Source organism: Nonomuraea sp. ZG12 (assembly GCF_052068115.1).
Lineage (GTDB): Bacteria > Actinomycetota > Actinomycetes > Streptosporangiales > Streptosporangiaceae > Nonomuraea.
Genome location: NZ_JBQHCW010000031.1, coordinates 1 through 56,620 on the forward strand (window position 1 = coordinate 1; position 56,620 = coordinate 56,620).

At 71.4% G+C, this 56,620-nt stretch carries 49 protein-coding genes and 2 tRNA genes (1 of these 51 cut by a window edge); 39 read left to right on the forward strand and 12 right to left on the reverse strand.

Annotated features, from left to right (window positions below; translation table 11 throughout):
- Window positions 1-406: 406 nt before the first annotated feature.
- From ACTMTF_RS43205 to ACTMTF_RS43290, 18 genes are all read left to right on the forward strand, one after another.
- Entirely contained in the window at window positions 407-1,696 is a 1,290-nt protein-coding gene (locus tag ACTMTF_RS43205; RefSeq protein ID WP_441115977.1) for a bifunctional folylpolyglutamate synthase/dihydrofolate synthase, read from the forward strand.
- Window positions 1,696-2,049 carry a DUF4233 domain-containing protein gene (locus ACTMTF_RS43210; RefSeq protein WP_441115910.1) on the forward strand — a complete coding sequence of 118 codons (354 nt, stop codon included), beginning with the start codon at window positions 1,696-1,698 and terminating at the stop codon, window positions 2,047-2,049. Before ACTMTF_RS43205 ends, ACTMTF_RS43210 begins: the two co-directional genes overlap by 1 nt.
- A gap of 50 nt (window positions 2,050-2,099) precedes the next feature.
- Entirely contained in the window at window positions 2,100-3,557 is a 1,458-nt protein-coding gene (locus ACTMTF_RS43215; RefSeq protein ID WP_441115911.1) for a hypothetical protein, read from the forward strand.
- 109 nt (window positions 3,558-3,666) lie between these two features.
- Complete coding sequence (gene ndk, locus ACTMTF_RS43220; protein ID WP_157246518.1) at window positions 3,667-4,077, forward strand: nucleoside-diphosphate kinase; 411 nt, start codon at window positions 3,667-3,669, stop codon at window positions 4,075-4,077.
- Between the two features lie 249 nt (window positions 4,078-4,326).
- Window positions 4,327-5,358 carry a rod shape-determining protein gene (locus ACTMTF_RS43225; protein WP_397003809.1) on the forward strand — a complete coding sequence of 344 codons (1,032 nt, stop codon included), beginning with the start codon at window positions 4,327-4,329 and terminating at the stop codon, window positions 5,356-5,358.
- A complete protein-coding gene (mreC, locus tag ACTMTF_RS43230; protein WP_397003807.1) occupies window positions 5,358-6,236 on the forward strand; it encodes a rod shape-determining protein MreC in 879 nt (292 codons plus the stop codon). The genes ACTMTF_RS43225 and mreC overlap by 1 nt, the downstream gene beginning before the upstream one ends.
- Window positions 6,233-6,703, forward strand: coding sequence for a rod shape-determining protein MreD (gene mreD, locus ACTMTF_RS43235; RefSeq protein ID WP_441115912.1), 471 nt, complete (start codon window positions 6,233-6,235; stop codon window positions 6,701-6,703). The genes mreC and mreD overlap by 4 nt, the downstream gene beginning before the upstream one ends.
- Complete coding sequence (mrdA, locus tag ACTMTF_RS43240; RefSeq protein WP_441115913.1) at window positions 6,700-8,745, forward strand: penicillin-binding protein 2; 2,046 nt, start codon at window positions 6,700-6,702, stop codon at window positions 8,743-8,745. Before mreD ends, mrdA begins: the two co-directional genes overlap by 4 nt.
- The gene (gene rodA, locus ACTMTF_RS43245) at window positions 8,742-9,911 is read left to right on the forward strand and encodes a rod shape-determining protein RodA (RefSeq protein ID WP_397003801.1); all 1,170 of its coding nucleotides are present in this window, start codon (window positions 8,742-8,744) and stop codon (window positions 9,909-9,911) included. The genes mrdA and rodA overlap by 4 nt, the downstream gene beginning before the upstream one ends.
- Before the next feature lie 40 nt (window positions 9,912-9,951).
- Window positions 9,952-11,862, forward strand: a complete 1,911-nt coding sequence (locus tag ACTMTF_RS43250) for a TIGR03960 family B12-binding radical SAM protein (protein ID WP_441115914.1) — start codon at window positions 9,952-9,954, stop codon at window positions 11,860-11,862.
- Between the two features lie 176 nt (window positions 11,863-12,038).
- Window positions 12,039-12,791, forward strand: a complete 753-nt coding sequence (locus tag ACTMTF_RS43255; RefSeq protein ID WP_441115915.1) for a TIGR03936 family radical SAM-associated protein — start codon at window positions 12,039-12,041, stop codon at window positions 12,789-12,791.
- Between the two features lie 136 nt (window positions 12,792-12,927).
- A complete protein-coding gene (locus tag ACTMTF_RS43260) occupies window positions 12,928-15,909 on the forward strand; it encodes an Rne/Rng family ribonuclease (protein ID WP_441115916.1) in 2,982 nt (993 codons plus the stop codon).
- 225 nt (window positions 15,910-16,134) lie between these two features.
- Complete coding sequence (rplU, locus tag ACTMTF_RS43265) at window positions 16,135-16,437, forward strand: 50S ribosomal protein L21 (protein ID WP_103963887.1); 303 nt, start codon at window positions 16,135-16,137, stop codon at window positions 16,435-16,437.
- Window positions 16,438-16,450: 13 nt separating this feature from the next.
- The gene (gene rpmA, locus ACTMTF_RS43270; protein WP_189144684.1) at window positions 16,451-16,708 is read left to right on the forward strand and encodes a 50S ribosomal protein L27; all 258 of its coding nucleotides are present in this window, start codon (window positions 16,451-16,453) and stop codon (window positions 16,706-16,708) included.
- A 167-nt stretch (window positions 16,709-16,875) separates the two neighbouring features.
- On the forward strand, window positions 16,876-18,228 hold the full coding sequence (gene obgE / locus ACTMTF_RS43275) for a GTPase ObgE (protein ID WP_441115917.1): 1,353 nt from the start codon (window positions 16,876-16,878) through the stop codon (window positions 18,226-18,228).
- Between the two features lie 44 nt (window positions 18,229-18,272).
- Window positions 18,273-19,391, forward strand: a complete 1,119-nt coding sequence (gene proB, locus ACTMTF_RS43280) for a glutamate 5-kinase (RefSeq protein ID WP_441115918.1) — start codon at window positions 18,273-18,275, stop codon at window positions 19,389-19,391.
- Window positions 19,392-19,421: 30 nt separating this feature from the next.
- Window positions 19,422-20,702, forward strand: coding sequence for a glutamate-5-semialdehyde dehydrogenase (locus ACTMTF_RS43285; protein WP_441115919.1), 1,281 nt, complete (start codon window positions 19,422-19,424; stop codon window positions 20,700-20,702).
- Window positions 20,703-20,896: 194 nt separating this feature from the next.
- Window positions 20,897-22,876 (forward strand): protein kinase domain-containing protein, encoded by a 1,980-nt coding sequence (locus ACTMTF_RS43290; RefSeq protein WP_441115920.1) that lies wholly within the window; start codon window positions 20,897-20,899, stop codon window positions 22,874-22,876.
- A 31-nt stretch (window positions 22,877-22,907) separates the two neighbouring features.
- Here ACTMTF_RS43290 and ACTMTF_RS43295 read toward each other — a convergent pair whose 3' ends face one another.
- Complete coding sequence (locus ACTMTF_RS43295; protein ID WP_397003784.1) at window positions 22,908-23,936, reverse strand: M48 family metallopeptidase; 1,029 nt, start codon at window positions 23,934-23,936, stop codon at window positions 22,908-22,910.
- A gap of 87 nt (window positions 23,937-24,023) precedes the next feature.
- Here ACTMTF_RS43295 and nadD point away from each other — a divergent pair, with 87 nt between their 5' ends.
- The 4 genes from nadD (at window position 24,024) to ACTMTF_RS43315 (ending at window position 25,953) form a co-directional block, all read left to right on the forward strand.
- The gene (gene nadD, locus ACTMTF_RS43300; protein ID WP_441115921.1) at window positions 24,024-24,641 is read left to right on the forward strand and encodes a nicotinate-nucleotide adenylyltransferase; all 618 of its coding nucleotides are present in this window, start codon (window positions 24,024-24,026) and stop codon (window positions 24,639-24,641) included.
- A 90-nt stretch (window positions 24,642-24,731) separates the two neighbouring features.
- Entirely contained in the window at window positions 24,732-25,127 is a 396-nt protein-coding gene (rsfS, locus tag ACTMTF_RS43305; protein WP_441115922.1) for a ribosome silencing factor, read from the forward strand.
- On the forward strand, window positions 25,124-25,759 hold the full coding sequence (locus tag ACTMTF_RS43310; RefSeq protein ID WP_441115923.1) for a histidine phosphatase family protein: 636 nt from the start codon (window positions 25,124-25,126) through the stop codon (window positions 25,757-25,759). Before rsfS ends, ACTMTF_RS43310 begins: the two co-directional genes overlap by 4 nt.
- 121 nt (window positions 25,760-25,880) lie before the next feature.
- A tRNA-Ala gene (locus ACTMTF_RS43315) sits at window positions 25,881-25,953 on the forward strand.
- A 47-nt stretch (window positions 25,954-26,000) separates the two neighbouring features.
- Here ACTMTF_RS43315 and ACTMTF_RS43320 read toward each other — a convergent pair.
- Window positions 26,001-26,525 (reverse strand): AAA family ATPase, encoded by a 525-nt coding sequence (locus ACTMTF_RS43320; RefSeq protein ID WP_441115924.1) that lies wholly within the window; start codon window positions 26,523-26,525, stop codon window positions 26,001-26,003.
- Between the two features lie 204 nt (window positions 26,526-26,729).
- Between ACTMTF_RS43320 and ACTMTF_RS43325 the strand changes: the two genes are divergently transcribed.
- From ACTMTF_RS43325 to ACTMTF_RS43335, 3 genes are all read left to right on the forward strand, one after another.
- Window positions 26,730-27,659 carry an MBL fold metallo-hydrolase gene (locus tag ACTMTF_RS43325; RefSeq protein ID WP_441115925.1) on the forward strand — a complete coding sequence of 310 codons (930 nt, stop codon included), beginning with the start codon at window positions 26,730-26,732 and terminating at the stop codon, window positions 27,657-27,659.
- A 33-nt stretch (window positions 27,660-27,692) separates the two neighbouring features.
- Complete coding sequence (locus ACTMTF_RS43330) at window positions 27,693-28,481, forward strand: GNAT family N-acetyltransferase (RefSeq protein WP_441115926.1); 789 nt, start codon at window positions 27,693-27,695, stop codon at window positions 28,479-28,481.
- A 110-nt stretch (window positions 28,482-28,591) separates the two neighbouring features.
- Window positions 28,592-29,530, forward strand: coding sequence for a GNAT family N-acetyltransferase (locus tag ACTMTF_RS43335; protein WP_441115927.1), 939 nt, complete (start codon window positions 28,592-28,594; stop codon window positions 29,528-29,530).
- Here ACTMTF_RS43335 and ACTMTF_RS43340 read toward each other — a convergent pair.
- Window positions 29,490-30,482 (reverse strand): helix-turn-helix transcriptional regulator, encoded by a 993-nt coding sequence (locus tag ACTMTF_RS43340; RefSeq protein ID WP_441115928.1) that lies wholly within the window; start codon window positions 30,480-30,482, stop codon window positions 29,490-29,492. The two genes, ACTMTF_RS43335 and ACTMTF_RS43340, sit on opposite strands and share 41 nt — an antisense overlap.
- Before the next feature lie 44 nt (window positions 30,483-30,526).
- On the opposite strand from ACTMTF_RS43340, the gene ACTMTF_RS43345 reads away from it, so the two are divergent.
- A complete protein-coding gene (locus ACTMTF_RS43345; protein WP_441115929.1) occupies window positions 30,527-30,979 on the forward strand; it encodes a hypothetical protein in 453 nt (150 codons plus the stop codon).
- Between the two features lie 21 nt (window positions 30,980-31,000).
- Here ACTMTF_RS43345 and ACTMTF_RS43350 read toward each other — a convergent pair whose 3' ends face one another.
- The 3 genes from ACTMTF_RS43350 to nhaA form a co-directional block, all read right to left on the reverse strand.
- Window positions 31,001-31,288 carry a hypothetical protein gene (locus ACTMTF_RS43350; protein ID WP_441115930.1) on the reverse strand — a complete coding sequence of 96 codons (288 nt, stop codon included), beginning with the start codon at window positions 31,286-31,288 and terminating at the stop codon, window positions 31,001-31,003.
- Between the two features lie 87 nt (window positions 31,289-31,375).
- Window positions 31,376-31,960 (reverse strand): hypothetical protein, encoded by a 585-nt coding sequence (locus ACTMTF_RS43355; RefSeq protein WP_441115931.1) that lies wholly within the window; start codon window positions 31,958-31,960, stop codon window positions 31,376-31,378.
- A 30-nt stretch (window positions 31,961-31,990) separates the two neighbouring features.
- Window positions 31,991-33,787 (reverse strand): Na+/H+ antiporter NhaA, encoded by a 1,797-nt coding sequence (gene nhaA, locus ACTMTF_RS43360; RefSeq protein ID WP_441115932.1) that lies wholly within the window; start codon window positions 33,785-33,787, stop codon window positions 31,991-31,993.
- Window positions 33,788-33,955: 168 nt separating this feature from the next.
- Here nhaA and ACTMTF_RS43365 point away from each other — a divergent pair, with 168 nt between their 5' ends.
- Window positions 33,956-35,500, forward strand: a complete 1,545-nt coding sequence (locus tag ACTMTF_RS43365; RefSeq protein ID WP_441115933.1) for a M28 family metallopeptidase — start codon at window positions 33,956-33,958, stop codon at window positions 35,498-35,500.
- Between the two features lie 40 nt (window positions 35,501-35,540).
- Here ACTMTF_RS43365 and ACTMTF_RS43370 read toward each other — a convergent pair whose 3' ends face one another.
- Window positions 35,541-36,911, reverse strand: coding sequence for a Dyp-type peroxidase (locus tag ACTMTF_RS43370; RefSeq protein ID WP_441115934.1), 1,371 nt, complete (start codon window positions 36,909-36,911; stop codon window positions 35,541-35,543).
- 180 nt (window positions 36,912-37,091) lie between these two features.
- Here ACTMTF_RS43370 and ACTMTF_RS43375 point away from each other — a divergent pair, with 180 nt between their 5' ends.
- A complete protein-coding gene (locus ACTMTF_RS43375; protein ID WP_441115935.1) occupies window positions 37,092-37,472 on the forward strand; it encodes a hypothetical protein in 381 nt (126 codons plus the stop codon).
- Here ACTMTF_RS43375 and ACTMTF_RS43380 read toward each other — a convergent pair.
- Entirely contained in the window at window positions 37,448-37,942 is a 495-nt protein-coding gene (locus ACTMTF_RS43380) for a DUF523 domain-containing protein (RefSeq protein ID WP_441115936.1), read from the reverse strand. The two genes, ACTMTF_RS43375 and ACTMTF_RS43380, sit on opposite strands and share 25 nt — an antisense overlap.
- On the reverse strand, window positions 37,912-39,291 hold the full coding sequence (locus tag ACTMTF_RS43385; protein WP_441115937.1) for a DHA2 family efflux MFS transporter permease subunit: 1,380 nt from the start codon (window positions 39,289-39,291) through the stop codon (window positions 37,912-37,914). Before ACTMTF_RS43385 ends, ACTMTF_RS43380 begins: the two co-directional genes overlap by 31 nt.
- Before the next feature lie 54 nt (window positions 39,292-39,345).
- Between ACTMTF_RS43385 and ACTMTF_RS43390 the strand changes: the two genes are divergently transcribed.
- From ACTMTF_RS43390 to ACTMTF_RS43425, 8 genes are all read left to right on the forward strand, one after another.
- Window positions 39,346-40,125 carry a TetR/AcrR family transcriptional regulator gene (locus tag ACTMTF_RS43390; RefSeq protein WP_441115938.1) on the forward strand — a complete coding sequence of 260 codons (780 nt, stop codon included), beginning with the start codon at window positions 39,346-39,348 and terminating at the stop codon, window positions 40,123-40,125.
- An 11-nt stretch (window positions 40,126-40,136) separates the two neighbouring features.
- Window positions 40,137-40,502 (forward strand): hypothetical protein, encoded by a 366-nt coding sequence (locus ACTMTF_RS43395; protein ID WP_397003757.1) that lies wholly within the window; start codon window positions 40,137-40,139, stop codon window positions 40,500-40,502.
- A complete protein-coding gene (locus ACTMTF_RS43400; RefSeq protein WP_441115939.1) occupies window positions 40,499-40,876 on the forward strand; it encodes a hypothetical protein in 378 nt (125 codons plus the stop codon). Before ACTMTF_RS43395 ends, ACTMTF_RS43400 begins: the two co-directional genes overlap by 4 nt.
- Before the next feature lie 29 nt (window positions 40,877-40,905).
- On the forward strand, window positions 40,906-41,511 hold the full coding sequence (locus ACTMTF_RS43405) for an SRPBCC family protein (protein ID WP_441115940.1): 606 nt from the start codon (window positions 40,906-40,908) through the stop codon (window positions 41,509-41,511).
- 123 nt (window positions 41,512-41,634) lie between these two features.
- Window positions 41,635-42,855 carry a CynX/NimT family MFS transporter gene (locus tag ACTMTF_RS43410; RefSeq protein WP_441115941.1) on the forward strand — a complete coding sequence of 407 codons (1,221 nt, stop codon included), beginning with the start codon at window positions 41,635-41,637 and terminating at the stop codon, window positions 42,853-42,855.
- Between the two features lie 4 nt (window positions 42,856-42,859).
- The gene (locus ACTMTF_RS43415) at window positions 42,860-43,690 is read left to right on the forward strand and encodes a metal-dependent hydrolase (RefSeq protein WP_441115942.1); all 831 of its coding nucleotides are present in this window, start codon (window positions 42,860-42,862) and stop codon (window positions 43,688-43,690) included.
- Window positions 43,691-43,745: 55 nt separating this feature from the next.
- Window positions 43,746-43,818, forward strand: a tRNA-Ala gene (locus ACTMTF_RS43420).
- A 69-nt stretch (window positions 43,819-43,887) separates the two neighbouring features.
- The gene (locus ACTMTF_RS43425) at window positions 43,888-44,796 is read left to right on the forward strand and encodes an SMP-30/gluconolactonase/LRE family protein (RefSeq protein ID WP_441115943.1); all 909 of its coding nucleotides are present in this window, start codon (window positions 43,888-43,890) and stop codon (window positions 44,794-44,796) included.
- Between the two features lie 3 nt (window positions 44,797-44,799).
- Here the strand turns inward: ACTMTF_RS43425 and ACTMTF_RS43430 are convergent, their stop codons facing one another.
- Complete coding sequence (locus ACTMTF_RS43430) at window positions 44,800-48,006, reverse strand: GH92 family glycosyl hydrolase (protein WP_441115944.1); 3,207 nt, start codon at window positions 48,004-48,006, stop codon at window positions 44,800-44,802.
- A 182-nt stretch (window positions 48,007-48,188) separates the two neighbouring features.
- Here ACTMTF_RS43430 and ACTMTF_RS43435 point away from each other — a divergent pair, with 182 nt between their 5' ends.
- The gene (locus tag ACTMTF_RS43435; RefSeq protein WP_441115945.1) at window positions 48,189-49,634 is read left to right on the forward strand and encodes an acyl-CoA carboxylase subunit beta; all 1,446 of its coding nucleotides are present in this window, start codon (window positions 48,189-48,191) and stop codon (window positions 49,632-49,634) included.
- Between the two features lie 22 nt (window positions 49,635-49,656).
- On the opposite strand, the gene ACTMTF_RS43440 is transcribed toward ACTMTF_RS43435, so the two are convergent.
- Window positions 49,657-52,461 (reverse strand): AAA family ATPase, encoded by a 2,805-nt coding sequence (locus ACTMTF_RS43440; RefSeq protein WP_441115946.1) that lies wholly within the window; start codon window positions 52,459-52,461, stop codon window positions 49,657-49,659.
- A gap of 40 nt (window positions 52,462-52,501) precedes the next feature.
- The gene (locus tag ACTMTF_RS43445) at window positions 52,502-54,304 is read right to left on the reverse strand and encodes a 2-isopropylmalate synthase (RefSeq protein ID WP_441115947.1); all 1,803 of its coding nucleotides are present in this window, start codon (window positions 54,302-54,304) and stop codon (window positions 52,502-52,504) included.
- Between the two features lie 360 nt (window positions 54,305-54,664).
- Here ACTMTF_RS43445 and ACTMTF_RS43450 point away from each other — a divergent pair, with 360 nt between their 5' ends.
- Window positions 54,665-55,615 carry a UbiA family prenyltransferase gene (locus ACTMTF_RS43450; protein WP_397003737.1) on the forward strand — a complete coding sequence of 317 codons (951 nt, stop codon included), beginning with the start codon at window positions 54,665-54,667 and terminating at the stop codon, window positions 55,613-55,615.
- A gap of 417 nt (window positions 55,616-56,032) precedes the next feature.
- Window positions 56,033-56,620 carry the 5' portion of a sensor histidine kinase gene (locus ACTMTF_RS43455; RefSeq protein WP_397003735.1) on the forward strand. It continues 177 nt past the right edge of the window, so the window shows 588 of its 765 coding nt (coding positions 1-588); its start codon is at window positions 56,033-56,035; the stop codon falls past the right edge of the window.

Below are 56,620 nucleotides of genomic sequence, written 5' to 3' on the forward strand. Positions count from 1 at the left end.
CGGGAGGGTGTGGGAGAGTAGGTCACCGCCGGACAATCTTTCAGGTAGGGCTCCGACACTTTGGCTGTCGGGGCCCTACCTGCATTTCCGCAGAATTCTCACGTCTACGGACGTGAGACGCACGTATGACAGGAAGGCCACGCCTTGCGGCGGTGCCACCTGGAAATTAGGGGGTTCCCAGCCTACGAGGCATGGGGACCCCCTATTTTGCGTTCCCCAGCCCTCGAAGCCCTCCGCAAATCCCCAAGACACGCCCGCATCCCCATGCCATCCGACCTCGCACCGCCACCTGACGCCGACCCGCCACCCTGCCTCGCCCCGCCACCCTGCGTCGCCCCGCGTGGGAAGCGGTCGCGGTGGTCAGTAGGGTTGAGGGGTGGACTTTCGTGCGGTTGAACGCGCGATCATGGAGCGTGGCGTCGAGTGGGATTTCGAGCCGACGCTGGACCGGATCGCGGCCCTGGTGGATCTGCTCGGCTCCCCGCAGCGGGCCTATCCCGTCATTCACATAGCGGGCACCAACGGCAAGACGAGCACGGCGCGACTGACCGAGGCCCTGCTCAAGGAGCGCAATCTGCGGGTGGGCCGCTTCACGAGCCCGCACCTGGAGTCGATGCGCGAGCGGATCACGGTCGACGGTGAGCCGCTGAGCGAGGAGCGTTTCGCCGAGGTTTATGAGGAGATCGCACCCTACGTCGAGCTGGCCGACACGCAGGGGCGGCGGATCCAGTTCTTCGAGCTCCTCACGGCCATGGCCTTCGCCGCCTTCGCCGACACGCCGATCGATGTGGCGGTCGTCGAGGCCGGCATGGGCGGCTCCTGGGACGCCACGAACGTCGCCGACGGGACCGTGGCCGTCATCACCCCGATCTCGCTGGACCACACCGACCGGCTGGGGCCCGACATCCCGAGCATCGCGGGCGAGAAGGCGGGCATCATCAAGGCCGGCAGCACCGCCGTGCTGGCGCAGCAGCAGCTGCCCGCCGCCGAGGTGCTGATGCGGCGGGCCGCCGAAGAGGGCGCGGTGGTGGCCCGTGAGGGGCTGGAGTTCGGCGTACTGAGCCGTGAGGTGGCGCTGGGCGGCCAGCTGCTGACCCTGCGGGGCTTGAAGGGCGTGTACGACGACGTGTTCCTGCCGCTCTACGGCACCCATCAGGCGAGCAACGCGGTGTGCGCGCTGGCCGCGGTGGAGGCGCTGACCGGCGGTGACGATCCGCTGGACGTGGAGCTGGTGCGGCAGGCTTTCGCTCAGGTGACCTCGCCCGGCCGGATGGAGGTCGTACGCCGTAATCCGACCGTCGTGGTGGACGCAGCGCACAATCCGGGTGGCATGGAGGCGACTCTGGAGTCGCTGCAGGAGGCGTTCGGCTTCGCCAAGGTCATCGCCGTCATGGGAGTCATGTCGGACAAGGATGTCGACGGGCTGCTGGAGTTGCTGGAGCCGATGGTCGACGAGATCGTCGTCACGCGTAACTCGTCGCCCAGGTCCCTGTCTCCCGGCGAGCTGGCGGCGCTGGCCGTGCCGCTCTTCGGTGAGGACCGGGTGCATGTCGTGGAGCGGCTGGACGAGGCCATCGACCAGGCGATCGGCATGGCCGACGCCGAAGGGGAGTTCAGCGGGACCGGGGTGCTGATCACCGGGTCCGTGGTCACGGCGGGGGATGCCCGCCATCTGCTGAAGGCGGAAGGCTCCTGATGGGCTCGCTGCTGTCGTTCCAGGTCACGCCGGGCATGCGCAGGCTGGGGTCGAGCGTGCTCGGGATGGAGGCGATCGTCGCCGCGCTGGTGACTCCGGTGGCGATCTCCGTCGGCGGGGTCGCGCCGGCGCTGGCGGTGACGGTCGGCATCGGGCTGGCCGTGCTGTGCGTGGTGGCGGCGGGGCTGCTCAAGCGCCCGGCCGGGTACATCATGGGCAGTGTCGTGCAGGTCCTGGCGATCTGCACAGGGTTCATGGTGTCGGCGATGTTCTTCCTGGGTGCGCTCTTCACGGCGTTGTGGATCACCGCGATATTCGTCGCTCGCCGTGTCGAGGGCGTGACTTCCCGCTAAAGTCGAGCCTCATGGCCGTCCCCTCAAATCATCGGTCCGCGGATGCCGCTGTGTCCGGCGCGAGGCTCGGGTGGTTCTCCGATGCCGTGCTCGCGTTGCTCATCGTGGCTGCGCTGCCGCTGGCGATCGTCGCCATCCCCAACACCGTGTCCGTCGTCGCGGCTCTGCTGCCCGACGGGATCGACCGCGTGGAGCTGATGCGGGCCCACGGGCTCGCCCTTCCGGCGATGATGCTGACCGTCCCGCTCGCCGCCATGGCGCTGCGCCGGGTCAAGGCCGCTCATCTCCTGCTCGGCGGGCTGGCGCTGCTGGCCGTCGCTGACGCGGCGGGTGGTTACGCCGGGTCGGTCTTCGTGGTCGGCGTGCTGCGCGTGGCGCACGGCATCGGTGCGGGGCTGCTGCTGCCCGCCACGCTGTTCGCCGTCTGGGATCGGGCGCCCGTGCTGCGCGGCCTGTGGGCCGGCATGCTGGCGCTGAGCCTGCTGGGCGCCCAGGCCCTGGCGTTGTGGCCGCTCGACGGGGTGACGCGCTGGCAGGTCACGCTGCAGCCGTTCCCGCTGCTGACCGGCATCGCGCTCGCGCTCGCCGCCGTCTACTTCGTGCTGTGGATGGCCGCCGGGCGGCCCGCGGCGCCGGGCGTGCGTTTCCAGGAGCGCGGCCGGTTGCTGAAGGCCACCGCGCCGGCGGCCGGCATCGCGGTGCTCGCGATCAGCACCGCGAGCCAGGACTGGCGTGCCGACCTGGTGATCCTGCTGGCCGTGCTGGCCATCGCGGGGCTGCTCGCGCTGGCGTCCACGGGCAGTCGCGAGAGCCGCGCGTTGTCGTACACGATGGTGGCCGTCGGGGTGGTGTTGCTGCCCAGCATCGCTCAGGTGACGTACGTGGAGATGCGCGGGCTCGGCGGGCCCGGTCTGTCGGGGCTGTGGCTGCCGTTCTGTGTGGCGGGGCTGGCGGCGGTGGCGGCCGCGGTCCTGGTGCGGCGGTTCGCCGCCTCGAACAGGTGGGTCACGTCGCTCGGCCTGCTGGCGATGGTGGCGGGGCTCTCCTCGGTGCGGTTCCTGACGCCGTCGCCGGAGGGCCTGGTGCTGGTCGTGCCGTTCGCCCTGCTCGCGGTCGGCGCGGCGGTGGCGCTCACGGCGGCGCTGACTGCGGCGTTCACGGCGGCGTCCGGCCAGGCGGGGGTGGGGGCGGCGATGTTCGCGCTGGCGTTGTGCCTGCCCGCCGTGCTCGCCGGCTATCTGCTGGGCACCGGTGTGCAGCTGACGATGGTGCGGGGCGTCAGCTCGGCGCAGGAGCTCGTCGACGGCTTCGTCTCCGCGCTGCACCTGTGGGCGCTGGTGGGTGGGTTCCTCGTGGTGGTGGTGATCGTCCTGGCCGCGGTGCTGTCCCGCCGTGCCCGCGCCACGGAGGAGGCCGACGGCGTGCGGCGCGATGACGTACGGGAGAACAGTGCGGTCTCCTCGGTGCCGGCGCCCGCGCAGTCGCCGGAGGACGGCGCCCCGGCGTAGGAGCCGAAACTGGAGGACCGCCGCGGGACGGTAAGCTGAGCCGCAGTTTCAGCGACGCGGCGGGGCGTTCCTCAGAGCCGGCCGCGACCATCTCAAAGGAGAATCCCACGTGTCTGAGCGCACTCTTGTCCTGATCAAGCCCGACGGGGTCAAGCGCGGCCTCATCGGCGACGTGATCGCCCGTGTGGAGCGCAAGGGCCTCAAGGTCGTGGCGATGGACCTGCGCACCCTCGACGTCGACACCGCCAAGGCGCACTACGCCGAGCACTCCGAGCGGCCGTTCTTCGGCGAGCTCGTCGAGTTCATCACCTCTGCCCCGCTGGTCGCGCTGGTGCTCGAGGGTCCCCGGGCCGTCGAGGCGTTCCGCGCGCTGGCCGGTCTCACCGACCCGGTCAAGTCCGCTCCCGGCACGATCCGCGGCGACCACGCCCTCGAGATCGGTGAGAACGTCGTCCACGGCTCCGACTCGCCCGAGTCGGCCGCCAGGGAGATCAAGATCTTCTTCCCCGACCGCTTCTGATCCTCGCGGGGAGCACGCTCTCCCCGCCGTATGTGGTGCCCGCCGGCCTCGTGCCGAGCGGGCACTTCTCGTTTTCGGCCGAGAACTGCCCAGCTGACGCATTCCGGGCAAAGGTGGAGTTGGCTGAGGGGCGCGAGAATTTTGTGGGGCACACGGGCTCATTGCGTGGCCTGGTGGGTACGTCACGTTACGATTCGAATTCGATCCGTAGTCATTCGGCGAACGACGTCACGGAAGGCTCCGTTCCCCATGGGCAGCAAGCTCGCCTTTCTCGGCCGTGACATGGCGGTCGATCTCGGCACCGCAAACACACTGGTCTACGTCCGCGGTCGCGGCATCGTGCTCAACGAGCCGTCGGTCGTCGCGATCAACACCGCCAGCGGCAGGATCGTCGCGGTCGGCATCGAGGCCAAACGCATGATCGGCCGGACGCCCGGCAACATCGTCGCCGTACGACCGCTCAAGGACGGGGTGATCGCCGACTTCGACGTCACCGAGCGAATGCTGCGATATTTCATCCAGCGCGTGCACAAACGGCGTCATTTCGCCAAGCCGCGCATCATCATCGCCGTGCCCAGCGGCATCACGAGCGTGGAGCAGCGGGCCGTCAAGGAGGCGGGCTACCAGGCGGGGGCGCGCAAGGTCTACATCGTCGAGGAGCCGATGGCCGCGGCGATCGGGGCCGGCCTGCCGGTGCACGAGCCGACCGGCAACATGGTGGTGGACATCGGGGGCGGCACCACCGAGGTGGCGATCATCTCCATGGGCGGCGTGGTGACCAGCCAGTCGATCAGGGTCGGCGGCGACGAGCTGGACCAGGCGGTGATCACCTTCGTGAAGAAGGAGTTCTCGCTCATGCTCGGCGAGCGCACCGCTGAGGAGATCAAGATGGCGATCGGCTCGGCCTTCCCCTGTGACGGTGACGCGCATGCCGAGATCCGTGGGCGTGACCTGGTCAGCGGCCTGCCCAAGACGATCGTGGTGTCCGGCGAGGAGATCCGCAAGGCCACCGAGGAGCCGGTCAACGCGATCGTGGACGCGGTCAAGACGACGCTCGACAGATGCCCGCCGGAGCTGTCCGGCGATCTGATGGACCGCGGCATCGCCCTCACGGGCGGCGGCGCGCTGCTCAGGGGCATGGACGAGCGGGTCAAGGCGGAAACGGGCATGCCGGTGCATCTGGTGGAGAACGCGCTCGACTCCGTCGCGCTCGGCTCGGGCAGATGTGTGGAGGACTTCGAGGCGCTGCAGCAGGTGCTGGTGCCGGAGTCGCGACGCTGATGAGGGACTCGCGCCACGCACGGCTGATCCTGGGAATGCTACTGACGGCGGCGCTGGTCATCCTGACCGTGGACCACCGCACCGGCGAGGGCTCGCCGATGCGCCAGCTGCGCGCCGCCGGTGCGTGGGTGTTCGGTACGGCGGAGCAGGTGGGCGGAGCCGTGACCCGTTCCGTGGGCGGGTTCGTGCACGGGGTCGTCACCGCTCCGCACGCCCGTGAGGACATCGAGCGGCTCAAGAAGGAGAACGCCAAGCTGCGCGCCGGCCTGGCGGCCAACAAGCTCGACGAGACCCGCTCCACCGAGCTCAGGCGGCTGCTGGGACTCGCCGGGCTCGGTGGCTACCAAGTCCTCCCGGCCAACGTGATCGCCAGGCGCGGCGAGCCGGGCTTCGAGGACGCCATCGAGCTTGACGCCGGCACGGATGACGGCGTGCGCGCCGACATGACCGTGCTCAACGGCGACGGGCTGATCGGCCGGGTCGTCCGCGCGTCCAGTCGTACGTCGACCGTGGTGTTGCTGAGCGACCCGGCGTCCGCGGCGGGCGCGCGGCTGGAGGGCGGGCAGGAGATCGGCGTCGTGCACGGGGTGGGGGAGAACGGCCGGCTCCTGCGCTTCCGGCTGCTCGACTCGACGGCGCCGATGACCAGAGGCGGGCGCCTGGTCAGCTTCGGCTCGCATCATGGCGCTCCGTACGTGCCGGGGGTGCCGATCGGGGTGATCGAACGGGTGGAGGCGACGCCGGGCGCGCTGACCAGGATCGCCTACGCCAAGCCGTTCGCGGACCTCACGGCGCTGGACGTGGTCGGCGTGGTGGTGCGGGGCCCCGCGCGTGACCCGAGGGACGCGGTGCTGCCGCGCAGGGAGGGAGCTCGATGACAGGGGCCGTGGTCATAGTCGCGGCGGTGCTGGCGCAGGTCATGCTGGTGAACCGGCTGCCGTTGCCGGCCGGGGGCGCGCCGGACCTGGTGCTGCTGGCCGTGGTGGGCGTGGCGCTGCTGCGCGGGCCGGCGGCCGGGGCGGTGATCGGGTTCTGCACGGGGCTGCTGGTGGACGTCGTGCCGCCGACGGCGCATCTGGCGGGGCTGTACGCGTTCGTCTTCGCGCTGGTCGGCTACCTGGCGGGGCGTGGGGCGGGCGGCCGGGTCACCACCGTCGTGCTGTGCGTGCTGCTCGCGCCGGTGCTGGCCGCGGCGGTCGGCGGACTGCTCTCCGATCCGAGGGTGACGGTCAGCACGCTGACCGAGCAGGTGCCCGTGACCGTCGTGTACACACTCGTGCTGGCTCCCGTGGTGATCTGGCTGACCGCGCGCGCCGGGCAGCAGCAGCCGAGGTACACGATATGACCAGGATGCGGACCAGGTTGATCGTGCTGCAGGCGCTGGTGCTGATCCTGCTCGCGGCGCTGACCGTACGGCTGTGGCAGGTTCAGGTCGTACGCGGGCCGGAGCTGGTGAATCGGGCGACCGAGACCAGGACGAGAGTCGTGATCGTGCCGGCCGTCAGGGGGCAGATCCTCGACTCGTCGGGCCGGCCGCTGGTGCGCAACAAGACCGCGCTGGTCGTCTCGGTGGACCGGACCGGCCTCACCAGGATGAAGGACCAGGGGCTGAAGGTGCTGAGCAAGCTGTCGCAGGTGCTCGGCAGGCCGGTCGCCCACCTGACCAAGCGGATCACGCCCTGCGGGCCGAAGGTGCCCAAGCCCTGCTGGACCGGCTCCCCGTACCAACCGGTTCCGCTCGACGAGAAGGTCGACACCCGTGAGGCGCTGCAGATCCTGGAGCGGCAGGAGGAGTTTCCCGGGATCTCGGCGGAGATCCATGCGGTCAGGGAGTATCCGGGCGGCCGGGCGGGCGCGCAGATGCTCGGTTACCTGTCTCCGGTCACCCAGGACGAGCTGGAGAAGCGCGTCGGGCTGAAGGCCACGTTCTCCGGTGTGGACCTGGCCGGGCGCGACGGCATCGAGTACGTCTACGACGAGGAGCTGCGGGGCAAGGCAGGGCTGCGCCGGGTGCAGGTGGACCGGATGGGCAAGGCCCTCGGCGTGGAGCAGGAGGTCGAGCCGGTCGCCGGGGATCACCTCGTGACCAGCATCGACGCCCGCATCCAGGCCGTGACGGAGCAGGCGCTGCAGAAGGCGATGAAGTCCGCGCCGCACGCCGACGGCGGCGCCGCGGTGGTGCTCGATCCGCGGACCGGGCGGGTGCTGGCGCTGTCCAGTGCCCCCGACTACGACCCGGCGGTCTGGGCGGGCGGCATCTCCGAGCGGATGTACCGCCACCTGCTGTCGGACAAGTCGGGCAAGCCGCTGGTGTCGCGGGCGATCAACGGCCAGTTCGCGCCCGGTTCGACGTTCAAGGTGTCGTCGGTGGCGTCGATGCTGCGGGCCGGCTACCCGCTGAACGGGAAGTACAGCTGCCCCGGCTCGGTCAACGTGGGCGGCCGGGCCTTCAACAACTTCCGCGGCATCCCTCTCGGCACGCTGTCGCTGCACCTGGCGCTGGTGAAGTCGTGCGACACGATCTTCTACCGGGCGGCCTTCGAGCAGTATCTGCGCGACGGCGGCCGCACCCCGAAGAAGAACGCCCAGGAGGTGTTCGCCAACACGGCCAGGAAATTCGGGTTCGGCAGCCCGACCGGGATCGACCTGCCGGGGGAGTCGGCGGGGCGCATCCCCGACCGCCGCTGGAAGAAGGAGATGTGGGCGCAGACCAGCGCCACCAACTGCAAGCGCGCGAGCACCGGCTATCCGGAGGTGAAAGACGCCGCGCGGGCGGCCTTCCTCAAGCGCCTGGCGCACGAGAACTGCACCGAAGGCTTCGTGCTGCGGCCCGGTGACTCGGCCAACTTCTCCATCGGGCAGGGTGACGTGCTGGTGACGCCGCTGCAGCTCGCCCGGGCGTACGCGGCGCTGGTGACCGACGGCCAGGTGCGCAGCCCGCGCATCGGGTGGGCGCTGGTGCGACCGGACGGCAAGGTGGTCAAGAAGGTCCCCGTGCCGGTGGTGGGCAAGCTGCCGCTCAAGGAGAACGAGCGGCTCTACATCAAGAACGCGCTGAGCCAGGTGGCCTCCGACGGTACCGCGGCCGGGGCGTTCAGCGGCTTCCCGATGGACAAGGTGCGCATCGGCGGCAAGACCGGTACGGCGGAGGTCTGGGGCAAGCAGGACACCTCCTGGTTCGCCTCCTTCGCGCCCACCAAGAACCCGCGCTTCGTCGTGGTCGTCATGGTCTCGCAAGGCGGGATGGGCGCCCAGACCGCCGCCCCCGCCGCCCGCGCGATCTACGAGGGCATCTTCGGCATCAAGAGGCCGGCCGCGCTGCCGGACGGCAGGCCCGTGTCGAAGCTGCCGAAGTTCGCTCCCGACGGAACGGTGATCAGGGAATGACCACCGGGGCGCTGAGGGGGAGGCGGCGCTCGCTCGCCCGGCGGGCGTTCGGCCCGGAGTCGATCGTGTGGCGGCTGGACGGGGTGCTGCTGGTCGCGGTCATCGCGCTGTCGGTGATCGGCGCTCTGCTGGTGTGGTCGTCGACCAGGACGTGGGCCCCCGGCTCCACGGGGCTGCTGAAGAAGCACCTGCTCAACCAGGGCATCGGCGTGTTCCTGTGCGCCGCGGTCTCGATGATGGACCATCGGGCGGTGCGGGCGTACGCGCCGCTGGTGTTCCTGGTCTCGCTGATCGGGCTGGGCCTGGTGCTCACGCCGCTGGGGGCGACGATCAACGGCTCACACTCGTGGATCCTGCTGGGCGGCGGGTTCGCGGTGCAGCCCTCGGAGTTCGCCAAGGTCGGCCTGCTGCTGATCACGGCCATGCTGCTCGCCCAGCCGGTCGAGGGCACAGATCGGCCGCGCGGCCTCGACGTGCTGCTGGCGCTGGTGGTGGCGGCGATGTCACTGGCGCTGGTCATGCTGCAGCCCGACCTCGGCACCGCGCTGGTGCTGGCGGCGATCTCGGCCTCCGCGCTGATGATCTCGGGAGTACGCAAGCGGGTCATCGCCTTGCTGACGCTGGTCGGCGCGGCCGGGGTGTTCAGCGTTTTCTACTTCGAGATGCTGGAGCCGTACCAGCTCGCGCGGTTCACCGCCTTCCTCGACCCGAACGTCGACCCGCGCGGGGTCGGCTACAACAGCACGCAGTCGCTCATCGCGATCGGCTCCGGGCAACTGTTCGGCAAAGGTCTGCTGGGCGGCGGGCAGACGACCGGCCGGTTCGTGCCGGAGCAGCACACCGACTTCATCTTCACCGTGGCGGGCGAGGAGTTCGGCTTCCTGGGGGCGGCGACGGTCGTGCTGCTGCTCGGCGTGGTCCTGCTGCGCGGGCTGAAGATCGCCAGGCAGTGTGAGGACAGGTTCGGGACGCTGGTCGCGGGCACGATCGTGTGCTGGTTCGCGTTCCAGATGTTCGTGAATGTGGGGATGACGATCGGCATCATGCCGATCACCGGCCTGCCGTTGCCCTTCGTCTCCTACGGTGGCACCGCCACGTTCGCGAATCTGATCGCGGTGGGGTTGCTGCAGGGGATCCGGGTGCGCAGGCAGCCGTCGTACGCCTAGAAGTACCGGTCACGTGACGGGCGCCGCTAGTGTGGGGCGTATGCCTGTCGAGTCGATTTTTCCCCGCCTGGAAGCGCTGCTGCCGAAGGTGCAGAAGCCCATCCAGTATGTCGGGGGTGAGCTCAATTCGACGGTGAAGGACTGGGACGCGGCCGACGTGCGCTGGGCGCTGATGTACCCGGACGCGTACGAGGTCGGGCTGCCCAACCAGGGGGTCGCGATCCTCTACGAGATCCTCAACGAGCTGCCCGCGACGCTGGCCGAGCGCACCTACGCGGTCTGGCCCGACCTTGAGGCGCTGATGCGCGCCGAGGGCGTGCCGCAGTTCACCGTCGACGCGCACCGGCCGGTGCGCGCCTTCGACGTGCTCGGCCTGTCGTTCTCCACCGAGCTCGGCTACACCAACATGCTGACCGCGCTGGATCTGGCCGGCATTCCGTTGCTGGCCGCCGATCGGGGCGAGGACGATCCGATCGTGCTCGCGGGCGGGCACGCCGCCTTCAATCCCGAGCCGATCGCCGACTTCCTGGACGCGGCGGTGCTGGGCGACGGCGAGCAGATCGCGATCGCCATCTCCGAGGTCATCCGGGAGTGGAAGGCCGAGGGCGAGCCCGGCGGGCGGGACGAGCTGCTGATGCGGCTGGCCGAGTCCGGCGGGGTCTATGTGCCGAAGTTCTTCGACGTGGACTATCACCCCGACGGTCGCATCAAGCGGGTCGCGCCCAACCGGGCCGACGTGCCGTGGCGGGTGCACAAGCACACGGTCATGGACCTCGACGAGTGGCCGTACCCGAAGAAGCCGCTGGTCCCGCTGGCCGAGACGGTGCACGAGCGGTTCAGCGTGGAGATCTTCCGCGGCTGCACCCGCGGCTGCCGGTTCTGCCAGGCCGGGATGATCACCCGGCCGGTCCGCGAGCGCTCGATCACCACGATCGGCGCCATGGTCGAGAACGGCATCAAGGAGTCCGGCTTCACCGAGGTCGGCCTGCTGTCGCTGTCGTCCGCCGACCACAGCGAGATCGGCGAGGTCGCCAAGGGCCTGGCCGACCAGTACGAAGGCACCAACACCTCGCTGTCGCTGCCCTCGACCCGCGTCGACGCCTTCAACATCGACCTGGCCAACGAGTTCTCCCGCAACGGCAGGCGCTCCGGCCTCACCTTCGCTCCCGAAGGCGGCTCCGAGCGGCTGCGCAAGGTGATCAACAAGATGGTCACCGAGGAAGACCTCATCCGCACCGTCACCGCCGCCTACTCCCAGGGCTGGCGGCAGGTGAAGCTCTACTTCATGTGCGGCCTGCCCACCGAGACCGACGAGGACGTGCTCGGCATCGCCGACCTGGCCAAGAAGGTCATCAAGGCGGGCCGTGAGGCCAGCGGCTCGCGCGACATCCGCTGCACCGTCTCCATCGGCGGGTTCGTGCCCAAGCCGCACACCCCGTTCCAGTGGGCGGGTCAGACCGACCACGAGACCGTCGACAGGCGGCTCAAGGCGCTGCGCGACTCCTTCAGGGGAGACAGGGAGTACAGCCGGGCCATCGGCTTCCGCTACCACGACGGCAAGCCGTCGATCATCGAGGGCATGCTCTCGCGCGGTGACCGCCGGATCGGCGCCGTCATCCGCAACGTCTGGGAGGACGGCGGGCGGTTCGACGGCTGGAGCGAGCACTTCTCCTACGAGCGGTGGATGGCGGCCGCGGCCAAGGCCGGCATCGACGTCGACTGGTACACCGTGCGCGAACGCGAGGAGAACGAGGTCCTGCCCTGGGACCACCTCGACGCGGGGCTCGATCGCGAATGGCTCTGGCAGGACTGGCAGGAGGCCGTCAACGGCGGCGAGGTCGAGGACTGCCGCTGGACTCCCTGCTACGACTGCGGCGTCTGCCCCACCATGGGGACGGAGATCCAGATCGGTCCGACCGGCAGGAAACTTCTTCCCCTCACCGTCGTCTAGCGGCTCTGAGTGCGCGCCCGGTGTCTCGCCGTACATGATCCTGAGCCGGGCAGGCCTCGGGGCGGCATATCCTGAAGGAACCTGGGATGAAAGAACTCTGATAAGGGAAGGACGACAAGGCTCTGAAACCTGTTCCCGATGGGCCCCCGCCCGCGCCAACGGTGCAGCGCCTGCGTGTGCGCTACGCCAAGCGCGGACGCCTGCGCTTCACCAGTCACCGCGACATCTCGCGGGCCGTCGAAAGAGCGGTCCGCCGTGCCGGCATTCCGGTGGCCTACAGCGCGGGTTTCTCGCCTCATCCGAAGATCTCCTACGCGGGAGCGGCGCCGACCGGCGTTGCCAGCGAAGCCGAATACCTCGAGATCGGCGTCACGACGCCGTGCGATCCGCAGCAGGTCAGGACCGACCTTGACGGATCGCTGCCGCCGGGCCTGGATGTGCTCGACGTTGTCGAGGCCGGCCCCGGCGCGCTGGCCGACCGCCTGGAAGTCTCCGAGTGGGAGGTGCGCCTGCCCGATGCCGATCGCGACCTCGCCGTGACAGCGGTGGAGAAGTTTCTCGCGGCCGGCACCGTGGAGGTCGAGCGCCTCATGAAGAAGGGTCCGCGCCGCTTCGACGCGCGGGAGGCCGTGCTGAGGCTCACGGTGCCCGAGGGAACAGAGAGAACTGCAGCTCAGGTGGCTGGACAGTCGTGTGTCATACTGCGCATGGTTGTTCGGCACATGACGCCTGCCGTTCGACCCGACGATGTGCTCACAGGGCTGCGCCTTGTGGCCGACTTCGCGCCGCCGGTCCCCCCCGAGGTGACCAGGCTGGCGCAGGGGCCGCTGGACGATAGCACCGGTGCGCTTGCCGACCCGCTCGACCTGGACCGCGAGACTACGCGCGGCGGCGAGGCGGGACCGGCGGGTGAGCACGACGTCGGTTGAGGAAGGCGCCCCGCGGGGCGCTACCACTGACAGGACTTGGCGCCATGCCCTCGAAAGAGGGCGTGGCGGACAACGAGACACGATGGCTCCTGCGCGGCGCGGCGACGCGCCCGGGGGCTGACGGGAGAGCGCCCGCATGCTCGACGAGAACGAGCCCAACGCCGGGGCCATTGGCCCTGACGGGGAGACAACAGAACAGACCACGGTGACCAGGCGCCGCCGCGCGGCCAGCCGACCGGCCGGCCCGCCACCCGAGCTGCCCGAGCAGCCGGTTTCGGCCCCGGTCACCGCTCCAGCCGCACAGGCCGCCCCCTCGGTGACCGAGGGACGGTCCGTGCCCAGCACGGCGGCGCAGCGCGCCGCCGGAACCCCGGACGAGCCCCCCGCGGGCGTGTCCGGGGAGGCGTCCGATGTCACGCCTGAGGTGGTGGGGAGCCGGGTCGAGGAGGCCGTGGCCGCCGCCGTTGAGGTGGACAAGCCGAAGCGTGGCGCGCGGACCCGGTCGACCGTGACCACGACGCGTCGCCGTACCAGCAAGAAGGCCGAGGAGGCCGCCGCTTCCGGGGCGGCGGACAGTGCCGCCGAGGCCGCCGAGGTCACCGGTGGGGCGCAGAGCGCCCTGAGCGGCGCGGACAGCGCCGCGGGCGCCACCGGCGTGGCGGAGAGCCCGGCGGACGCCGGCGCCGCCGTGGGTGGCGAGCAGGCCGCTGAGGAGGCCCCCGTCAAGCGGCGCCGCACCCGGAAGAAGCCGGAGGCCGAGCAGGACGCGACGCGCCCGTCGGCCGGTGCCGCCGAGGCGGACCTGGCGGGCGCCGAGCCCGCACAGGCAGCCTCCGGCCAGGTCGGCGAAGGGGTGGCGGCGCAGGCCGCTGCCAGTGTCGGTGAGGCGGCCGCGCAGCGGGCCGGAGCAGCCGACGCCGACGAGGACATCCTGGAGATCCTGCCCGAGGACGAGCCGCTCGACGACGAGCCCGCCGGGGAGGACCTGGACGAAGAGGACAAGCCGAGTCTGCTGGCCGACCCGTTCGGGCTGACCGTGCGCAGGCAGGACCACCCGGGGATGGCCTTCCAGCGGCCCGCGGCCATCTTCGCGCCGTTGTTCCAGGCGCCCGACCCGACGCAGGCCAAGCCGGTGCGTCCCGAGCCGCAGCCCCAGCCGCAGCCCGAGCCGGTCGCCGAGGTGATCGAGGAGGCAGCCGAGGAGGCCGTCACCGAGGACGACGTCGATGACGGCTCCGACGAGCAGGACGACGAGGGCGGCAGCCGCCGCCGGCGTCGCCGCAGGGGTGGCCGGGGCCGTGGCAAGTCGCGCGAGCGTGACGACGCCGACGACGGCGAGGACACCGAGGAGGAGGGCGAGGAGGAGCAGCCCGAGGAGTCCCAGGATGAGGGCACCGGCTCCCGTCGCCGCCGCCGCAGGCGCAGGCGCGGCACCGACGAGGAGGTCGCCGAGCCCGCCGGGGACGACCCGCCCAACACGGTCGTGCGCATCCGCGCGCCCCGCTCGGGACGCGCCGCCGCGCACGACATCGCCACCGACGGCGTGCAGAGCGTGCGTGGCTCCACCCGGCTGGAGGCCAAGAAGCAGCGCCGCCGCGAGGGCCGTGAGCTCGGCCGCAGGCGTCCGCCGATCATCACCGAGTCGGAGTTCCTGGCCCGCCGGGAGTCCGTCGACCGGATGATGGTGGTGCGCCGCACGGGCGACCGTACGCAGATCGCGGTGCTGGAGGACGGCGTCCTCGTCGAGCACTACGTCAACCGCGAGGCCAGCCAGTCCTACGTCGGCAACGTCTACCTGGGCAAGGTCCAGAACGTGCTGCCGTCGATGGAGGCCGCCTTCATCGACATCGGCAAGGGCCGCAACGCCGTCCTGTACGCCGGTGAGGTCAACTTCGACACCGCCGGCATGGAAGGCCAGCCCAAGCGCATCGAGTCGGCGCTGAAGTCCGGTCAGTCGGTGCTGGTGCAGGTCACCAAGGACCCGATCGGTCACAAGGGCGCCCGCCTGACCTCGCAGATCAGCCTGCCCGGCCGCTACCTGGTCTACGTGCCCGACGGCTCGATGACCGGCATCAGCCGCAAGCTGCCCGACAAGGAGCGCACCCGGCTCAAGAGCATCCTGAAGAAGGTCATGCCCGAGAACGCCGGCGTGATCGTGCGTACGGCGGCGGAGGGCGCCTCGGAGGAGGAGCTGGCCCGCGACGTGGCCCGCCTGTCGGCGCAGTGGGAGGCCATCCAGAAGAAGGCCAAGAACGCCAGCCCGCCCGAGTTGCTCTCGGCCGAGCCGGACCTGACCGTCCGGGTGGTCCGTGACGTCTTCAACGAGGACTTCACCTCGCTGGTCGTGCAGGGTGAGGGCGCCTGGGAGACGGTCGACGAGTACGTGCAGTACGTCGCGCCGCACCTGGGCGAGCGGCTGTCGAAGTGGGACGGCGAGCAGGGCGACGTGTTCGAGTCGTACCGGATCGACGAGCAGCTCAGCAAGGCGATGGAGCGCAAGGTGTGGCTGCCGAGCGGCGGCTCCCTGGTGATCGACCGGACCGAGGCGATGACCGTCGTCGACGTCAACACCGGCAAGTTCACCGGCCAGGGCGGCAACCTGGAGGAGACCGTCACCCGCAACAACCTGGAGGCGGCCGAGGAGATCGTCCGCCAGCTCAGGTTGCGCGACATAGGCGGCATCATCGTCATCGACTTCATCGACATGGTGCTGGAGTCCAACCGCGACCTGGTGCTGCGGCGGATGCTGGAGTGCCTGGCGCGCGACAGGACCAAGCACCAGGTGGCCGAGGTGACGTCGCTGGGTCTGGTGCAGATGACGCGTAAGCGGGTCGGTCAGGGGCTCCTGGAGGCGTTCTCGACGCCGTGTGACTGCTGCAACGGGCGCGGCCTGATCGTCTCCACGGAGCCGGTCGAGCACAAGCCCGAGCCGCGTGGCACCCAGGGCAAGATGGCAGTGGAGAAGGCGGTCTCGGAGAAGGTTTCCGCGGCCAAGGACTCCGCTGGTCGTGATACCGTGACCGATGCGCTTGAAGACGTCCCGACCGAGGACGACCAGGCCGGCCAGACATCCGGCAGGGGGCGGCGACGCTCCCGCCGAGCCAGGTCCGGCGAGTAGCAGCGCTGCTCGGTGGACTGTCCGATGAATCGTCCGGTTCGCCTAGGGCGCCGTTAATCCGGTACCCTAGACAACCGGTGCGTCAGGTGACGTGCCCTGTTGGCGCGCCCCACGGTTCGTCGGTTCCAGATGGGCCGAATGACGGGCGCAGCATTCGGAGTCAGCGGCCATTCCGCATGGGATGGCCGATGGATCGCAACAGTGAGTCAGTAGAAGGGTTCCGCGGTGTACGCGATCGTTCGTTGCGGCGGCAGGCAGCAGAAGGTCTCCGTCGGTGACGTCCTCGAGGTGGACAAGGTCGCCGGCGAGGTCGGCTCTTCGGTTTCGCTGCCGACGGTGCTCGTCGTCAACGACGGCGATGTGACCACGGAGGCGGGCAAGTTCATGGTCAGCGCCGAGATTCTCGGTGAGACCAAGGGCCCCAAGATCCGCATCCTCAAGTACAAGAACAAGACCGGTTACAAGAAGCGCCAGGGTCACCGTCAGCGGTACACCCAGGTCAAGATCACCGGTATCGACCAGGCCTGATCGGGAGTTAGAGATGGCACACAAGAAGGGCGCGTCGTCCACCCGGAACGGCCGCGACTCCAACGCTCAGCGCCTGGGCGTCAAGCGCTTCGGCGGCCAGCTGGTCAACGCGGGCGAGATCATCGTCCGTCAGCGTGGCACCCACTTCCACCCCGGCGACAACGTCGGCCGTGGTGGCGATGACACGCTGTTCGCGCTGTCCGCGGGCCACGTGCAGTTCGGCACCAAGCGCGGTCGTCGCGCCGTGAGCATCGTCCCCGTCGCGGAGTAAATACGCCGCGTCGCGGGTTGTAGAAAGGGTGGATCGCCTGCCGATCCACCCTTTCGCTGTTTGTGGCGCGGCGCCGTGACCGGTGCCGCGCCTGATGTTTGAGGCAGGACTCGCCGTTGGCGAGGATCGCATGAGGGCCCCCAGGGGCCGATGGAGGAGAAGCGGAAATGCCGGACTTCGTGGACCAGGTGATCCTGCATGTCAGGGCCGGTGACGGGGGGAACGGCTGCGCCTCCGTGCACCGGGAGAAGTTCAAGCCGCTGGGCGGCCCCGACGGCGGCAACGGCGGGCGCGGCGGCGACGTGATCCTCGAAGTGGATCCCAACACCGCCACACTGCTCGAGTACCACCACCGCCCGCACCGCAAGGCCGACAGCGGCAAGCAGGGCCAGGGCTCCAACCGGGACGGAGCCAACGGCGGCGACGTGGTCCTGCCGGTGCCCAGCGGCACCGTCGTCAAGGACGCCCAGAGCGGCGAGGTGCTGGTCGACCTGGTGGGCGTGGGGACCCGTTACGTGATCGCCCAGGGCGGGCACGGCGGGCTCGGCAACGCCGCGCTGGCCAGCGCCAAGCGGAAGGCGCCGGGGTTCGCGCTGCTCGGCGAGCCCGGTGACGCGCTGGACGTCATGCTGGAGCTCAAGAGCGTCGCCGACGTGGCGCTGGTCGGCTTCCCCAGCGCGGGCAAGTCGTCGCTGATCGCGGCGCTGAGCGCGGCCAAGCCCAAGATCGCCGATTATCCGTTCACCACCCTGATCCCCAACCTGGGCGTGGTGACGGCGGGCGACCACATCTTCACCGTCGCCGACGTGCCGGGGCTGATCCCCGGCGCCTCCGAGGGCAAGGGGCTGGGCCACGAGTTCCTGCGCCACGTCGAGCGGTGCGACATGCTGCTGCACGTCATCGACTGCGCCACCATGGAGCCGGGGCGCGACCCCGTCACCGACTACGAGGTGATCGAGGCCGAGCTGCGGGCGTACGGCAAGCTCGAAGGCCGCCCGCGCATGGTCGTGCTGAACAAGTCGGACGTGCCCGACGCCCGCGAGCTGGCCGAGCTGGTACGCCCCGAGTTCGAGGAGCGGGGGCTGCGGGTCTTCACCGTGTCCGCCGCCACCCACGACGGGCTGCGCGAGCTGACCTTCGCGATGGGGGAGTGGGTGGCCGCCGCCCGCGCCAACCGGCCGGTCGAGGAGCCGACGCGGCTGGTCATCAGGCCCAAGCAGCTCGGTGATGCCGGGTTCCAGGTGCGCCGGGTGAACGACACCATCTTCCAGGTGACCGGTGAGAAGCCGGAGCGGTGGATCAGGCAGACCGACTTCACCAACGACGAGGCCGTGGGCTATCTCGCCGACCGGCTGGAGCGGCTCGGGGTGGAGCAGGAGCTGGTCAAGGCCGGTGCCACCGCCGGGGTGGAGGTCGTGATCGGGCCGATGGAGGGCGGGTACGTCTTCGACTGGCAGCCCACGCTCAACGCCGAGGCGGTGCGGCAGGGGCCGCGCGGCTCCGACAACCGGCTGGTGTGACCGCTGCGGCAAAGCCGTCAGAAAGGCTCGGATAAGCTTTGGACGTGCGCGAACAGCTGAGCTCAGCGTCCAAGGTCGTCGTCAAGGTCGGATCGTCCTCGCTCACCACCCCAGAGGGCACGATCGACGTGGACCGGGTCGACGCGCTCGTGGACGTGCTCGCGACGCGCCGGCGCGCGGGCACGCAGCTCGTGCTGGTCTCGTCGGGTGCGATCGCGGCGGGTCTCGGCCCGCTCGGGCTGGCCTCGCGACCTCGCGACCTCGCCACGCAGCAGGCCGCCGCGTCGGTCGGCCAGGGCGTGCTGGTCGCCCGCTACACCTCCTCCTTCGCCCGGTACGGCCTGCGCGTCGGGCAGGTGCTGCTGACCGCCGACGACATGATGCGCCGGGCCCACCACGCCAACGCCCAGCGCACCCTGGACCGGCTGCTGGATCTCGGCATCGTGCCGATCGTCAACGAGAACGACACCGTCGCCACCGACGAGATCCGCTTCGGCGACAACGACCGGCTGGCGGCCCTGGTCGCCCACCTCATCAGGGCCGACGCGCTGGTGCTGCTCTCCGACGTGGACGCGCTGTACGACGGCCCGCCCAGCCGGGCCGGGTCGCGGCGGCTGGCGGAGATCCGCGGGCCGGAGGACCTGGTCGGCGTCGAGCTGGGCAGGAGCGCCGGCCGAGTCGGCACCGGCGGCATGATCACCAAGGTGCAGGCGGCCAAGATCGCCACCGGCGCGGGCGTGCCGGTGATGCTGACCGCCGCCGCGCACGCCGCCCAGGCGCTCGCCGGGGCCGACGTCGGCACCTTCTTCCACCCGGGCGGCCGGCATCCGGGCACCCGGTTGCTGTGGCTGGCCCACGCGGCCACCGGGCGCGGGCGGCTGCATCTCGACGCGGGCGCGGTCGAGGCCGTCGTCACCCGGCGCAAGTCGCTGCTGCCCGCCGGGGTCACCTCGGTCGAGGGTGAGTTCGCCGCCGGTGACCCGGTCGACCTGTGCGGGCCGCGTGGGCGGGTGCTGGCGCGCGGACTGGTCAACTTCGACGCCGGCGAGATCCCCGAGCTGCTCGGGCGCTCCACCAGGGAGCTGGCCGTCACACTCGGTCCGGAATATGAACGCGAGCTGATTCACCGTGACGACATCGTCATACTGGAGTCCCACAGCTGAGGTCCGACGACGAGCACGCGGAGTGAAGGCATGACAACAGAGTTCCTACGGGTCGCCCACGCCGCACGGGAGGCCGCCGCCGAGCTGGCCCCGCTGGCGCGGGCGCCCAAGGACCGGGCGCTGCGTGCCGTCGCCGATGCGCTGGTCGCGCACGCCGCCGAGATCGTCGAGGCCAACGCCGAGGACGTCGAGCGGGCCAGGGCGCAGGGCACCTCCGAGGCCATGGTCGACCGGCTCCGGCTCGACGAGGCCCGGATCGGCGCCATCGCCGAGGCGGTGCGGCAGGTGGCCGACCTGCCCGACCCCGTGGGCGAGGTGGTGCGCGGCTCCACCCTGCCCAACGGGCTGGAACTGCGCCAGCTGAGGGTGCCGATGGGCGTCATCGGGATCATCTACGAGGGCCGCCCCAACGTCACCGTCGACGCCGCCGCGCTCTGCCTCAAGAGCGGCAACGCGGTGCTGCTGCGGGGCTCCTCCAGCGCCTACTCCTCCAACACCACGCTGGTGCGCGTCATGCAGGAGGCGCTGGCGGGCACCGAGGTCCCGGCCGGGGCCGTGCAGCTCGTGCCGGGCCTCTCCCGGGACTCCGTCAAGGAGCTGATGCGCGCTCGCGGGCTGGTCGACGTGCTGATCCCGCGCGGCGGCGCGTCGCTGATCAACTCGGTGGTCGAGGAGTCGACCGTGCCGGTGATCGAGACCGGCGTCGGCAACTGCCACGTCTACGTCGACGCCGAGGCCGACCAGGAGCTGGCCGTGGAGATCCTGGTCAACGCCAAGGCGCAGCGGCCCTCGGTGTGCAACGCGGCCGAGACGTTCCTGGTGCACGCCGACGTGGCCGGGGAGTTCGTGCCGAAGGCGCTCGACGCGCTCAAGGCGGCGGGCGTGACGGTGCACGGCGACGAGGCGATCGCCCGCCACGGCGAGGTCGTGCCCGCCACCGAGGAGGACTTCTTCGCCGAATACCTCTCCTACGACATCGCCGCCGCCGTCGTCGGCTCCCTGGAGGAGGCCGTGGCGCACATCAGGCGTTACGGCTCCGGCCACACCGAGGCGATCGTGACCCGCTCCCAGCAGGCGGCCCGCAGGTTCGTGTCGCTGGTGGACTCGGCGGCGGTCGCGGTCAACGCCTCCACCCGGTTCACCGACGGCGGCGAGTTCGGTTTCGGCGCGGAGATCGGCATCTCCACCCAGAAACTGCACGCGCGCGGCCCGCTGGGCCTGCCCGAGCTGACCTCCACCAAGTGGGTCTACACCGGCGACGGCCACCTGCGCACATCAGAGGGCACGGTCATCGCGGGGTCAGGCAGCTGACCTGTTCGGCGGACGGGATCCGGCGTCGTAGGAGGCAGGGTCGTAAGAGGCAGGGTCGCAGGAGGCAGGGCTCGACGGTCTGCGGGCGGGGCGTTCCCCCCTTCGCGGCCGAGCCTTCGGCGCGCCGCGGCCGTCTTTCTCCGTCCCGGCGCTAGGGTTGTGTCCCTTATGGGCGCGCCGAGCGGGGAGGGACGGTGAGCAAGCTCGGCAAGGTCGGGCCTTACACCCTGCTTGAGCGGCTTGGCCGCGGCGGCATGGGCGAGGTCTACCTCGCGAGCGCTCGCCGTGGTGAGCGTGTCGCACTCAAGGTGCTGCACGACCTCAGCGAGGACGATTCCTCACGCATCAGGCTCGAACGCGAGGTCCGCGCACTGCGCAGGGTCGAGAGCCCGTACGTGGCGAAGGTCCTCGACGCCGACCTGTCGTGTGCCCGCCCCTACCTGGTCATGGACCACATCGAGGGCGCCACGCTGCTGGACCTCGTGCGCAAGCAGGGGTCGCTGGACCTGGCGCAGCTCGTCGATCTCGCCCACGGCATCGCCACCGCGCTCGCCATCATCCATGCGGCCGGGATCGTGCACCGCGACCTCAAGCCCGGCAACATCATCATGGGCGCCGACGGCCCGGTGCTCATCGACTTCGGCATCGCCCAGGTGATCGACGCCACCCGGCTCACCATGACCGGTACGTTCCTCGGCACGCCCGGCTACACCGCGCCGGAGATCTTCGCCGACGAGCAGGTGGAGTCGCCCGCCGACGTGCACGCCTGGGCGGCGACGGTGGCGTTCGCCGCCACCGGCCGGCCGACGTTCGGGCGCGGCACGCCCGAGGCGCAGATGTACGCGGTGCTGAACGGCCAGGCCGACCTCAAGGGCGTCCCGGTGGCGCTGCTGCCGCTGGTGCGGGCGGCGCTCAACCGCGAGCCGGGCAAGCGGCCCACCGCGGCGCTGCTGGCCGATCGGCTGGCCCGGCTGGCCAAGGCGACCAGCACCTCCGAGGCCGAGCCCCGGGCCGGGGCCGCCGAAGAGGAGGCGCGGGGCCGTACGGTGGAGGACGCCAAGTTTGTGCCGCCGCGTGGGCGCGCCGGTGAGGAGCCCGTGACGCCGCGCCCGCGCGCTGACGGCAAGGTGCCCCCACCTCGCTCCCGTACGGCCGCTGACGGCAAGGCACAGCCCCGCGCCCGCGCGACCACCGACGGGAAGGTGCCGCCGCCACGGGGCCGCGCGGTGGACGACGGCAAGCCGACCTCCCGGAGCCGGGGCGACGACGGCAAGGCGCCGCTGTCCCGGAGCCGGGGCGAGGACGTGAAGGCGCGGGCACGGGGCGACGACGGCAAGGTGCCGCCGGCTCGGAGTCGTGGCGACGACGTGAAGGCCCGGGGGCGTGTGGACGAGGGCCAGGCGTCACCGTCCCGGGTGCGCGGCGGCGACGACGGCAAGGCGCCCTTGTCACGGGTGCGCGGGGACGACGGCAAGACGCCGTCGTCGCGGGCGCGTGGTGAGGACGGCAAGACGACGGCGCGGAGCCGGGTGGGCGCTGACGGCAGGGGCGCGGCGGTGCGCAGCCGCGTCCGTGAGGGCGCTCAGACGGCCGTACGGGCCCGTACCAGGTCCCAGACGGCCGCCCGCGAGGCCAGGCTCAGGTCCGAGGCCACCACGCTGCCGGCCGGCAACACGGCGCTGGTGCTGCTCGCCGTACTGGCCGTGCCGTGTGTGGTGGCGTCGGTGATGTGGCCGATCGCCTCCATCGGCATCACGGCCGTGTTCGTGGTGCTGACCAGGACGCTCTGGATGGGCCACTGGATGGTCAGGAAGCGCACCTCGCGGCGGGTCCGGGTGACGTTGCGGGTGCTGTCGTTCCCGTTCGCGCTGGTGGGCGCGGCCACGACGGCGGTCGTGTGGCCCGGCGCGCCCGTCGCGGTGGCGGCGGGCGGAGCGCTCTGGGTCACCGGCGGCGGCGTGATCGACTCGTCCTGGTGGCAGCAGGCCGCGCCGGTCACCGTGGCGGGCGTGGTGTTCGGCATGCTGTGCGGGGGCATCACCGGCCGGGAGATCGAGCGGGTCGGCTCCCGGTTGCCGGAGCTGCGCAGGGAAGGGCTGCGCGCACTGGCCGTGCTGGGCGGCTTCGTCGCCCTGTGCGCGGCTGCCGTGCGCGCGATCGCCCTGCTGCTCTGACCCCGTCAGCTCAGACTGTCAGCTCAGACTGTCAGCTCTGGCCGTCGCGGCGCGCGAACCTGTTGAAGATGCGCTCGCCCGCGCCGACGGCGCCTTCGGCCACGTCACGCAGTACGCCGATGAACGGGTCCTGGGACTCCGACCAGGACCTGCGGTAGGAATCGGCGGCCGCCTTCATCTCGTCGGTGACCCTGGCGCTGGCGTCGTCCTCCCTGCGCGGGTAGTCGCCGCCGATGATGCGGTCGTACTCGCCGCTGCGCTGCCACTTGTCCAGCTCGGCCACGCGCACCACGGCGAACGGGTGGGTGGTGCCGAGCAGGTTGAGCACCTTGAGGAAGCCGTCGCGCAGGTCGCCTGCGGTGTCGTACTCCTGGTACTGGGCGAGGAAGGCCTCGATGTTCATCTCGTGGGTGTAGTCGCCGCCGGCGAGCTTCATCAGCGCGCGCTTGGCCGCCTCGGGGTCCTGGCCGGTGAGCAGGCCGCCGCGGTCGGAGGAGAGCTCCGACTTGCGGTACCACTCCTCCAGGCCGGCCACGATGGCGCGCAGGCCGATGTAGCCGAGCGGGATCCAGGCCACGCGGGTGGCCAGGCGGGTGAGGATGTCGAGCATCGTCCGGTAGACGGCGTGGCCCGACAGGATGTGCGAGGTCTCGTGCCCGATGACGAAGCGCTGCTCCTCCTCGTTCATGAGGTTGAGCAGGCCGGTGGTCACGACGATGAACGGGTCGTCGAAGCCGATGGCCTTGGCCTGGACCTGCGGGTCCTGCTGGACGTAGATCTCGGGAATGCGGTGCAGGTCAAGGGTGTAGGCGGCGTCGCGGCCCATGTCGTAGAGGGAGCGGAACTGGGTCTCGCTCACGCGCACGGCCGACGCGAGGTACATCAGGCGCAGGCGGCGCTCGCTGATGAGGCCGGACATTTGCTTGAGAACCGTGTCGAACCCGCTCAACTTCCGCAGAGCGACCAGGGCCGACCGGTCTGCGGGGTGTTCGTAGGCACGGGACGAGATGCCGGGCAATTGGACGCGGTTGCGGTCCGGGGTGGTCGTCATGCCCGGCATGCTACGTCCGCAACGGGAGTGATGCGCGGACATCACCGAGGGGGGTCCTGTCATGTTGTGATAAGGCCTCCGCGTAAGGTCCGTTTCATGATGAACGCGCCTGGTATCCAGGGGAAGCGACGTGTGGGAGTGATGGGAGGCACTTTCGATCCCATCCATCACGGCCACCTGGTCGCCGCCAGCGAGGTGGCACACCACTTCGAGCTCGACGAGGTCGTCTTCGTCCCCACGGGCCGCCCGTACCAGAAGGCGGAGCGCGAGGTCTCCGCGCCCGAGGACCGCTACCTGATGACGGTGATCGCCACCGCGTCCAACCCCCGCTTCTCCGTCAGCCGGGTGGACGTGGACCGGCCGGGGCCGACCTTCACCATCGACACGTTGCGCGACATCTCGGAGAAGTACGGTCCCGACGCGGAGCTGTACTTCATCACCGGGGCGGACGCCCTCGGCGCCATACTCGACTGGCAGAACGCCGAGGAGCTGTTCGAGCTCGCTCACTTCGTCGGCTGCACCCGGCCGGGTCACACGCTCCATGACCCGGGACTGCCCGAGGGCAGGGTGACGCTGCTGGAGATCCCCGCGCTGGCCATCTCCTCCTCGGAGTGCAGGCAGCGCGTGGAGAAGGGGGAGCCCATCTGGTATCTCGTGCCCGACGGGATCGTGCAGTACATCAACAAGCGCGGCCTGTATCACGCCCATGCCTGACCGAATCGCGTCACACGTGGGGCGTCACGGTCGTAACGGGTACCCTCAACATGAGGGAGTGTTGTCGACACAGGAGGACCGACCCGCATCGTGACAGCAACCGACAGAGCCGTCCAGCTCGTGAGAATCGCCGCAGAGGCCGCGGCGGACAAGCTGGCCGACGACATCCTCGCCTATGACGTCAGCGAGCAGCTCGTCATCACCGACGCTTTCCTGCTCTGCTCCGCAACCAACGATCGTCAGGTACGCGCCATCGTCGACGAGATCGAGGACAGGCTGCGCGCCGAGGCCGACGCCAAGCCGGTGCGCCGGGAGGGCGAGCGCGAAGGCCGTTGGGTGCTCCTCGACTACATCGACATCGTGGTGCACGTGCAGCATGAGGAGGACCGCACCTTCTACGCGCTGGAGCGCCTCTGGAAGGACTGCCCGGCGATCAGCCTGCCGGAGGGCGTCATGCAGGCCAACATCCAGAGGGCCCGCACTTGAGCAAGCGGATCGTCTGCCTCAGACATGGGCAGACCCTGTGGAACGTCGAGCAGCGCTTTCAGGGCCACTCCGACATTCAGCTCAACGAGCAGGGCATCGCCCAGGCGGCGCGAGCGGCCTCGCTGCTCGCCGCGCTGCGGCCCACCCACATCGTCTCCTCCGACCTCCAGCGGGCCAACGACACCGCCCTCGCGCTCGGCCGCCTCACCGGGCTCGACGTGGCGGTGGACAAGGACTTCCGCGAGCGCGGCGGCGGCCAGTGGGAGGGCCTCACCCGCGCGGAGATCGCCGAGCGCTGGCCCCAGGAGTACGTCGCCTGGGAGGCGCCCGACGGAGAGCCGGTGACGGAGGTGGCCGCCCGGGTCGCCGCGGCCATGCGGCGGTGGGCGGCCAAACTCGACGATGACGGGCTGCTGGTCGTCGCCTCCCACGGCGCGGCGCTGCGGCTGGGCATCTGCGAGCTGCTCGGGCTGCCGCAGGAGACGTGGTCCGCCATCGGCGGGCTGAGCAACTGCTCGTGGTCCGTGCTGGAGCAGGGACGGCGAGGGTGGCGGTTGCTGGAGCACAACGCCGGCACCCTGCCCGAGCCGATCAGCGGCGACGACAGTCCTGACGCCGAAGGGCGCCAGTGAAGGCTCTGACCAGCCCGTACGGCCCGCGCCGTACGGGCTGATCGGCTGTCGATTAGGCGAATCCTCTGGATGGCTATATGCTCTCCGAGCGCCGCAAAGAGCATGCTCCACGCGGCGACCAGGGGCTATGGCGCAGTTGGTAGCGTGCCTCCATGGCATGGAGGAGGTCTAGGGTTCGAATCCCTATAGCTCCACCCCTTTAAGAAGGCCTGCGGGAAACGTCCCGCAGGCCTTTTCCATTTCAGTGCCCCGAGTGCCCCGAGTGCTCCAAGTGCGCCAGGGCCGTGCGCGCGTTGTCCGCCGGCGAGGCGATGGAGTCCAGGACCAGGCGATCCGCACGCCAGTTCGTGAAGGCGGCGCGGCGGGCCTGCACCGAGGCCCAGGTCGGCTCCGGGAAGCAGTCAAGGCCGCGTCGGCGGCCCGCCAGCCGTCGCCGGTGCACGTCCGGATCGGAGCACATCACCTCGATCAGGCGCAGCGCGGAGCCACTGCGGCGGGCCAGGGTCCGCCACTGCTCCCTGGCCTCCTCAGCGTCGTTCACCGCGTCCACGATCACCCGCTGGCCGAGCGCGAGGATCTCACCGGCGAGCGCCTCGACCACGACGTAGGCCGCCAGACCGGTTGGCTGGCCGCGGTCGATCCCCGCGCGCCACATCGCGGCCTCGACCGGGTCGACCGACAGCACCGGCGCGGGGATGCGGCGGCCCAGCTCCTCCGCCACCGCGCTCTTGCCCGCGCCCGGCAGTCCGCTCATCACGATCAGCATGACCGCCACCCTGCCATGCCGTCCTGGCGGAGTGGTGTTCGCGCGCGAGCCGTCTTTCAGGAGTGGAGTTCTGGCGCGAGCCGTCCTTCAGGAGTGAAGTTCTGGCGCGAGTCCCAGCCGCGCTGGTGTTAGATCTCGAAGGGTCATTATTTCTCCGCTCATGCCACCACGCCGACATGAGCGAAACCCGGGGGAGGAACAGCGGTGGAGAATCAGCCGGACGAGGCGAGACTGCACGAGGCCGCGCCGGGGGTGTTCGCCTGGGTGCAGCCGGACGGCACCTGGTGGGTCAACAACGCCGGGGTGGTGACCGGCGACGAGGGGACCGTGCTGGTCGACACCTGCGCGACCGAGCCGCGCACCCGACGGTTCCTGGCGGCGGTCGCGGCGGCCACCGGCGGCGCCCCGGTGCGGATGGCGGTGAACACCCATCAGCACGGCGACCACACCTACGGCAACAGCTTGCTGCCCGACGAGACGGTCATCTTCGGGCATACGGCGATGCGGGACGCACTGCTCGCCGACCCGTTGATCGACGGGTGCCCGCCGGTCTGGGAGCCGGTGCCCGACTGGGGGAACGTGACGCGCCGTACCCCGTCGGTGGTCTTCTCGTCGGAGCTGACGCTCTTCACCGGCGGGCGGCGGATCGAGTTGCGGCACCCCGGTCATGCCGCGCACACGCCGGGGGACGTGGTGGCGTGGTTGCCGGAGGAGCGGGTGCTGTTCGCCGGTGACCTGCTGTTCCACGGGCTGACCCCGATGCTGCTGATGGGGTCGGTGGAAGGGGCGCTGAGGTCGCTGGACTGGCTGGCGGCCTTCGAGCCCGAGCACGTCGTCCCCGGTCATGGGCCGCTCGCCGACGCGGGCGCCCTGCCCGGTGTCCTGGCGGAGCACGAGCGCTACTACCGGTTCGTGGCCGACATCGCGCGCAGGGGGCGGCAGGACGGGCTCACGCCGCTGCAGGCGGCGCAGGGGGCCGACCTGGGGGAGTTCGCGAAGTGGGCGGACGCCGAGAGGGTGGTGCTCAACCTCCACCGGGCGTACGCGGACGCCGCCGGCACCGAGGTGGACCTCGTCAGCGCCTTCCTGGACGCCATGACCTACAACGGCGGGCCGATGCCGACCTCGGTCTGAGGGGTGGGCGCGGGGCGTCCCTATCATGGCCGGATGTCGCATCTCGATCGCGCCCGTCGGTTGTGGGCCGACCTGGCTCGTGTTCCGGTGAGCTTTCCCGAGCCGGGGCAGGTGCGGGTGGTCGTCTCGGCCGGGTCGTGGCTGTGCCCGGCCGGATGGGCGGGGGTCGTCGCGATCCGCGGGGCGGTGCTCGCGACGGTGCCCGACGAGGCCTCGGCCGTCCCCCTGCGGGCGGCGCTCACCGGCCTCACCGACCCTGGGCGGTCCGCGCGAGCGCTCACGGGACCCACCGACCGGGGGCCGTCGTCCGGCGCGCTGCCCGGCCTTGCCGACCTCCTTGCCGACCTCGGGCGGTTGCCTGAGGCGCTGCCTGTCGACGATGTCCTCGGGCCGGCGTCGCTGGCGTACGTCGACGCCGGCGGGTTCGTCGCCGCGCAGGGGGGCGCCGCGGTGGAGCGGCTTCAGGCGGGGGACGCGGATGTGCGGGCCCTGCTGGACGCGGCCGACGAGGCGGAGACCGGTGAGAGCGGGCTCCGGGAGATCCTTTCGGACGCGTTCGTGCTGCGCGAGGGGCAGGAAGTGGTCGCCGTGGCCGGGTATCGGCCGTGGTTGAACACGGCGGCGCACGTGTCGGTGCTGACCGCCGCCCACCGCCGGGGCAAGGGGCTGGCCAAGGCCGTGGCGTCCGCGGCGGTCGCGGACGCGCTGGAGCGCGGGCTGCTCCCGCAGTGGCGGGCCCGGCCGGAGGCGTCCCGCCGGGTGGCTCGGGCGCTCGGCTTCGACGAGGTGGGCGCCCAGGTCAGCGTCAGGCTCCGCGACTGAAGGATTTTTTCGGTACGTGCACGTACGGGGAAAATTGTTGCCCGGAACGGCTTGACCACGGTGGGCGGGTGTCGGGAGGCTGGCCGGAAACCCAGGGGAAGGAGCCGGTGATGGTGACTGTCCGCGCGTTCGCGGCGGGGGACGAGAGCGCCCTCGTGGACGCCTGGAACCGGAGCATGCCGGGTGACCCCACGACCGGCGCGTGGCTGCGCGACTGCGTGCTGCTCGACCCCAACTTCGACCCGGCAGGGCTGCGGGTCGCTGTGGTGGACGGCCGGGTGGCGGGATGCGCGTACGGCGTCCGCAGGCTGATCCCGCAGGCGCCGGGGGCCGACCTGGAGCCGGACACGGGCTGGATCCCGTTCTTCTTCGTCGTGCCGGAGCAGCGGCGGCGCGGCCTGGGGCGGCGGCTTCTCGGCGAGGCGCTGGAGTTCCTGCGCGAGCGGGGCAGGACGCGCGTCGACTTCGCCTCCTACACGCCCCACTACGTGCTGCCCGGGGTGGACGTGGAGCTGTATCCCGACGGGTTCGGGCTGCTGCGGGGGCTCGGCTTCGAGACCCGCTCCTCGCCGGTCGCCATGGGCCGCACGCTGGTCGGTCATGTGCCGCCTGACGAGGTGCGCAGGCTGCGGGCCGCGCGGGAGAGCGAGGGGTACGTCTTCCGCTCGCCGGTGGACGGTGAGCTGCCGGAGCTCATCAGGTTCGCGGCGGGGGCCTTCAACCCCGACTGGGGTGAGGCGATCAGGCGGCACGCCGACCCGCAGCGGATGGTCATCGCGAAAAAAGAGCAAATAGTGGGGTTCGCGGTGTTCGGGGCTTACCGGGGGATCCGGGAGAGGTTCGGGCCGTTCGGGGTGGACGCGGGGGAGCGTGGCACCGGGCTCGGCAGGATCCTGCTCCACCTGACCATGGCCAGGATGCGCGCCGAGGGGCTGCACTCGTCATGGTTCCTGTGGGCGGACGAGGCGAGCCCGGCGGGTCACCTCTACCGCAAGGCCGGATACGAGGTCACCCGGCGGTTCCACGTGATGACCCGTAGAGCAGGGTGAGCTCCTCGGCCGTGGCGGCCACGCGCTCGCGCAGCTCGGCAGGGGAGAGCACCTCGGCGTCGGCGCCCAGCCGGAGGAACTCGCCCACCGCGTGGTCGACCGACTCGATGGGCACCGTCACCCGCGTCCAGCCTCGCGCGTCCGGCGGCTCCGCGCTCTGCCGCGCCGCCGTCATCACACCGGGCGTCATGAGGTCGGGCAGGCGTTCCAGCCCGCGCGGCGACAGCCGCACGACCGCCTCCCCGCGCCGCAGCCGGGCCTCGAACTCCTCCAGGTAGGACTGCCAGTAGGCCGCCAGGTCGAAGTCGTCCGGCCTGGTGAAGCGCTCGGGCAGCGGGTGCAGATCGAGGATCTGCGACACCCGGTAGGTGCGCACGTCCTCGCCGCTACGGGCCACCAGATACCACCGCCCGGCCTTGACGACCAGCCCGTACGGCTCCAGGCGGCGCTCCACCTCCTGGGGCGCCTTCCAACGGCGGTAACGCACCTGGAGCCGGTGCTCGTTCCAGACGGCGTCGGCCACGGCGGGCAGATGGGTGACCGGCTCGGGGTCCCGGTACCACGTCGGGGCGTCCAGGTGGAAGCGCTCCTGGATCCGCCCGGCCCGGTCACGCAGCTCGACCGGCAGCGCCGCCATCAGCTTGAGCTGCGCCGCCGTCACCACCGCGCCCAGCCCCAGCTCGGCGGCGGGCCCTGGCAGCCCGGCCAGGAACAGCGACTCGGCCTCGTCGGTCGTCAGCCCGGTGAGCCTGGTCCGGTAGCCGTCGAGCAGCCGGTAGCCGCCCCGGGGGCCGGCGTCGCCGTAGAGCGGGATCCCGGCGGCGTGCAGCGACTCCATGTCGCGGTAGATGGTCCGCACCGAGACCTCCAGCCTGCCGGCCAGCTCCTGGGCGGTCATCAGGCCCCGCGTCTGCAGCAGCAGCAAGATCGAGACCAGTCGGGAGGCGCGCATCACACTGACACTACCTGTCAGTGACCCTGCCCTACGGTCCTCCCATGAACGACTTCGACTTCCTCGTAGGCACCTGGAACGTGACCAACCGCCGGCTGGCCAAGGCCCTGGCCGGCAGCGACGACTGGGAGGAGTTCCCCGGCCGGTCCGTCGCCACCCGCCACTTCGACGGCGCCGCGAACTTCGACGAGATCGCCTTCCCCACCAAGGGGTTCAGCGGGCTGACCCTGCGCGTCTTCAACCCCGGCACGCGGCTGTGGTCCATCTACTGGTCGAGCAGCGCCAGGGGCGTGCTCGACCTGCCGCCCCTGGTCGGCGCCTTCGACGGGGACCGGGGAGAGTTCTACGCCGACGACTCCTACGAGGGCACGCCGGTGCGCTGCCGGTTCATCTGGACCGTGCTCGGCGCGGACTCCTGCCGCTGGGAGCAGGCCTTCTCGGTGGACGGCGAGCAGAGCTGGGAGACGAACTGGACCATGGACTTCACCAGGGCGTGAACGGAGCCGCCGGGTGGCGGGTCAGCTGTTGCCGCTGCTCCACAGCACGACGCCCACCGCCAGCGCCGCCACCAGGAGCGCGATGCCGCCCACGACGACGAACCACCACCAGCCCGACCGCGGCTGCTTCGCCTCGTAGACGGGCACGTCGGGGAGCATGTCGGGGGTGTACGGCAGGCGTTGCGTGTAGGAGGGGTCCGGTGGCCCGGCTCGGGGGGACGGGGGTGCCGGCCGGCGCTGTTGCGGCTGGGGGGTGGCGCGCCGGGGATGCATGATGGTCTGCTCTGGGTCGGGCTGCTCTGGATTCATGATCCCCTCAGGCTATGAGTGGATATTTCCGTTAACAGTGTCACATTTCCTGTCGGCATTTCGGGAAGCGCCCGGCGCGGGACCAGGTCAGCCCTGACCACCGTGGGGCGGCTGCCAACCGGGCTGCTGCCCCTGCTGGGGTTGCTGGGGCTGCTCGCCTGACGGCTGCTGGGGCCAGCCGGACTGCTGCCCGTGCTGCGGCTGCCAGCCCTGCTGCTGGCCCTGGGGTTGCTGATCGTTGGGTCGCTGGCCGTACGGCTGCGGGTTGCTGGGGTGCTGGGCGTGGGGCTGCCAGGGCCGCTGCTGGGCCTGGGGCTGCTGCCAGGGGGACTGCTGGCCGGGCTGCTGCCAGGCCGGTTGCTGCGGCTGCGGCCGGCCTTCCGGGCGGCGGGCCACCACACCCCAGATCAGCAGACTGATGCCCGTGAGGGTGAGCACGGTCATGACCAGCGACATGATCGTGACGAAGGTGAGGACGTCCCTGGGGGACATGGTCGACAGGAGGATGAGCTGCACGACCTGTGCCAGCGCGCTGAGCAGCAGCGCGACGCAGCCCATCATGCCGATGACTGCCGCGCGCCCATGGGTGCGCCGCGCCATCGCCGTCGCCACGATGCCGAGGACGGGCACCAGGCACAGGAAGAAGGAGGGGATCAGACTGGCGAAATTCATGGGGCAGGTCTCCAGACGGTCGGGGACGTCTTACGGTTGGGGCCGCGCTCGATCCACTGCCTTGCTGATCGACTCCAGGTCCAGTCCGCCCTGATAGCGCACGCCGTTGATGAAGAGCGTGGGAGTGCCGCGCACCCCGCTGGCACGGCCGGACGCCTCGTCCCGCCCGACCCTGGCCGTGTGGAGCCGGATGTCGGACCATGGGTCCACGTCGAGCTGGGCGGCATACCGGTTCAGGTCCTCGTCGGTGAGGAAGCGCTGGTTGTCGAAGAGCATGTCATGCATCTCCCAGAACCTGCCGGCGTCGGCGGCCGCCTGCGCGGCCATCGCGGCGGGCACGGCACGGGGGTGCAGCGTGCGCAGCGGGAAGTGCCTGAAGACGATCCGCAGGTCCTTGTGCCGGTCGCGTAGCGACTCAAGGATGGGGTGGAGCCGTCCGCAGTAGGGGCATTCGAAGTCTCCGTACTCGACGATGGTGACGGCCGGGTTCTTCGGCCCGCGCACGTGGTCGTCCGGCCCGACGGGCTCGCTGAGCAGCACGGGCAGCTCTTCCTCGGGCTCGGCTTCGGGCGGGGCGCAGACGCCGCCCCGGTCCCAGGCCAGCTTGAAGACGATCCAGCCGAGCAGCGCCGCGAGCAGTGACCCGGCCAGGATGCCGATCTTGGCCTCGCTGTGCAGTCGTGGGTCCTCGAAGGCCAGGTCCACGATGAACAGCGCGACCGTGAACCCGATGCCGGACACCGCCGCGCCGCCCAGGAGCTGGCCCCACACCAGGTTGCCGGGCAGCACGCCCCAGTTGAGCCGGAGCGGCAGCCAGGTGCCGATGGTGATGCCGATGAGCTTGCCGACCAGCAGCCCGAGCGCCACGCCGATGGCGATGGGGGAGGTGGCGGCGTTGCGCAGCGTCTCGGCGTCCAGCCGGATCCCGGCGTTGGCCAGCGCGAAGACGGGCACGATCACGAACGCGGTCCACGGGTGGAGCCGCATCTGCAGCCGTTCGTTGACGGACACGGCCATCCGCACCAGCCGGGTCGCCTGGGCGGCGGCCCTGGGGCTGGGGGAGCTGGTGAACTCCTGCACCGCCTCCCCAGCCCGCAGCAGCTTGTGGTCGCTGGGCGCGTACACGAACACCAGGACGCCCAGCGCGATGCCCACCAGGGTGGGGTGCACGCCGCTCTCCAGCGTCGCCAGCCACAGCCCGAACCCCAGCACGATGTACGCGGGCGCGCGCCAGATCTTCAGCCACCGCAGCGTCATGATCGCGGCCAGCAGCGCGACGGCGGTGAGCAGTGCCGGGATGGACAGGCTCTCCGTGTAGAAGATCGCCACGACCATGATGGCCAGGATGTCGTCCACGATGGCCAGCGTGAGCAGGAACGCCCGCAGCGGCTCGGGGCAGCGGGCGCCCACCACGGCCAGCAGGCCGAGCACGAACGCGGTGTCGGTGGCGATCGGCACCCCCCAGCCGACGGCGCCGGGCCCGCCCGCGTTGAAGGCCAGGTAGATGGCCGCGGGGACGATCAGCCCGCCGAGCGCCGCGATGGCGGGCACCGCGATCAGCCGGCGGTCACGCAACTGGCCCATCCGGACCTCGTACGAGACCTCCAGCCCGATGACGAAGAAGAAGAGCGTCATCAGCCCGTCGTTGACCCAGTGGCGCAGGTCGAGGGAGAAGGTGGCGTCGCCGAACGACAGGCCCATGCTGGTGTGCCAGAAGGCCTCGTAGGTCTCGCCCCAGGGGGAGTTGGCCCAGAGCATCGCCAGGACCGTCGCGGCGAGCAGCGCGGTGGTGCTGCTCGCCTCATTTTTGAAAAAAGCCCGCAACATGGTCTTTTCGCCCCCTCAGCACTCGATCTTAGAGCGGGCTCTCAGAGAGGGGCATGCACCCGTGGCCCCTGTCGACCGGTCCCAGACGAGTCGAATATATGGGTCTGTTCACAGTGCTTCGCGCTCGTTACGTTCCAACCGCGCCCATCGATCCCGCGGAGGAGCCACATGCGCTTTCACCTCCCCCAAGGCATGGCCCGTGCCGGCACCCTAGCAGCGGCCTTCGTCCTCCCCCTCGCCCTGGTCCTGACCTCACCCACGGCTTCACGCATGGCCTCGGCCGCCGGCCTGTCACCCCCGGACATCCCGCTGGCGAACGTCAAGGCCCATCTCACCGAACTGCAGTCGATCGCCACCGCCAACGGCGGCTCCCGGGCACACGGCAGGCCCGGTTACCTGGCCTCCGCCACCTATGTTCAGGACCTGCTCGACGCGGCCGGCTACAGCACTACGCTGCAGCCGTTCACCTACAACGGCGCCACCGGCTACAACGTGATCGCCGACTGGCCGGGCGGCGACCCGGACGACGTCCTGATGACCGGCGCCCACCTCGACAGCGTCACCGCCGGGGCGGGCATCAACGACAACGGCTCGGGGTCGGCGGCGATCCTGGAGGTGGCGCTGGAGGTCTCGCGGCAGGGGCTGCAGCCGGGCAAGCACCTGAGGTTCGCCTGGTGGGGCGCGGAGGAGCTGGGCCTGCGCGGGTCCCGGTTCTACGTCAACGGCCTGTCGGCCGCCGAGCGCGCCAGGATCACGGCGTATCTGAACTTCGACATGGTCGGCTCACCCAACGCCGGATATTTCCTCTATGACGGCGACGACTCCGACGGCGTGGGCTCCGGGCCCGGCCCTTCGGGCTCGGCGGAGCTTGAGCAGACCCTGCAGAGCTACTTCACCTCCATCGGCGTCCCCACCCGGGGCACCGACTTCGACGGCCGCTCCGACTACGGGCCGTTCATCAGCGCGGGCATCCCGGCGGGCGGCACGTTCACCGGGGCGGAGGGCGTCAAGACCAGCGCGCAGGCGGCGCTCTGGGGCGGCACCGCGGGTCAGGCGTTCGACCCGTGCTACCACCGCTCGTGCGACACGATCTCCAACATCGACGACACGGCGCTGGACCGCAACACGGACGCCATCGCGCACGCCGTCTGGACGATCGGCACCGCCGCGGCACCCGAGACGGTGTGGTCGGACACCTTCGAGAGCGCCGGCGGCTGGACGGTGGACCCGGACGGCGCCGACACCGCCGCCACCGGCCAGTGGGAGCGCGGCGACCCGCAGGCCACCGACTCCAGCGGGCCCAAGCAGCTCGGCACCACCCTGAGCGGCGCCAACGGGCTGGTCACCGGTCGGCTCGCGGGCTCCAGCGCCGGTGCGAACGACATCGACGGCGGCGTGACCTCGATCCGGTCACCGGTGATCGCCCTGCCGGCGGACGGGGCGCTGAACCTGTCGCTGGGGTGGTATCTCGCGCACGGCGGCAACTCCTCCAGCGCCGACTTCCTCCGGGTGAAGGTCGTGGGGAACACCACGAGCACGGTGTTCCAGCGGCTCGGCTCGGCCGCCGACCGTGACGGCGCGTGGAGCACGGCCGATGCCGACATCTCCGCGTTCGCCGGGCAGAGCGTGCGGATCCTCGTGGAAGCGGCGGACGAGTCGACCGCGAGCCTGGTGGAGGCGGGCGTGGACGATGTCGTGATCACCCGCCGGTGATCGGTGGGCGCGCGGGACCGGGGATCCCGCGCGCCCGTGATCACAGTGCGCGCAGATAGGCGAGGGACGGCATGAAGAAGTACTCGCCGCCCTTCATGGTGACGGTCTGGGCCACCTGCGTCTGCGGCGGCGACATCCCGGGCTTGCCCCACACCTTGGGGTAGGTGACCTTGATGTCCCGTTCGCCCTGGCCGATGACCGGGTCGTGGCCGGTCTCGGAGACCTCGAAGTCGGGGTTGTTCGCCCAGCTCTGCTGGGTGAACTCGAACTGGCTCTGCAGGCTGCTGTTGAACGCCATGAACAGCAGGCCCACCTCGCCGCTGGGCCGGGTCTCCGGCGGTGAGTCGTCCCACGCGTCGTCGTCGCGCCGCCCGTACGTCTGGCCGCGCCTGGCCATGATCACCTCGCGGCTGTGCGAGCGCGGGTTGGTCTTCCTGATGTGGCCGCTGAACGGGCACTTGCTGCCCTCGTCGGCGTCGAAGGTGAAGTCGTTGACGACCGTGCCGCCGCCGGCCTCGCCCTTGAGCGTCACGGGCGTGCCGTCCTTGAACCGGCCGACGAGCATGGCGCCCGCCCGGGCGCGGTCGGCATCGGCCAGGCCCAGGTTGTCGGCCAGCTCCTGCTCGATCTCCTTGAAGGCGCGGACGTTCTGCTCCAGTTTGCGGAAGACGAAGTAGCTGCCGAAGTGGCGGGCGGGGTCGGCCGCCAGCGGGTCGGCGACCAGGACGTTGCTCAGCGGGAACGCCGGGTTCCAGTGCTCCTTGGGCTCCTTGTCCACCTCGTCCTTGAGGAACAGCGGCTGGCTGCGGCCGTCGACGTAGCCGAAGTGCTCGATGCCGTCGCCGGCCGGGTTGTGCATGCCCTGGCCCGTCTCCTCGCCCAGCAGCCTGGCACCGGGGGGCAGGTCGTTCAGCAGCTCCTCGCGCAGCGCCTCGACGGGCTCGCGCTCGGCGTCACCGATCAGGATGACGGCGTGGATCTCACGCTGGTAGCAGTTGTCCCACTCTGCCACGGGCGGGTCCAGGACCTCGGCGACGCGGCGCTTCATGCCGTCGCGGAAGGCCTTGTCGCCGAACTTGCGCAGGTCCTCGACCGAGTGGCCGAGGTCGCGGTAGCCGGCCTTGCTGATGCCGATGCCCACATAGGGCGTGCCGCGGTGGCCCGTCGTGGCGAAGTCCCGGACCTCTTCGAGGTGCCGGCGCGCCGACTTCATCTTCGTTTCGGCGATCCGCCTCAGGTAGCGCCGGCCCGCGGCGACGTCGTTGAAGCGGACGAACAGGACGGACAGGTGGTCGCGTACGTGCGCCTTCAGAATGTTCGGCTGCAAGTGGTCGAGCATCTTCTTGGTGTCCGCGTCGAGCGTGGCCGAATCCCAGGCCAGGGGTCGTTCGTTGGTCAGATCGACTGGCATCGCCGAGTGTCCTCTCCCCGTGTTCCGATGGTCTGCTCCGGGCCCCATCTCTAAGACTTCGCACGCGGCCCGTCGGTTCTCGATGTGAGGAACTTTTCTGATCGGCTACCACCGTCGGTGTACCGGGACCGTCGCCTCAGGGGTGATTCGCCGCGCCGTACGGGGTGCCACGGTGAGGATATGGACGTGTTGCGCAGGGCCCTGGGCGTCGCCTCCCTCGCCTTTGGCCTGATCTTCTCGCTGGCGGCGCTGCTGCACGCCGGGTTCGCGCTCGGGCCGGTGGCCGAGCCGGTGATCGTCCCGGCCGTGGTCGTGGAGACGATCTGCGCCGTGGCGATGCTCGCCGGAGGGTATGGCGCACTGGCCGGGCGGGCGCGGGCCTGGGACGGGCTGATCTACGCGCACGCGGTCGCGCTGGCCGGGGTGCTGCTCGGGATCCTGGCGCTCGCGCTGGGCGGCGGCGAGGCCACCGTGCTCAACACGTGGTATCACCGCTCGATGGCGACCCTGCTCGCGCTCGGCCTGGGCGGCGCGTTCTATGTCTCGAGAGTGCGCAGGTAGGCGGCCGCGTCGTCGACCCGCTCCTCGGTGAACACCCGGATGCCCGCGCTCTCCAGCAGCGCGGTCGTGACGCCCCGGCCAGGAGTGCGCCGTCCGCTGAACGTACCGTCATAGATCGTCAGGGCGCCGCACGACGGGCTGCCCTCCTTCAGCACCGCGAGGCGGGCGCCGCAGGCGCGGGCGGCCTCCAGCGCGGCCCCCGCGCCCGCCACGAACGCGGCCGTGACGTCGGAGCCGTCGGCGGCGAGCACCCGGGCCGTCCCGGACAGCACCGCCTCGCCGCCCGCGCCGCCCTCGATCTCGGCGGCGGGCCGGGGAATGGCCAGCCCGCCCTCCACCTCGGGGCAGAACGGCACCAACCGGCCCTCCCGCAGCCAGGCGGCGAGCCGCTCGTCGGAGCTGGTCTTGGCGCCGCCGTCATAGCGGACCCGGCGGCCCATCAGGCAGGCGCTGACGAGGATCCTTTCCACGCCTTCGATCCTACGAGCGCGATCGGCACCAGCGCGCCGGCGGCCAGCCCGATCGCGCAACCGAACGCCCAGGTGAACGGCTGGGCCACGGCCGCCCTGTCGAACACCTGCAGGAGCACGGCCAGCAGCGCGACCCCGAACGGCGCGGCCACCCGCACCACGATGGTGCTGAGCGTGGTCGCGGCCGGTATCGCGGCGTGGTCCAGGGTCCGGAAGGCGGCGGCCATGACGGAGGGCGCGACCAGCCCGTGCCCGAGCCCCAGCACGAGCATCGAGGCGAGCATCGGCACCAGCGCGCCGGAGGCGGCGAACCCGGTGATGCCGGCCACCGCCACGACGATCCCCACGGTGGCGACGCCCCGTGGGCCACGGCTGTCGGTGAGCTTGCCGGCGACCGGCATGGTGATCGCCGCGCCGAGCCCCATCGGCGCCAGCAGCAGGCCCGCGTCCAGGGCGCTGCCGCCCTGGACGAGCTGGCTGTAGAGCGGGACGAGCACGGTTACGCCGAACATCGCCGCCGAGTAGCAGGCCAGCGCGCCCACGGCGGCGGCGAACCCGCGGTCGCCGAACAACCGCAGGTCCACCAGCGTCTCCGGGGTCCGCAGTCCGCGCACGGTGAACCCGGCCAGCAGCGCGAGCCCCGCCCACAGGGCCGGATGCGCGAGCGAGGCGCCGTCGCCGATCTCCGACAGGCCGAAGACCAGGGCCGCCAGGCCGGGTGACAGCAGCGCGAGTCCGGTCACGTCCAGCCGCATCCCGCCCCCGCCCCCGCCTGTGCCCCCGCCCGTGCCCGGGTCGCGGGGGAGCAGCCGGACGGCCGCGAGTAGGGCGAGCGCGCAGACGGGCAGGTTCACCAGGAACAGCCAGCGCCAGCCGGGGCCGTCCACGAGCAGGCCGCCCAGCACCGGGCCGAGCACCGGCGCCAGCATCGCGGGAACGGAGATCAGGGCCATCGCCCGGCCCATCCGCTCCCGGCCCGCCGCCTGGGCGAGCATCGCCTGCCCGACCGGCAGCAGCAGCCCGCCGCCGAGTCCCTGTACGGCCCGGAAGGCGACCAGGCTGCCCACCGACCAGGCGGCCGCGCTGAGCGCCGATCCGGCGGCGAACAGCAGGAGGGCGGCCGGCCAGACGTTCCCGGCGCCGAACCGGCCGACGGCCCAGCCGGTGATCGGCACCGTCATCGACAGCGCCAGCAGGTAGCCGGTGACCACCCACTGCATGGTCGCCGGGGTGACCCCGAACTCGTGGCCCAGGGAGTGGATCGCGACGTTGACGATCGTGGTGTCGAGCATCGTCATGACCACGCCGAGCAGCACCACGAGCCCGGTGGCCTTCAGGGGATCGCGCATGCCGTACAGCGTAGCATTTAGCGTACAGTGTATCGCCAGGCTTAGACTGAGTCTGTGAGTTCCGTCTGGTCACGCCCCGCGCCGCAGCGGCGTCCCGCGCTGACCCGCGAGGCGATCGTGGCCGCCGCCGTGTCGATCGCCGACGCCGAGGGGCTGGGCGCGGTCTCCATCCGCCGCGTCGCCGCCGAGCTCGGCGCCCGCGCGATGAGCCTCTACACCTACATCGAGCGCAAGGAGGACCTGCTCGCCCTGATGCTCGACGAGGTGGCCGGCGAGCTCCTCGCCGCCGAGCCGCAGCCCGACGAAGGGCGGCCCGGCGATGAGCGGCCCGACGAAGGGCAGCCCGGCGAACGGCCGCTCGACGATGGGCAGGCCGGCGAGCGGCCGCCCGGCGGCTGGCGGGAGGCGCTGCTGCTGACCGCCGGTCGTGAGCGTGAGCTGGTCCGGCGGCATCCCTGGCGGGTCGAGCTGATCTCCCAGCGCGTCGCCGTAGGGCCCAACGGGCTGCGCCACGTGGAGCGCAAGCTGTCGGCGCTCGACGGTCTCGGCGTGGACCGGCTGGGCGCCTGGCGGATCCTGGCCGCCGTCGACGACTACGTGACGGGCTTCGTCGTACGCGAGGCCGCCGAGCGCGCCGCCCCCCGCCAGGAGGGCGTCAACGACGCCGAGCGGGCGGCCATGGCGGAGCCGTACATCCGGGACCTCGTCGCGAGCGGCGAGTTCCCGAGGCTCGCGCCCATGCTGGAGCAGGGCGTGCGCGGCGCCGACGACAATTTCGAGCGCGGGCTGCGCTGGGTGCTGGACGGGATCGAGGGCGACCTGCCCGGGCGATAGCCTTTCCTCCGATGAACACCACCGTCGCCACGATCGTCATCGCCGGCTCGCTGCTGCTCGCGCTGGCGAGCCTGATCACCGCGATCCGCGACCGGACCATGGGCATGATCCTGCTCGTCTCGTTCGCCGTGCTCGAAGTGGCCGTCCTGGTGCAGGCGGGCCTGGTGATCGCGGCGATGGCCGGGGGGCAGGAGCCGGCCGAGGGCGCCGCCACGCTGTTCGGCTACCTCGCCGGCGTGGCCCTCATCCCGCCCGCGGGCGTCGGGCTGGCGCTGGCCGAGCGGAGCAGGTGGGGCCCGGCGATCCTGGTCGTGGCCGGCTTCGCCGTCGCGGTGATGACGGGGCGGCTGCTGCAGATCTGGCAGGGGGCCGGATGAGCGACGCCCTCGGCAAGGGGCCCGGACGCGCCCTCGTCGCCGTCTACGGGCTGTTCGCGCTGGCCGCCGGCGCGCGTGCCACCGTGCAGATCCTCACCAGGTTCGGCGAGGCGCCGCTGGCCTACGCGCTGTCGGCGTTCGCCGCGCTGGTCTACGTGCTGCTCACCGCCGCGCTGGCGCGCGGGGCGCGCCGGGTGGCGCTCGTGGCGCTGGGCATCGAGCTGGCCGGGGTGCTCGTCATCGGCACGGTCAGCCTGCTCGACCCGGCGGCCTTCCCCGACGACACCGTCTGGTCGGGCTACGGCAGCGGCTACCTGTACATTCCCCTGGTGCTGCCTCTCGTGGGCCTCTACTGGCTGCTGCGCCGACGTTAACGGCGCGTTCGCGGGGGCAGCCGACTCTCATGAGTACGATCGAACACTCCGTAGACGTCAACGTCCCCGTCAAGGTCGCGTACGACCAGTGGACCCAGTTCGAGAGCTTTCCCGAATTCATGGAAGGCGTCGAATCCATCAAGCAGGTCACCGACACGCGCACGCATTGGATCACCGAGATCGCCGGTGTGAAGCGTGAGTTCGAGGCCGAGATCACGGAGCAGCACCCGGACGAGCGCATCGCCTGGCGGTCGATCGACAAGCCGCACCAGTCGGGTGTGGTCACCTTCCACCGGCTCACCCCCGAGACCACCAGGGTCACGCTCCAGATGGAGTACGACCCCGAGGGGTTCGTGGAGAAGGCCGGCGACTGGCTGCAGATCGTCAAGCTGCGCGTCAAGGGCGACATGGAACGATTCAAGGCGTTCATCGAATCGCGCGGCGGCGAGACCGGCGCGTGGCGTGGCGACGTGCCCGGCCCGCACCAGCGGGGCTCCAGCAGCGGTGTCACCGACCGCCCCGTGCCGCCCGGCACGATCGGCGGCAGCGGCTTTCCCCAGGAGGGCACGCTTCCGCCTCCGGGCCCGGTGTCTCCGCGCGACGAGCCGCCCCAGGGCCCCAGACCGGTCCTGTAGGCCGACCCGAAGCCCCCGGCACTGCCGGGGGCTTCGTCATGTTCGGGGAATATATGTCGCTTTTGCGGCTGTTAGACTAGCGATTCATCCCATGATTTGATGAGTGGAGGACGCTGACCCGGCATGACCGTGCTCACCCAAGCCTCACGAGGCAGAACCAACTCCCTCGCCTGGCTCCTCGTGCTGGGAATCGTCCTCGCCGCGCTCAACCTGCGCACCGCCGTGACCAGCGTCGGCCCACTGCTCGATCAGCTGTCCGCCGCGCTGGGCATGACCAGCGTCGGATCCGGCCTGCTGACCACGCTGCCGGTGCTGGCCTTCGCCACCGTCGGCGCGGTGACGCCCACGCTGGCCCGCCGCATCGGCGAGCACCGGCTGCTGCTGCTCGCGCTCGTCACCCTCGGCGCCGGCACGCTCGTCCGATCGCTCGTCGACTCCGCGCCGGTGTTCCTGATGGGCAGCGCCGTCGCGCTGTCGGGCGGCGCCGTCGGCAACGTGCTCATCCCTACCCTGATCAAGCGCCACTTCCCGGCCCGCACCGGGACGATGACCACCGTCTACACCACGGCGCTGGCCGTCGGCACCATGCTCGCCGCCGCGGCCACCGTGCCGATCGAGCGTGCCTCCGGTGACTGGCACATCGCCCTCGGCGTGTGGGCCGCGCTGGCCGCCGTCGCCGCCGTTCCCTGGCTCCTGCTGCTGCGCAGTGAGCCGGAACGACGCGCCGCCCAGCCGGAGTCGGGCATGCGCCGGCTCGCCAGGAGCAAGCTGGCCTGGACGGTCGCGATCTACTTCGGCACCCAGTCCATGATCGCCTACATCATGTTCGGCTGGCTCGCCACCATCCTCACCGACGGCGGCTTCACCATCGACCAGGCCGGGGTGATCCTCGGCGGGTTCACCGCGCTGAACATCCCCGTCTCCATCCTGGTCCCGGTCATCGCCTCACGCTTCCGCGACCAGCGGCCCGTCGTCGTCGGCCTCGTCGTCGCGTACACCATCGGCTTCGCCGGCCTGTGGGCCGCGCCGGCCTCCACCGCGCCGATCTGGGTGGTGTTCGTGGCGATCGGCATGGGCTCGTTCCCGCTGGCGCTCATGATGCTCGCGCTGCGCACCCGCACGCCCGAGGCGACGGCCGGCCTGTCCGCCTTCGGGCAGAGCGCCGGCTATCTCATCGCCGGCGCCGGGCCGCTGCTCGTGGGCGTGCTCAGGGAGGTCAGCGGCGGCTGGGCAGCGCCGTACACACTGATCTTCGCTGTGCTCGTCGCACAGCTCCTGACCGGCCTGTACGCGGGACGCGAGCGTTATCTGGAGGACGAGCGGAAAGCGCCTCTGCCAGGATGACACCGTGAAATCGACAGTCGTCACCTTTCCCCACGGTCATGTCACGGGCCGTTCACAGATCGTCGGGACCGTGCCGGTGGGGGCCCGGCACGGCCTCGTCGTCAGCGAGACGCCGTTCCACCCCCTCGACCACACCTGGCCCGACCAGCCCGCCGACCGCGGCGCCATCGGGGGCCTGCCCGTCCTCGACTGCGTGACGGGCGCGCGCGCCGCCGACGGCGCGATCCTCCTGGGGAGCGACATCCCGGTACGACGCGGCGCGGACGGCTGGGACTGGCTGGTCGTGCACGTGACCGGTAGCCCGCTGGCCGTCGGCGCGGACGTGGAGCTGGAGGTCGACGCCACTTACCGGGCCGCCCTGTCGGCCGGTCACACCGCCTGCCACCTCGCCGCCCTGGCCCTCAACGCCGCCCTGGCCGGGCGATGGCGCAAGGAGGCGGCGCTCGACGGGCTCGGGCACCCCGACTTCGACCAGAGCGCGATCACCTCCTCGCGGATCACGCCGCACGCCAGCCTGGACGAGTACCGGCTCGGCAAGTCGTTGCGCAAGAAGGGGTTCACGGCCGACGGGCTGGACGTCGCCGAGGCCGCGCAGGCGGTGAACGAGCGGCTCAAGGCATGGGTGACGGCGGGCGCGCCGATCCGGCTCGACGTGCCGGGGCCGGAGCTCACCGCCCGCCGCACCTGGCACTGCGCCCTGCCGGAAGGCGAGGCGTCGATCCCGTGCGGCGGCACCCACGTGCGCGACGCCGCGGAGCTGGGCGAGGTGACGGTGGAACTGACCCTGGCCGAACAGTCGCTCACCATGCGCACCACCGTGACGCCTCAGGCCTGAGGCGGGTGTGACACGACGGTGTGGAGATTCCGATACACTTGGCGACGCATCGCAAGGGGCTATGGCGCAGTTGGTAGCGCGCCTCCATGGCATGGAGGAGGTCTGGGGTTCGAATCCCCATAGCTCCACCTCTCGCTGGTGTCCGCTGGGCGATCTTGCTATGAATGAACCCTCGTAGCCGAGGGAGGCCGGACACAATGGATCTCATTCCCGTGGAGTTCGAGGCACTCGACAAGCGTGTCGCCGCCATCAGCGGGGACAAGCAGGTCGAGCGCCTCTACCGGGGCACCCGCTGGGCGGAGGGGCCGGTCTACTTCCCGGCCGGCCGCTTCCTGGTGTGGAGCGACATCCCCAATGACCGGCTGTTGCGCTGGGACGAGCAGACGGGCGCGGTGGCGCCGTTCCGGCAGCCGTCCGGCTACGTCAACGGCAACACTCTCGACCTGCAGGGCAGGCTGATCTCCTGCGAGCACGGCACGCGCCGGGTGACCAGGACCGAGCATGACGGGTCGGTCACCACGCTGGCCGACCGCTGGCGGGGCGACCGCCTCAACAGCCCCAACGACGTCGTGGTCCGCTCCGACGGGTCGATCTGGTTCACCGACCCGCCCTACGGCATCCTGAGCGACTACGAAGGGCACCGGGCCGAGCAGGAGATCGACGGCTGCCACGTCTACCGCATCGACCCGCTCTCCGGCGAGACGAGCAGGGTCGTGGACGATTTCACCAGGCCCAACGGCCTGGCCTTCTCCCTGGACGAGCGGAGGCTGTTCGTCGCCGACACCGAGGAGCGCCACGTGCGGGTCTTCGACGTGCGCGACGACGGCTCGCTGGCGGGCGGCCGGGTGTTCGCCGAGCACGCCGGCAAGGGCGGCTTCGACGGCCTGCGCCTGGACGACGCGGGCCGCCTGTGGGCCGCGGTGGGCTCCTCGGTGCACTGCTACGACCCGGACGGGACGCTCCTCGGCAGGCTGATCCTGCCGGAGAGCGTCTCCAACCTGGTCTTCGGCGGTCCCAAGCGCAACCGGATGTTCATCACGGCGACCACGTCCCTCTACTCCGTCATGCTGAACATCCGCGGCGCCCGTCCCGTCTGGGCCTCCTGACCGTCAGGAGAAGGCCCAGGCGAAGATGTGCAGCTCGCCGTCCTCCGCCGGGGCGAAGGTCAGACTGGCCACCTTCTTGGCCGGATCCAGCGCGATCGGCTGCGCCGCGAACACGTGCGCGCCGATCGGCTGGAGGGCCCAGGAGCCCCAGAAGAGCCGGTGCGGCGTGCTGGCCACGATCTCGTTGCCGAACGCGGGCTCCTCGCCGCCGAAGTCCAGGATCCACTCGCTGAGCCCCAGCGTGCCGGTGCTCGTGGAGCCGTCCGTGTACGTGATCGTGACCTTCGACTCGGGCCAGCCGTTGACGCCCGCGCCGAGGAAGGCGAGCTTGCTCGCCCCTTCGGGCGCGGCCACCTCGATCGGCGCGGTGCCCGGCCGCAGGTTGTCCCACTCGCCCGGCTTACGGTCCGGCCAGGTGAAGGTGAAGTCCTTCCAGATGACGTCGCCGCCGGGCTCGATCCCCTCGTCGGCCAGCGCCTGCGCCGAGTAGCTGAATCCGGGCCCGTCGATGTTGGCCTCGTCGGCGGCCGTGGCGTCGCCGATCCCGGCGTTGTTCTGGTGCCACGCCAGCGTGCCGCGCTCGGCCACGTTGAGCCGGATGGCGCCGGTGGCCTCGCCCGCGACGATCGGGACGGTGTGGAAGCCGAGCGCCACGTCCGGGCCCACGGTGATCTCGACCTTGGCGCTCACGGCGCCCTTGGCGGGGACGCGCAGGGTGCCGCTCGACGGTGAGACGGTGACGCCCGCGGGCGGTGCGGCCCGCCACTCGACCGTGGCGGCCTGGTCCAGGGACCGTACGGTGAGGTCGGCGTCGAACGTGCCGCCCGGCTCCACCGGTCCGCTCCCCGGGTCCGCGCCGAGCAGGTACGGCTCGGAGCCCTCGTCGAACGACGGTGGCGCGTCGGCGGGGTGGGCCCCGAAAGCCCGGTTCGGCGTGCTGCCCACCCTGAAGTCCAGCCGCCCGCCCCGGGTGGCGAACGTCTCCGGCAGCCACGCCCGGGAGGTCGGGGCCCCGTTCACCCGCAGCGCCTGGACGTAACCGCCCTCGGCGCCCGGCGCGTTGATCACGATGTCGCCGCCGGGCCGGTCGATGGTGACGCGGTCGAACAGCGGCGTGTGCACCAGCAGCTCGGCCCGGCCGGGGATCGCCGGGAACAGGCCCATGGCCGACCACACGTACCAGGCGCCCATCGTGCCCAGGTCGTCGTTGCCGACCAGCCCGTCAGGACCGGGTCCGAACAGCTCCTTCTGCGTCCGCCGCACGACCTCCTGCGTCTTGTACGGACGGCCGGCCCACGCGTACAGCCACGGTGACTGCAGCGCGACCTCGTTGCCGAGGTAGGCGTACGCCCGGTGCGGCCCGGCGTTCAGCTCGGTGAAGTACTCGTCCAGCCTGGACACCGCCTCGCCGGGGCCGCCCATCGCGGTGAACATCCCGCGCGCGTTGTGCGGCACCATCCAGTGGTACTGCGCCCCGTTGCCCTCCATGTAGACGTCCGCGGCGGCCGGGTCGAAGGGCGCCTTGAACGAGCCGTCGCCCGTACGGGGCTGGATCCAGTCGTTGCCCGGGTTGTACAGGTGCTGCCACGCCTGCGCGCGCCGCATGAACTCCGTGTGCGTCGTCCGGTCGCCGAGCCGGGAGGCGAGCTGCGCGATGCCGAAGTCGGCCACGCCGTACTCCAGGGTCGAGGACGGGTCCGACGGCACGTACCCCTTGGCCATGTAGGCGGCGTTGCCGGGCCGCTCGTCGTAGCCGAGCAGCGGGTGGCCGATGTCCATCGGGCCGCTGCGCCGGGCGGCGGCGGCCATCGCCTTGAGCGCCTCGGCGGCCTCGAAGTCACGCGCCCCGAAGGCGTACATGGTGGAGAGGATCACATGGTACGGATCGCCCGTCATGACGCCGGTGACCGCATTCTGGTGCGACCAGCGGTCCCACACGTTGCCGAGCGCCTGCGCGTTGGCGTACATCGACTGCGCGATGTCGGCGGCCACGTCCGGTGCGAGCAGCGCCAGTAGCTGGACCTCGCTGCGGTAGACGTCCCAGCCGGAGAAGGTCGCGTAGTGGTGGTGGCCCGGTTTCACGGTGCGGGTCTCGTAGTCGGAGCCGACGTAGGTGCCGTCGGCGTCGTCGAAGACGTACGGCTGGAGCAGCGCGTGGTAGAGGTTGCTGTAGAAGGTGCGCCGCTGGGCGTCGGTCCCGCCCGTGATCGCCACCTGGCGGAGACGCTTGTTCCAGACTGCGTCGGCCTCGTCCGCCACCTGCTCCAGGTTCTTGGCGGCGATCTCCGTCCGCAGGTTGTTCCTGGCGCCGTCGACGCTGACGTACGACAGGCCGACGCGCATCTGCACAGGCGCGGCGGAGTCGAACTCCAGGTACGCCCCCGAGCCCGGCCCGTTCACCACGACGTCGTCGGAGGTGACGACGTGGCCCCGCACCTTGGCCTTGGAGGCGTTCTCGACGGTCCGCGAGCCCGGCACCACCTGGTCGTCCTTCCAGGTGCCGAAGCCGGTGACCGGTCGGTCGAAGGTGGCGTGGAAGTAGACCTTGTAGCGCGTCGGCGGGCCGCAGAAGCCGCCGGTCTGCACCCAGCCCTCGACGGTGTCGCCGCTGATGCGGGTCTCGCCGTCGTCCACGCCGTTGATCGAGCCGCTGGTGTTCAGCAGCAGCGTGGCGGGCTTGTCCTGGGGGAAGGTGAAGCGGCCGACGCCCGCCCGCATGCTGACCGACAGGTCGGCCTTGACGCCGGAGTCCATGGTGACGGAGTACGAACCGGGCGAGGCCTGCTCGTTGGCGTGCTTGAAGGTCTGGACGTAGTCCATCCCGTGCGTCGCCGGTGATCGGCCGATCTTCCCGGAGAAGGGCATCACCGGGAAGTCCTGCGCGCCGGTGCATCCGGGCCCGGAGATGTGGGTCATGGAGAAGCCGCGCAACCGGTCGTCCTCCCAGCGGTAGCCGCCGCCGGCGTCCTCCACCGTGTCAGGGCTCCACTGCATCATGCCGAACGGCAGAACCGCGCCGGGGAAGGTCATGCCTCCGCCGCCGCCGTGGCCGAAGTCGGAGGCGGCCTCCTTCGTGCCGTGGAAGACGTTGACGAGGGCGGCCGGGTCGTGCGCCGTCGAGGTGACGGGGTCAGCGGTCGCCGCGGCTCCAGGAGGGAGCACCGTGGCGATCAGCAGCGTGGTGACGATCGGTAACGACCATGGGGACATGCCGCGCACCTTTCGGAAGTCAGATCGTGATATCGAATCCCGCCCCCGCGACCCCGGTCAACGAGCGGAAACGGCGTGCACAAGTTGCCATCGCCGCAGGTGCGAATAGGGGTTGGCGGATGCCGGGACCGTTGACAGATTCGGTGGATGCCATGGGGACAACCGAGCAGCAGGGATCAGAGATGACCGTCTTACCGACCATGCCGCACGCGCAGGCGGACGAGCGGCCCGCCGCCGACCCGCGTGCCCCGCTGACCAGGCTGGCCCGGCTGCTCGACCCCGGAACGCCCGCCGCCCTGCACGCCGAGGACGACAGCGGCGTGACGGCCGTGCGGGGGCGGGTGGACGGCCGGCCCGTCATCGCCTTCTGCACCGACGCCAGGCGGATGGGCGGCGCGCTCGGCGCGGCAGGCGCGATGCACGTCGTGGCCGCCACCGACGCCGCCGCGGCCGAGGGCTGCCCGGTGATCGGCCTGTGGCACTCCGGAGGCGCCAGGCTCGCCGACGGCGTCGAGTCGATGGACGGCGTGGGGCGCATGTTCGCCGCCATGACCAGGGCCTCGGGCGTGGTCCCGCAGATCTCGGTCGTGCTCGGGCCGGCCGCCGGGGCCGCCGCGTACGGGCCGGCCCTGACCGACGTCGTGATCATGACCGGCGCCGGGCGTGTCTTCGTGACCGGCCCGGACATCGTCCGCAGCGTCACCGGTGAGCGGATCGACATGGCCGCGCTCGGCGGCCCCGACGCGCACGGCCCGAGATCCGGGGTCGTGCACGTGCCGGCCGCCGACGAGGACGACGCCTGCTTCCGCGCCCGCCGCCTCGCCGGGCTGCTCCGCGACGCGCCGGGCCGGTTCGACCTGGCCGCGCTGCGCGCGCCGAGGGACCTGCGCGCGCTGCTGCCGGACTCGCCGCGGCGCGCGTACGACGTGCGACCTCTCGTGCACGCCATCCTGGACGGGGACGTCCACGGGCCGGTCTTCCAGGAGCTGCAGCCTCGCTGGGCGGCCAACGTCCTGATCGGCCTGGGCAGGCTCGGCGGCCGTCCGGTCGGGGTGCTGGCCAACAACCCCATCCGCAAGGGCGGCTGCCTGGACTCCCTGTCGGCGGAGAAGAGCGCCCGGTTCGTCCGCATGTGCGACTCGCTGGGGGTGCCCCTGGTGGTCCTGGTCGACGTCCCCGGCTACCTGCCCGGGGTGGGCCAGGAATGGGGCGGCGTCGTGCGGCGGGGGGCCAAGCTCCTGCACGCCTTCGCCGAGTCCGTGGTGCCGCGCGTCACCCTGATCACCCGCAAGGCGTACGGCGGGGCGTACATCGCGATGAACTCCCGCTCGCTCGGCGCCACCGCGATCTTCGCCTGGCCGGACGCGGAGGTGGCCGTGATGGGCGCGGAGAGCGCGGTCGGCGTCCTGCACCGCAAGGCCCTGGCGGCGGCCCCCGACGATCAGCGCGAGGAGTTGCGCGCCCGCCTGGCCGAGGAGCAGCGGCGGACCGCCGGCGGGGTGGCCCGGGCGATGGCCCTGGGCGTGGTCGACGAGGTGATCGCGCCGGAGACCACGCGGTTCCGGCTGGCCCAGGCGCTGGACCGGGCGCCGCGCCTTCGCGGACGGCACGCCAACATCCCGCTGTGAAAGCGTCCTACAGCGCCATGTCCTACAGCGCCCTGTCGGCCAGGCTGGGTGGCAGGTCGTCGCGCCGGGAGACGTTGAGCTTGCGGTAGATCCGCGTCAGGTGCTGCTCCACGGTGCTGACGGTGATGAAGAGCTTGCCGGAGATCTCCCGGTTGGAGTATCCGTCGGCCGCCAGCGCCGCCACCCGCTGCTCGGCGTCGCTGAGGGCCGGCGGCGTCATGGCCCGCGCGGCTGCGATGACGTGCCCGCCGGCCGGCTGGTCGAGCTGCTCGTTGGACCGCCCGTTGGACTGCCCGTTGAGGCGGCCGTTCGGGCCGGCGCCGTTCCGGTGGCCGCGTGGCGGCGTTCCGCCCAGGGCGCCGGCGTGGCACTCCTCGGCCAGCGCGCGGGCCCGGCCGCCGAGCATCCCGGCCCTGCGATGCTCGCCGATCGCGTGGTAGGCGTCGATGAGGTCGTACAGCGCCCTGGCGTGCTCGTACCTGTCGCCGCAGTCCTGGAGCAGGTCGGCGGCGCGGCGCAGCAGCACGGCGCGGTGCCGTCGATCGGCTGTCGCGGCCAGCGCGCGCAGGGCCATGCCGTGCACCCGCCGGGACCGCTTGCCGGAGCCGGCGAGCTGCTTCTCGATCAGCGCGCGGGCCTCGTCGACCTCGCCGAGCCGGATCAGCGCCTCGGCCGCGTCCACCCGCCACGGGATGAACTCCGGGACGTCCAGCCCCCACGCGCCCAGCAGCTCGCCGCACAGCCGCAGATCGCGCAGCGCCTGCTGGGGCTGGCCGGAGGCGAGCGCGAAGCGGCCCTTGCCGTAGAGGTACTGCGGGCCGAACCGGGACTCCAGCATCGCCTCCGGCACCGGCTGGGCCGCCTGCCGCTGATGGTCCTGGTGGCGGCCCATCGCCGCGCCGGCCATCAGCAGGACGCTCAGGGGCGCGCCGACGGCCACCCCCCAGCTCTCCGGCGAGATGAGGTCGAGAGCCCGCTGGGCGTCGCGCGCCGCCGCCGCCAGGTCGCCACGGCGCAGCGCGATCTCCGCCCGGATCGCCGAGAGCCTGGCCTGGCGGCTCGGCGCGTGCCGGCTGGCCGCCTCCGCGACGAAGGCGTCACACCAGGGCGCGGCCCGATCGGCGCGATCGGTGTAGGTCAGGGTCAGCAGCGCGCACTCCACGGCGTCCATGGACATCTCGTCCAGGCGGGAGCCGCGCAGGATGCGCTCGGCCGTGTGCGCGAGCTCCGCGCTCGGGCCTTCGCTCAGCGCCGAGGCGAGCGCGTCGGCCGACTCCAGACGGCGGTCGGTGGCGAGGGCGCGGGCCGCGGCGCTCACGTCCGCGGCGGGCGGCTCCGGCAGGTGCGGCAGGAAGGCGGGCCAGCTGCCGCGGCACCAGGCGCGCGTCGCGGCGAGCTCCGCCAGGGCCTCCCGGTCCAGCTCGCCCTGATCCCGTAGATGGGACAGCACGTCCTTGGCGTCGGCGACGTGGCCGTGCCAGAGCAGCGCCCTGGCCAGCACGATGGCGTCGGCGCCGCCCAGGTCGCCCTTGTGCAGGGCCTCGGTCAGCTCGGCCAGGTGCCCGGTCGGCGTGCTCGGGTCGATCCGCCAGATGGCCCGGACCAGGGTGGTGGCGATCCGCGCCCGCCGCGGCCCGTCGTCGCAGGCCCGCAGGGCCAGCTTGAGATACTCGATCGCCGCCTCGACCCCGTCGTCGCGCAGCGCCTGCCGGGCGGCCTCCTCCAGCACCGACAGCGCCCACGGGTCGCCCGCGTGGCTCGCCGTGAGGAGATGGCCGGCCACCACAGGGGCGGGCGCGCCCTCCTCGTAGGTCAGCTCGGCGGCCCGGCGGTGGAGGTCGATCAGCTCCGCGCCGTCCAGTCCGGCCAGCACGGCGGACGCGGTGGCCTCGTGCCGGAAGCGGCCTTCGGCGAGCAGGCCGGCCCCGGTCAGCGCCTGGGCGGCCCGGTTCGTGGTCGCCTCGCCCTGGCCGAGCAGCCGCCCGGCGGTGCCGGGCTCGCCCAGCACGGCCAGGGCGCGGGCGACGGGAAGCAGGCTCGGATCGGCGCGGTGCAGGCAGGCCAGCACCGCGTCGGCGTACCTCTCCCCGGGCTCGCCGGTGGCCTGCAGGTCCTCCAGCAGCGCGTCCACCAGCAGCCGGTTGCCGCCGGTCAGTTCGTGACACCGCTCGGCGAACCGGTCGGCCGCCTGCGCCCCGGCCCGCTGCCGTACCCGTTCGGCCACGCCCTCGGCCGGCAGGTGCGCCAGCCGCAGCGTGTGACAGTGCGGCTGGCGCACCATCTCGGTGTGCAGCAGTGTCCGCAGGTGCGCGTGATGGTCCGGGGCGCTGAAGACGAGCAGGATCCGGGCGTACCTCACCCGCCGCGCGAGGTAGGACAGGCACAGCTGCGAGGCGCGGTCGGCATGATGCACGTCGTCCACCGCGATGACCAGCGGGCGGCGCTCCGCCTGCTTCAGCAGCGCCGTGCAGAGCGCGTCCACGATCTGCACGTCCACATGCTCGAAGGACTCGGCGCCCGGATCCCGTGACATCCGCGCGCGGGAGCCCTCACGCAGCAGGTCCAGCGTGACCGCGCGGTGCTCGTCGGTCGGCGTGTTGTGCACGAGCTGCGAGAGCACGCCGAGCGGCAGGTCGCGCTCCGCCCGCGAGCCCGTCGCGGACAGCGGGAGCGCGCCCTGTTCGAGCGCCTGGTCGGCGAAGCCGTGCAGCAGCTCGCTCTTGCCGGTGGCGACGGCGCCCGTCACCATCGCGATCCGGCCCCGGCCGCCGAGCGTCTCCTCCAGTAGCTTCCCGAGATGGGCCATGTCCTGTCGTTGGTCGTCCACAGCCAGGGTCCTCCTCATGCGGCTCGCGGCGGTCTGGTCGTCACTCTCCGGCGGCCACCAGGCGGGGGCGCGCGGCGGGCACGCCTGGCCGGCCCGGCGCCGGTCGGTTGGGCCGGCCGGTCTGCCGGCGGCTCGCCGCGCGCACCGCAGACAGGGCCGCCGCCGCCAGGTCCCCGCCGATCCCGGCGCCCCACGCCGTGCCCGTCCCCGTGCCCGTCCCCGTGCCCGTGTCCAGGCGGCACTCGGCGTACACCACGACGTCTCCCGGCGCGCGTCCGGCGAGCACGGGCCGCTCCGGCGCCAGCCCTTCGTCCAGCGGCGGCGCCGTGCGGTGCACCGCACGCACCTGGACGCCCCACGGGGCGAGCACCGAACCGAGCGTGCGTACGGCGTCCGCGCGCGGCCCGCTCATCTCGCTCATCTCGCTCATCCGCGCGCCGCCGTCCACGTACAGAGTGGCCACGAGCGGCGTCCTGCCGATCGGCAGCGGCGCGGCGGGGTCGCCCCGGTACAGGTACTCCTCGTGGAACAGGGCCCCGATCCGGCTGGGGGACAGCTCGCCGCCGAGCGCCTCGGCCTGCGCCTGCACCCGGGCGGCCAGATCCGCCTGTAACCCGCGCGGCAGGTTGAGCCCGTGCCAGGCGCTCATCACGTAGGCCACGCCGCCCTTGCCCGACTGGCTGTTGACCCGGACCACCGCCTCGTAGGTGCGGCCCACGTCCTTGGGGTCCACCGGCAGGTACGGCATGCGCCACGGCAGCTCGGACGGCGCCACCCCGGTGGCGGCGGCCTGCCGCTCCCGATCGTCGAAGCCCTTCTTGATGGCGTCCTGGTGGGACCCGGAGAAGGCGGTGTAGACCAGGTCGCCGCCGTAGGGATGCCGGGGGTGCACCGGGAGCTGGTTGCACCGCTCGACCGTGCGGCGCACGGTGTTGATGTCGGAGAAGTCGATGCCGGGGTCGATGCCGTGGGAGAACAGGTTCATGCCCAGGGTGACCAGGCAGACGTTGCCCGCGCGCTCGCCGTTGCCGAACAGGCAGCCTTCGATCCGCTCGGCGCCGGCCAGCAGGGCCAGCTCCGCCGACGCCACGCCGGTGCCCCGGTCGTTGTGGGGGTGGATCGACAGGCAGACGTGCTCGCGGCGCGGCAGGTTGCGGTCCAGCCACTCGATCTGATCGGCGAAGACGTTGGGCAGCGAGCGCTCGACGGTCGTCGGGAAGTTCAGGATGATGCCCCGGCCCGCCTCGGGCTGCCAGACGTCCATGACGGCCGCGCACACCTCGAGGGAGAAGTCCAGCTCGGTCTCGTTGAACAGCTCGGGGGAGTACTGGTAGCCCACGTCGCTGCCGCCCAGCACGCGCTCGGCCTGGTCCATCATCACCTGGGTGCCGCGGACCGCGAGCTCCCGGCAGCCGGCCCGGTCGAGGTCGAAGACCAGCCGCCGGAACAGCGGGGAGGTGGCGTTGTAGATGTGGACCATCGCCCGGCGCACGCCCTTGAGGCAGTCGACGGTGTCGCGGATCAGCTCCTCGCGGGCCTGGGTCAGCACGGTGATCCGCACGTCGTCGGGGACGAGGTCGCGCTCGATGAGCAGCCGGACGAAATCGTGGTCGTCGCGGCTGGCGGCGGGGAAACCGACCTCGATCTCCTTGTAGCCCATGGCGACCAGGAGGTCGAACATCATGAGCTTGCGCTCCGGGGTCATCGGGCGGGCCAGGGACTGGTTGCCGTCCCGCAGGTCGGTCGAGAGCCAGCGGGGGGCCGAGCGGAGGCGCCTGCTGGGCCAGGTCCGGTCGGTCAGGTCGAGCGGGGTGAATCCTGTATAGCGTTCGGCGCCCTGCATGGTAGGAGTTCCTTCCTGATGAATGTCCTGTTCTGGTTCGCACCGGAGGAGGTGGCCGCCGCGCGGCGGTGGTCCCGTGTCGGGTGAGTTTCCGATATCAGCACTGCGCAGGTTTCATCGGGGAAAGCCTCCCCTGCGGGATTCTCAGGGGGTCGGTGTGCGGGTCGGATCCGGGACGCCGGTGAATATCTGGTGGCGAGGCCGAAACTATAGGGGTCGCCAGGGCGGGACAAGAAGGTGCACCATGAGTTCGTGCCTGAAATCCAAGGGGGCAGGCCGGGGTATCGAAAGGCGTAGTGCCGCTACAACTTCCGGGGTGGCCCCCTTATCAGCGGGCGCGGCGCTGATGACAATCCGGCTATGCCAGGTAAATGGACTCCCTCGGCCCCGTTCCCCGCTGATGTCCTCGCCGGCGTGCGGGTCGTCGTGCTGTGCCTAGCCGAAGCCCGCCCGGCCGTGCTGGCCGTCTCGTCGCTCCGCTACCTGACCGGGGTCGCCCTGGCGCTGCCGATCACCTCGCTCGCCGAGCCCGCCAAGGTCCTGCAGGGAGGCGTCGCCTGGGTGACGTCGATCTTCGCGATCTACCTCTTCAACGGCGTCACCGACATCACCGAGGACCGCGTCAACGGCTCCGCCCGGCCGATCGCCAGGGGCGACCTGCATCCCCGCACCGCCACGGGGGTGGCCGCCGGGGCGGCCGTCCTGGCGCTCGTCGCCACGGTGGGACTGCCCGGCCCGATGGGCTGGATCATCGCCGTCAACCTCGGGCTCGGCTACCTCTACTCTGGGCCGCCCGCCGCCCTGAAGAGCAGTTCAAGCGGCACGGTGGCGGTGCTCGTGCTGTCGGGGCTGCTGTCCTACCTCGCCGGGTTCACCGTCGCGACGGCCGGCTCCGGCGGGGTCGCGCCGACCGGGCTGATCGTGTTCGCCGCCGCCGCGACCTGCTGGATGGTGATGGTCGGCGTGCCGGCGAAGGACCTGTCCGACATCCCGGGGGACGCGGCGGCCGGCCGGCGCACGGTGGGCGTCCTGCTCGGCGAGCGGGTGTCGCGCCGGCTGATGGTCGTGACCGCGCCGGCGCTGCTGGCCGGCTTCTGCGTGGCCGTGGCGGTCTTCGAGGCCCGGCTCGCCGGCGTGCTGGCGGCGATGGCGGCCGGGGTCGCGGCGGTGGTCTGGGCGGTGGCGTGGGCGGGGACGCGCGTCGGCGTCCGGGCGGCTGAGCAGGGGCGCAGAGCGCGCCGGCGCCCTTACGAAACGTTTATGGCGACGCAACACCTGGTTCACATTACGGCTGTCTTGTCGAACATATGACGCTAAATGTTGCGGTGATCTTGTCGATGATCGATAGTGGGAGGCGTGCTTGTACTCGGCCCACGGCCGGAGGGGACGTCAGTGGAGGGGGCTTACAAAGCGACGGATGATCCGGCGAGATGTGTCGAGTCGTGTCGCGACGAAATACTCGCGGAATTCGAGTCGGCCCTGCTGACCACGGGCAACGCCGTATTCGCTGCTTCCCAGGCCAGGCGCCAGGCCTTATTGACCGCGCAGTACGTTCTGGAGGACGTGGCCGCTACGCTACGCGCCGGAAAGGTCCAGGTAAGTAATCGGCACAAACTCCACGCGCGCGAAGTCGGAAACGCCAGAGCCGCGGAAGGAGTTCATCCCGCCGCCTCTCTTGAGGCGGGCTCACTTTTTTTCCGGACCGCCGTCAACCATCTCGCCCGGAGAATGGCGGCCGAGTTCGACGCGCCCGCCGAGGCGCTGGCGCTGGCCGTCACCGGCATGGAGGAGAGCCTGTCGCGGCGGGTCCGTGACGCGTCGGAGAGCTACAACGGCTTCCTGCTCAACCAGGTGCACCAGGCCCAGGAGGACGAGCGCCGGCGCATCGCGCGCGAACTCCACGACCGGATAGGGCACGGCATCAGCGTCGCCCACCAGCAACTGGCCCTGTCGGAGGTCTACCACGCCACCGACCCGGCGCGCGCCCTGGCCAAGATCGCGGTCGTGCAGCAGGCCGTACAGGAGATCATGGAGAATCTGCGGCAGATCACCTCCGAGCTGCACCCGGCCACCCCGGCCGGTGACCTGGAGAAGTCCCTGCTGAGCTTCCTGGAGACGGCCGAGGACGCCGAGGTCTGCATCGGCCTCGACGTCAACGGCGACGAGTCCTGGGCGGATCCGGCGAGCATCGGTGAGGCGTTCCTCATCGTCCGCGAGGCGGCGCGCAACGCGCTCACCCACGCCGGCGCGGCGTCGGTGTTCATCCGGGTGGACATCGCCCCGCACGCGCTGATCGCGTCGGTGCAGGACGACGGC

Coding starts and splice junctions, on each gene's coding strand:
- ACTMTF_RS43205 (WP_441115977.1), top strand. CDS start 407: ATGGAGCGTGGCGTCGAGTGGGATTTCGAGCCGACGCTGGACCGGATC.
- ACTMTF_RS43210 (WP_441115910.1), top strand. CDS start 1,696: ATGGGCTCGCTGCTGTCGTTCCAGGTCACGCCGGGCATGCGCAGGCTG.
- ACTMTF_RS43225 (WP_397003809.1), top strand. CDS start 4,327: ATGGGCAGCAAGCTCGCCTTTCTCGGCCGTGACATGGCGGTCGATCTC.
- mreC (WP_397003807.1), top strand. CDS start 5,358: ATGAGGGACTCGCGCCACGCACGGCTGATCCTGGGAATGCTACTGACG.
- mreD (WP_441115912.1), top strand. CDS start 6,233: ATGACAGGGGCCGTGGTCATAGTCGCGGCGGTGCTGGCGCAGGTCATG.
- mrdA (WP_441115913.1), top strand. CDS start 6,700: ATGACCAGGATGCGGACCAGGTTGATCGTGCTGCAGGCGCTGGTGCTG.
- rodA (WP_397003801.1), top strand. CDS start 8,742: ATGACCACCGGGGCGCTGAGGGGGAGGCGGCGCTCGCTCGCCCGGCGG.
- ACTMTF_RS43250 (WP_441115914.1), top strand. CDS start 9,952: ATGCCTGTCGAGTCGATTTTTCCCCGCCTGGAAGCGCTGCTGCCGAAG.
- ACTMTF_RS43260 (WP_441115916.1), top strand. CDS start 12,928: ATGCTCGACGAGAACGAGCCCAACGCCGGGGCCATTGGCCCTGACGGG.
- rpmA (WP_189144684.1), top strand. CDS start 16,451: ATGGCACACAAGAAGGGCGCGTCGTCCACCCGGAACGGCCGCGACTCC.
- obgE (WP_441115917.1), top strand. CDS start 16,876: ATGCCGGACTTCGTGGACCAGGTGATCCTGCATGTCAGGGCCGGTGAC.
- ACTMTF_RS43285 (WP_441115919.1), top strand. CDS start 19,422: ATGACAACAGAGTTCCTACGGGTCGCCCACGCCGCACGGGAGGCCGCC.
- ACTMTF_RS43295 (WP_397003784.1), bottom strand. CDS start 23,936: ATGCCGGGCATGACGACCACCCCGGACCGCAACCGCGTCCAATTGCCC.
- nadD (WP_441115921.1), top strand. CDS start 24,024: ATGATGAACGCGCCTGGTATCCAGGGGAAGCGACGTGTGGGAGTGATG.
- ACTMTF_RS43320 (WP_441115924.1), bottom strand. CDS start 26,525: ATGCTGATCGTGATGAGCGGACTGCCGGGCGCGGGCAAGAGCGCGGTG.
- ACTMTF_RS43330 (WP_441115926.1), top strand. CDS start 27,693: ATGTCGCATCTCGATCGCGCCCGTCGGTTGTGGGCCGACCTGGCTCGT.
- ACTMTF_RS43335 (WP_441115927.1), top strand. CDS start 28,592: ATGGTGACTGTCCGCGCGTTCGCGGCGGGGGACGAGAGCGCCCTCGTG.
- ACTMTF_RS43340 (WP_441115928.1), bottom strand. CDS start 30,482: ATGCGCGCCTCCCGACTGGTCTCGATCTTGCTGCTGCTGCAGACGCGG.
- ACTMTF_RS43345 (WP_441115929.1), top strand. CDS start 30,527: ATGAACGACTTCGACTTCCTCGTAGGCACCTGGAACGTGACCAACCGC.
- ACTMTF_RS43350 (WP_441115930.1), bottom strand. CDS start 31,288: ATGAATCCAGAGCAGCCCGACCCAGAGCAGACCATCATGCATCCCCGG.
- ACTMTF_RS43355 (WP_441115931.1), bottom strand. CDS start 31,960: ATGAATTTCGCCAGTCTGATCCCCTCCTTCTTCCTGTGCCTGGTGCCC.
- nhaA (WP_441115932.1), bottom strand. CDS start 33,787: ATGTTGCGGGCTTTTTTCAAAAATGAGGCGAGCAGCACCACCGCGCTG.
- ACTMTF_RS43365 (WP_441115933.1), top strand. CDS start 33,956: ATGCGCTTTCACCTCCCCCAAGGCATGGCCCGTGCCGGCACCCTAGCA.
- ACTMTF_RS43370 (WP_441115934.1), bottom strand. CDS start 36,911: ATGCCAGTCGATCTGACCAACGAACGACCCCTGGCCTGGGATTCGGCC.
- ACTMTF_RS43375 (WP_441115935.1), top strand. CDS start 37,092: ATGGACGTGTTGCGCAGGGCCCTGGGCGTCGCCTCCCTCGCCTTTGGC.
- ACTMTF_RS43385 (WP_441115937.1), bottom strand. CDS start 39,291: ATGCGCGATCCCCTGAAGGCCACCGGGCTCGTGGTGCTGCTCGGCGTG.
- ACTMTF_RS43395 (WP_397003757.1), top strand. CDS start 40,137: ATGAACACCACCGTCGCCACGATCGTCATCGCCGGCTCGCTGCTGCTC.
- ACTMTF_RS43400 (WP_441115939.1), top strand. CDS start 40,499: ATGAGCGACGCCCTCGGCAAGGGGCCCGGACGCGCCCTCGTCGCCGTC.
- ACTMTF_RS43405 (WP_441115940.1), top strand. CDS start 40,906: ATGAGTACGATCGAACACTCCGTAGACGTCAACGTCCCCGTCAAGGTC.
- ACTMTF_RS43410 (WP_441115941.1), top strand. CDS start 41,635: ATGACCGTGCTCACCCAAGCCTCACGAGGCAGAACCAACTCCCTCGCC.
- ACTMTF_RS43425 (WP_441115943.1), top strand. CDS start 43,888: ATGGATCTCATTCCCGTGGAGTTCGAGGCACTCGACAAGCGTGTCGCC.
- ACTMTF_RS43430 (WP_441115944.1), bottom strand. CDS start 48,006: ATGTCCCCATGGTCGTTACCGATCGTCACCACGCTGCTGATCGCCACG.
- ACTMTF_RS43435 (WP_441115945.1), top strand. CDS start 48,189: ATGACCGTCTTACCGACCATGCCGCACGCGCAGGCGGACGAGCGGCCC.
- ACTMTF_RS43445 (WP_441115947.1), bottom strand. CDS start 54,304: ATGCAGGGCGCCGAACGCTATACAGGATTCACCCCGCTCGACCTGACC.
- ACTMTF_RS43450 (WP_397003737.1), top strand. CDS start 54,665: ATGCCAGGTAAATGGACTCCCTCGGCCCCGTTCCCCGCTGATGTCCTC.